Raw genomic sequence first — 57,671 nt, forward strand, 5'->3', positions numbered from 1 at the left:
ACTTTAACATAGTTCGACACATACATCTCGAATTTCACTATCTCAACGCTCTAGGTGGCGTACTTCAAGATAGTTCGACACATACATCTCGAATCTCACTACCTCAACGCTCTAGGTGGCGTACTTTAACATAGTTCGACACATACATCTCGAATTTCACTATCTCAACGCTCTAGGTGGCGTACTTCAAGATAGTTCGTCACCTGCAACATAATTCACAATGCATCAACGCTTTAGGTGGCGTACTTTCCAATAATTCGCCATCTACAAAACCATTCCTAAATCTCCTGCTTAATAATTCGTTCCACCGCTTCATCATCAATACTTTCTACAACTTTCTTAAGTAATTTCACTGCACCATTATAATCTTCACGATGCATCATCGAAACATTACTATGGATATAACGTGTTGGCACAGATATTGTAATCGCTGGTACACCGTTATTACTCACTGCAACGTGCCCTGCGTCTGTATATCCTCCTGTAAGATGATCAATTTGATATTTAATACCATTCTCCTCTGCCACCTGTTCAACATATCGTCTAAAGGATACATGTCCAATATTCCAGGCGTCTGATAACAAAATTACAGGGCCATCTCCCATCTTAGTTTGTCCGGCGTTCTCCATACCCGGTGTCTTTGAACATATACATACATCAATAGCTATTGCCAGGCTCGGACGTATCTTATTTGCTGCAGTGATTGCACCACGAGATAAAGTCTCTTCCTGCGTAACAGCGCCTGCATACAAAGTAACATGATTATCAACTGCTTTAATAACTTCGTATGCTGCAGCACATCCAAAGCGGTTATCAAATGCTTTAGCAAGTAAATAATTAGGATTAGCCATCACTTCAAACTCTGAATACGGGGTGATTGGATCGCCAACACGTACACCTGCATCCAATGTCTCTTCACGATTATCTGTACCGATATCGATAAACATCGCATCTGGATCAACTTTATTACGTTCTGCTTGTGGTAAGACATGCGGTGGTTTACTACCGATGACACCTCGCACTTCCCCTTGTTGCGTTAAAATCGTAACCTTCTGACTTGTCATTACAGTTCCAGACCAGCTGCCTAAATTCGTAAATTTAATAAATCCATCTTCAGTAACTTCTGTTACCATGAAGCCAATTTCATCTAGGTGGCCCAGTAACATTATTGAATGGTTTGAAGCCATCTTTTTAACCCCAAAGATGCCTCCTGTATTATCGTGCACCGTTTCTATACTTTCTTCATCAAATAGTTCCTGCATCAGCTTTGTCATCGGCAGTTCAAATCCAGCCGGTGCATTACAGTCGGTCATTTGTTTAAGTAGTGCTAGTTGCTTGTCCATAAATACATCTCCTATTCCACCGTAAACTTATATTTTATGTTATTATAGGATATTATTACATATATTGTTCCAAAAATATACCATCGCTGGTCCAATTAATTTATGCCATCCTTTAGCAATCGCTAATGCTGCAGCAGTCGTCGGTCCCCTTATATTTGCATTACTTGAAAATAATATTCCCTCCAGCTTTCGGTAATATATCAGTCTTAGATACTGAGCTTCTAAATGATACAGCCATAATAAAGAACTCTGCATCAAAATTTAACACAAGTTCGAGCAACGAGATTTCTTTTCTACTAATATAATCCTCCTGCCCTGCAAAAAGTGGCTTCATTGTTAATCTCATCATTAAACATTATATTTCTTATTTATCAGAATGCTTTATAATATTGATGAACCACTCACATCTCATAAGCGCTTTGCAAACTTTTCTTTATGTTCAGCAGGTAAAGCCTCCACCTTCAATGCTTTATCAATCAATGCTTTATTCTTCTTATCACCGTATACTAATTCATTAAACTCATGTAATGTAAACCCTGTTTCATCTTTTTTCACAAGTTCTAACTGACAATCAGGTGCTACCATACCTTCAGCAAGTACTCTAAAGTAACACCCTGTTGCTCGACTTGCGGCCATCATCTTTACGATATTTGGTACATTGTGTATCTGGGCGATTGTATTACATGGTCCACGTCCTTCAGTCACTTGAATAAGCGCCTCTCCAAGTTTATAAATGTCACCAATGCTAATTGTATCTTTATCTAATCCGACGGTTGTTATATTCTCACCGAACAAACTAAATTCCGTGTCAATCTCTATGTAATCTGACCATAAATCATAATCATTAAGATCATATAAGCAAACCGCTTTATTTATACCGCCATGCCCTTTATAGACATGTTGATCTCCTACAAACCCCATAAAAGTGAGTTGTACTGCATTCACAATAGGATATTTATAATAAGCAGTTTTCTTCTCTTTACCTTTTACATTAATCTTTTCTATACTACCGATACAAATTCTTTTCACTTCATACTGCATGTCCTCACCTCTTCAATTGTGTTATTTCAAGTGTATTATTATCGATTAAATAAGTAAATTAAAAATCAGCTACTCAAATGAGCAGCTGCTGATATAAATTTAATTTCTTTTTACTGAACACGGTATAATTAAAAAGATCAAAGTAATGCGCAAGCTTTAGTTCAATAATAAATCAACATAAAACCGAAACATAATAATATCTTTATGTTTCGGTTTCTATCGTTAACTATCTTTTCTTATTACGTTTCTTATATGACACAACGCGTGACTTCTTCTGCTGACGATATTCCGGCATTTCGATAACTTTATGTCCACCGATACGCCATAACCTTACTTCTGTGTACATCGTCTTTAACAACTTCGTTAAGTTCTCTGTCGGTACTATAGAGATCATCTGTCTTGCACCAAGATCTGCGACAAATTCAAATGCTGTTTCAAAGCTATCTGTCACACGAAATGTCTCTATAATTTCGTTGAACAGTGCTTCTACTTGCTGTGGATAAATATGTTCACCTTTCATATTGTGCTTCAATTCTGTCTTTAAGTCTTCTTTTAATTTATTATTCTCTACATGTGAGTTCTGTACATATTTATAGATTTGCTGAGCGTTCACTGGTGTATAGTATTCCATATTGCTGAACATTACATCTAAATCCATCTGCTGATGTGAATATATTTCATGTTTCACCCAGTTGCCTTTAATATTCGGTACGAGATTTGGAAAGTAGGTCTTTATATCCTGCTTGATGTCATCACTCGTAATATCCTTGCGATATACTTTCTTATACACTTGCTGCATAAAATCCAGACGTACAAATCCGTATAGGTTCATCATTCCACGGTAAAACTTAATCTTCTCGATTTCCGGATTAATTATGCCTGATGCTTTCAATTTTTTAAAATGTTCAAGCACATCTTTCGGTACGAAGAGGATTTCATTAAAATCATGACTGAACGCAAAGATTTCTCTCGTTGCCCCTTTCATATATGTGAAATTGTCATAGCCGAACTGCAATGCATTCTCAATATTCAGTTGCAGCTCAAAGTCCATATACTTCATCATCTTCTGAATCATCGTGAAGTCTTTAAAGAATGCCTGATGAATCATGTTAATATTTGAATTTTTATCTGATTTTTCTTCTAACTGATAAAAGCGTACAATCCCGATGATATCTTCATCACTTAATGTTTGTAAATGTGTCTTCAAATCTTTGTTCGACCAGTTATCAATCATCGTATGAATGTTTGTTTCAATTTCAAGCTGTGATTGATATTGTTCGAGATTGGCTTTTAGCACATCGCTTTCATATGCAGTTTCTTCATCAGTCGGTGCTTCAATCCATTCATGTTCACTATTTAGGTGTAGTTCATTATAATAGTTGATCAGTTCATTTGGAATTTCAAAGATTTTACCGCTACTTGCTTCAATCAGTCCTGCTTCAACTAAGTTAGGTAATACATATTCCGTCTGTATACTATCTTTATTGATACGGTTGCCGTTTGCGGCGAGCAATGTTAAATAGAGGTGCTCTGTTTCATTTAAATTTGGAATCACTTGGTGAATTATTGATTTAGTAATTGTCATATATTGCTCCTATCTATAAAAAGGCTGAACTGCTTCAGCCTTTAATATTAATGATATTGCGATTAAATTGTATGCCATACGTTTCTTCAAATAATTGTAGCGCTTGAATACTGAATGCAAATACTTGCGTAAAAGTTCTTTCGCTTAATACATCAACATGTACGTTTCTGTACTTTTCCTGTACTAATGCGTCATTCATCTGGTCGATTGCGTAATAAAATCCACCTTGCTCAAATCGTTCGATAAGTTCATGCTTATTGATTTCATCTGTACTTATATAGAGATGGGCTTCATTAAATTCAGGTAGGGATTCAAACCATGATGCCCCTTTTCTGCAGTTCACAACGTCACCAATAATAATCATTGCCGGATGTGTAACCTCTTCTTCCTGAACTTTCTGGATAATATTTGTTAAATCTCCTGTAACCGTCTTCTGGAAGCCATAACTTGCATGTCCAATTACTGCTATTTTTAGATGAGCTTCATTTTTAGATAATACTTCTACGATTTCAGGTAATGCTTTCATCCCCATATACAGTGCAAGTGTTCCACCTTTCGCGAGTGCTTCAAAATCAATTTCTCTGACGCTGTCTTTTTGCAGATGACCCGTTGAAAACGTAACATGCGGTGAATATGCACGGTCCGTCAGTGGGAAGCCTGAATAGAGCGCTGCAGCCGATGCGCTTGTAATCCCTGGAACAATCTCGTATGGCGTATGGTCGTTCAGACTTTCTACTTCTTCAGTCAGGCGACCGAATATACCTGGGTCCCCACCTTTTAGACGGACAATAGTCTTATACTGCTGCGCACAATGATTAATGATTGTATTGATTTCATCCTGCTTCTTATATTTTACGTCAGGATTCTTACCAACGTATATCAGTTTGCAGTCGCGCTTGCTGAGCTGCAGTAATATTGGATTTACAAGACGATCATATATAATCACATCTGCCTGCTCGATTTTACGTATTGCCTTATAAGTAACAAGGCCAGGGTCACCTGGTCCTGCACCGATAAAGTAAACTTTACCTAGATCCATATGAATAACTCACCGTTATCGACTTCTGTTTTATAAGTCTCAACACATCCGTCTGCTTCATCTGGTGCCTGAATTTGTCCATCGTTTAAATTAATCTTTCGGTCATGCAGCGGACAGAATACGTAATGCTCACTTACCGTACCTTCTGATAAAGGACCATTTTTATGAGGACAGCGATTACCGATCGCTCTAATATCTCCAGATTCTAATAAGAATATACCAATCTCTTCGTCTTTCACAAATACTTTTTTACCAATTTGAGGTTCTAATTCAGATACATTGAATAGTTTAATTTTTTCCATGACTATACGCGCTCCACTTCATACATTTTTCGTTTCTCTTCATCTGATGCAATTGCTTTCCATGGTTCTTCCTGACGTGCTTTATTAGCATCCATCAAACGATCGTATAATTCCTGTTGTTTCGCTTCATCCAGCAGTACTTCTTTCACCTTGTCGAAACCTAAGCGTTCCATCCACGGTGCAGTACGTTCAGCGTAAATTCCTGTTTCACGGTAGTATTGCATCATCGCGCCACATAAACGTACAACTTCATCTTCAGTTGCTACTGTCGTAAGTAACGTTGCAGCTTTAACTTCTGTACCACCATTACCACCAACAAAGATCTGGAAGCCATTCTCGACACCGATAACACCGAAATCTTTCACACCAGATTCTACACAGCTACGTGGGCAGCCTGATACCCCAATCTTAAATTTATGCGGTGTATCAATATATTCAAATGTTGACTCGAGACGAATTGCAAGTTGCGTCGTTAACTGTGTACCGAATCGACAGAATTCTTTACCGACACATGATTTAACAGAACGTAGTTTTTTACCGTATGCAGATGCCGAACGCATACCTAGATCTTCCCATACTTGAGGCAATTCCTCTTTCTTAATACCATATAGACCGATGCGTTGTGCACCAGTGATCTTCACTAATGGCACATCATATTTCTTCGCCACTTCACCTAATTTAATTAACTGATCAGGATTCGTTACTCCACCCTGCATCTGTGGAATAACTGAGAAAGTACCATCATTTTGAATGTTTGCATGGAAACGTTCATTTGCATAGCGCGAGTCTTTTTCATCTTCATGTTCATGTGGCCAGCACATATTTAAGTAGTAGTTGACTGCAGGACGACATTTCGGACATCCACCTAAGTTTTTAAATCCTAATACGTGACGAACTTCTTTAGATGTCTTTAATCCTTTTGCACGAATTTGTGTCACAATCTGATCACGCGAAAGATCAGTACAACCACATATTCCAGCCGGTCCCCCTGCTTCAAATTTATCTCCTAAAGTAAAGCTAAGTAAATCAGCGATTTGACCTTTACATTTACCACATGATCCACCCGCTTTAGTATGCGCTGTAACTTCACCAACCGTCGTCAATCCTTTTTCATGTACAGCTTTAACGATCTGCCCTTTAGATATACCGTTACATCCACAAATTGTTTCATCGTCTGCCATCGTTTCCACACTGATTGCATCAACTTCACCAGCTTTATGCAGTAATGACACTAATGTAAATTCTTCGATTGCTTCTTCTTTTTTCATCATATTGTAGAAGCGGTTACCTTCTTCGGTATCACCGTACAGTACTGCTCCTACAACTTTACCTTCTTCTACATACACTTTTTTATAGACATTATCTAAACCGTTGTACACTTCAATACCGCGTGTCTTTTCACCTTCATAAATCTTACCCGCAGAGAATAAGTCACAACCAGATACTTTAAGTGAAGTAAATGTAGTTGAACCGTGATATCCATCTGTTGGATTGCCAGTAATGTGGTCAGCTAATACTTTCCCTTGTTCGTAAAGTGGCGCTACTAAGCCATAAACTTTTGCGTTATGCTCAACACATTCACCAACTGCGTATATATCTGGGTCACTTGTCTGCATAAAGTCATTAACAATGATACCACGACCGATTTCAAGTTCAGCGGCACGTGCTTGCTTTGTTACGGGACGAATACCAACAGCCATAACAACTAAATCCGTTTCAATTACTGAACCGTCACTTAAACGGATTGCTTCAACGCGTTCTTTACCGATAATTTCCTGTGTATTCCCTTGTAATTTAAATTTCATACCTTGTTTCTCTAAATCTGCTTTCAACATTTCTCCAGCTTTACGGTCTAGCTGCATTTCCATTAACCATTCGCCTAAATGTACAACAGTAACATCCATGCCCTGGTCAAGCAATCCACGCGCACATTCTAATCCAAGCAATCCACCACCGATTACGACAGCTTTTTTGTAATGACGCGCCTGCTCAATGATGTATTCTGTATCTTTAATCGTTCTCCAGCCGATTACACCTTCAAGTTTCACACCATCAATCGGTAACATGAAGGCAGTAGAACCTGTTGCAATGATGAGTTTATCATATGAAACTGTAATTCCCTTTTTCGTTGTTACTCTCTTATTTGTTCTGTCGATTGATTCAGCTTTATCATCATTGATTAATGTGATGCCTTGTTCTTTATACCATTCATAATCATTTAGAATTGTTTCCTGAACATCCATCTTCTTCTGTAAAATATTTGACAGCATAATACGATTATAGTTCGGATATGGTTCTTCACCGATAACTGTAATTTCAAATAGATCTGGATTACGCTCCAAAATTTCTTCGATCGTACGTATTCCTGCCATACCATTACCAATCATCACTAATTTTTGTTTCATATTTTTTCTCCTCTTCAATTCAATGGTTTATTTTAATAACGCTTTAATTTTATGTTTAAGTGCTTTACTTTTCTCTGGACTTACACCTTCGCTTGAAATCATAATACGCATATCCTCATGCTTGAAAGACGCTACATTAAAGAAGTTTGAGTTACTCTTATTTGAGCAATCATTAACAAGCTGATTATCATGTACACATTCCATCACCTGCTTATTGACATCGTCATCATTTGTTGTAATAAACACGATGTCATATTGACTGATGTCCTGCTTTATAAATGGATGTTGGATGCATGCAACATCCATGCGCTCTATTTCAGCATCTATCTCTGGTGCTATGACAGTGATATGTGCCCCTTCACCTTGTAAACCATTTACTTTGCGCTTTGCAATTCTGCCTCCACCAACAATAAGAATCTTTTTCCCTTCTAAATTAAGCATGACCGGATACATGGGTACACTCCTCAAGCGCTTTGAGCTTATTTAATACGCCTTGAGCCATATTAAAATCTAAATCTAATGTTTCAGTAAAAGAAATATCATATCCCGCTTCAATGAATGGCTGACTTAGTCTTTTAATCTTGTGCACGAGATGACCATCGAATAAGAAATACGGCATAATTACAATCTTCTGATGCTTATCCATCGTCTTTAGTTTTTCTTCAAGACTTAAATTACCATATAACATTGCCGGAACTAGCGTCTGGTCTGTCGATTGCTGCATTACTTGTACCATAGCAGTAAGACGCTCATCGGGTTCAGTAAATCTTTTGTTACCATGGGCTGTAATCAAAATTGTTTCGTCGCTAAACTCAGAGAGGATGCGCTCACACACCTGGTACACACCCGGTTCATCACCGAAACAGTCGGCAATGCGATATGTTATGTAAGGAAAGTCCTTCAACACTTCATCAAGCTGTTCTGGAATATCTTCTCTTGCATGCATCGCCGGAAATAAGAGCATCGGCATCACCAATAATTCTGTAACACCAAGTGCTATCATACGACGTGTAACAATGGGTACATTCTCAGCATCTTTTTCCAGAAAAGCTAGCTGTTGTACTCTCTCGGGACGCTTAGAAATAATATGGTCAATAAATGCTCTAAAGCGCTCATTTTTATCCGGCATCTTTGATCCATGTGCAATATATATGATTCCTTTCATAGGTGTCCACCTCTTTATTAGATATATTTTTATTATAGCTTAATTAGTTGTGAATATGTTCACATAAGTAGATGAATAGGGATTTCCCTATATAATTTATTTTGCAAGAAAAAACAAAAAAACCGTTCAATGATGAAATATCATCATTGAACGGTTTTAATTACTATTATTTTAAAGCTGCTTTCGCTTGGTTTACTATCTCAGCAAATGCTTTTTCGTCAGAGATAGCGATCTCTGATAACATTTTACGGTTAACATCAATGCCAGCAACTTTTAATCCGTTCATTAAACGGCTGTAGCTGATATCGTGTTGACGTGCTGCTGCATTGATACGTGCGATCCATAATTTACGGAATTCACGTTTCTTTTGACGACGGTCACGGTATGCATATTGACCTGACTTCATTACTTGTTGTTTTGCTACTTTATATAATGTATGTTTAGAACCAAAGTAACCTTTAGCTAATTTGATCGTTTTTTTACGACGGGCGCGTGTTACTGTTCCACCTTTAACTCGTGGCATTATAATTCCTCCTTAAAATTCCTATTATTATTTTACGTACGTTAACATTTGTGCTACGCGTTTTTGGTCACCTTTAGAAACTAAAGATGCTTTACGTAATCCACGTTTTTGTTTTGTTGATTTGTTAGCAAATAAATGTGAAGTGTAAGCTCTTGAACGTTTTAATTTCCCTGAACCAGTTCTTTTAACACGTTTTGCTCCACCACGGTGAGTTTTCATTTTAGGCATGTTTTTATCCTCCTAGTTTTGTTTTTTATCGACGATAGGCGCTAACATTAAGAACATTGAGCGTCCATCCATCTTTGGTTTTTGTTCAACAGTCGCAAGATCTTTACATTCTTCTGCAAATTTCTCTAATACACGCTGACCGAATTCTTTGTGCGTAATGGCACGTCCACGGAAACGAATAGATACTTTGACTTTATCTTCTTTCTCTAAGAACTTACGTGCATTCTTAAGTTTCGTATTAAAGTCATGATCTTCGATTGTAGGACTTAAACGAATTTCTTTAACCGTAACAACTTTCTGCTTTTTGCGTGCTTCTTTATCTTTCTTCTGCTGCTCAAACTTGAACTTACCGTAATCCATAATTTTGGCAACGGGTGGTTTAGCGTTTGGTGCAACAAGAACAACATCAAGATTTACGCGTTCTGCAATTTCGATTGCTTCAAACTTAGTTTTAACACCAAGTTGTTCACCATCATGTCCAATTAAACGTAATTCCTTCGCGCGAATTTTGTCATTGATTTGAGTTTGATCTTTAGCTATGGTTGACACCTCCTATATGATTTACGAAGACAAACAAAAAAGCGAATGCATTATGCACCCGCTAAAAAATAGACATGTCTAACCATGTTATTTAACCCTGTAACTGCTATTGCGTCTTCAGGGCGAGAAGCGGGATGCTTCTACTTGTCCGTTTCGTATTCAACAGACTTAATAATAACAGGGTTATGCATCAATGTCAACATCTATTTTTTCATATTTACTCATATCTGTATCTTGTGATAAATCAACTTTTTCTAATGGGATCTTCTTTGTTTTATATCTCAGTTTATGATAGAAGAAAAATACTAAGAAAATAGGAATTCCCATATATGTAATCATAAAGCCGTTCATGTCAAAGTTTCTATTTATAATCAGGTCCGTATCCTGACCAATAATTACAAAGAGACATAGTATGAATGCAAAGATCGGACCGAATGGGAACCACATTGCTTTATACTTCAATACTGATAAATCTTTGTTCTGCGCATAAAATGCACGACGGAATCTATAATGACTAATAGCGATACCGAGCCAGGCGATAAAGCCAGTTAATCCACTTGCCGCAACGATATATTCATATGCACCACTGGCCACACGTTCAACTAAGAAGATAATCAGCACAACTATGAAGGTCGCTAATAAACTCGGAATCGGAACCCCTTTCTGATTGGTCTCAGAAAATTTACGGGATGCTAATCCGTCTTTACCCATCGCGTATAACATACGTGTTGAAGCATACATACCACTGTTACCCGCTGAGAGAATTGACGTTAAGATAACAGCATTCATAAATGACGCTGCAAACGCAAGTCCAGCATTTTCAAAAACTAATGTAAATGGCGACTTCGCAACACTGTCTCCTCCCATTAAGTTCGGATTTGTGTAAGGAATGATTAAACCAATGACTAGAATAGATAAAACATAGAAAATTAATATTCTCCAGAATACTTGTTTGATTGCTTTTGGAATCGTTTTTTCTGGTTCTTCAGACTCACCTGCAGTAATTCCTACAAGCTCTGTACCTTGGAAACTAAAGCCTGCAACTAAAAATACACCAAGAATCGTTAAGAAGCTTCCGGTTAATCCATGACCTAGAAACGGTGCTTCACCAGTCGTGAAATTTTTGAACCCTAAATACTCTCCTCCGATTATTCCGAAGATTGTCAGTACACCAATCCCTAAAAATAAGATAACTGTTACTACTTTAACAATCGCGAACCAATACTCACTTTCACCATATACGCGCACTGATAATGTGTTCAAAAATAAAATGATGGCTAAAAAGACTAAACTCCATGCCCAGCCTGGTAAGAAGTCCATCGGTGCCCAGTATTTAATTACACTTGCAGCAATACTCACATCCGCCGCTACAGTAATCACCCAGTTAAACCAATAGTTCCAGCCTAATGCAAATCCAAGTGACGGATCAACGAATCGTGTTGCATAAGTTGAAAAACTTCCTGAAATCGGAAGATACGTTGCCATTTCTCCAAGTGATGTCATTAAGAAGAAGACCATAATTCCGATAATTGTAAATGCAAGTAACGCCCCACCGGGTCCAGCATCACGGATAGCTCCTCCACTGGTCATAAATAATCCTGTACCAATACATCCACCGATGGCAATCATAGATATATGACGCTGCTTCAATTTTCTTTGTACTTGATTTGTACTTTCTGACAAAGTAATAACTTCCCTTCTATAAATAAAAATGGATGCACACAATTGTATGCATCCATAAATGATTCTTCTTACCATTTAGTAGCGCATCACAATATGTGTGACAGTCTGTTACTTATTCAGTAACAGCCCAGAATTTAAGCTCATACACTTAGCTTCTTCGGCATCGTTTCCTTTCTACTGGTTTCAATTACGTGTATGACGTATCCATCAGTATACTCTTAAACAATGCGACCTCTACCTCAACGAGGAATATTAAGTTAATGATAAATATACATTACTTATCATAATTTTTCAAGCTTATTTTTTTAGACGAATCTCATCTACAATAGACCAGATGAAATCATCACGATCGATTGTCTTAGATTCTTTCTTACCATATTGACGAACGTTCACTTCATTATGCTCAATTTCTTTATCTCCTACAACAATCTGATAAGGAACTTTATGCATCTGAGCTTCACGAATCTTGTATCCCATCTTTTCTTCGCGGTCATCGATATGACAACGGACACCTTGTGATTTCAGTTCATCATAGAGTTTACGCGCGTAGTCATAATGTACCTCATTTGAAACTGGGATAATCTCAAGCTGATTAGGCGCTAACCATAATGGATAGGCTCCTTTATACTCCTCAGTTAAGAAAGCAACGAAGCGCTCCATCGTAGAGATCACACCACGGTGGATTACTACTGGACGATGTTTCTCACCATCACTACCGATATATTCCAGATCAAATCGTTCTGGTAATAAGAAATCCAGCTGTACAGTTGAGAGTGTCTCCTCTTTACCTAAAGCTGTTTTAACCTGTACATCTAATTTAGGACCATAGAATGCGGCTTCTCCTGGCGCCTCCTCATAATCCAGTCCCATTTCATCTACCGCTTCTTTAAGCATCAATTGTGCACGTTCCCACATTTCATCATCCTGGAAGTACTTTTCAGTATCTTCTGGATCACGATAACTTAGACGGAACTTATAGTCTTGGAACTTAAAGTCTTTATACACATCGATAACAAGCTGAACGACGCGAATAAATTCTTCTTTAATCTGGTCAGGACGAACGAATATATGCGCATCATTCAATGTCATACCACGCACACGCTGTAACCCGCTTACCGCTCCACTCGCTTCATAGCGATGCATCATACCAAGTTCTGCGATACGTATTGGTAATTCACGATATGAATGTGGTTTATTCTTGTATACCATCATATGGTGTGGACAGTTCATCGGGCGTAGTACAAGCGCTTCGTTGTCCATTTCCATCGGAGGGAACATATCTTCTTGATAATGATCCCAGTGACCACTCGTCTTATACAGATCAACCGATCCCATAATCGGTGTGTATACATGATCATAACCAAGTGCAACTTCTTTATCCACGATATAACGCTCTAATTCACGTCGAATTGTTGCACCATTTGGTAACCATAACGGTAAACCTGCACCTACAAGCTGATTTGTTGTAAAGAGCTCCAGCTCCTTACCGATTTTACGATGATCACGTTCTTTGCGTTCTTCAAGAATCTTCAGATGTGCTTTCAGCGCTTTTTTATCGAAGAATGCAGTACCATAAATACGCTGCAGCATCTTGTTATCTGCATCACCTCTCCAATACGCACCAGCAGTTGATAATAGCTTGAATTCTTTTATCTTAGCAGTTGAAGGCACATGCACACCTCGACAAAGATCTGTAAACTCTCCTTGCGAATAGATAGTGACATTCTCATCTTCAGGGATTGCATCGATTAGTTCCTGTTTGTATGGATCATCAGCGAAAATCTTCTTCGCTTCTTCACGACTGACAACACGTCTCTCAATCTTGATATTCTCTCCGACAATTTGTCGCATCGTCTTTTCAATTTCAGGTAGGTCTTCACTAGAGATCTTATGCTCTGTATCGATATCATAGTAGAAACCTTCTTCAATAACAGGACCTACACCGAAATGCACATTACCATACATACGCTTTAGCGCTTGAGCCATTAAATGGGCAGTTGAATGACGTAATACTTCAATACCTTCAGGAGACTCAGGCGTGATGATTTCGATGTCTCCATCTGTTTCAAGTGCTGTTGATAAATCAACCATTTGTCCATTAAATTTTCCTGCTAAAGCTTTCTTCTTTAAACCAGGACTGATTGAACCTGCAATATCTTCAGTTGTAACGCCAGCCTCAAAACTTTTTACATTACCATCTGGAAATTTAATATTAATTTCACTCATTCAAAACGCCTCACTTTTTTATTTTATTTTAAACAACAAAAAGACCCCATCCCAAAAGGGACGAAGTCTATTCGCGGTACCACCCTAATTACTGATTGCTCAGCAACTCTACATAAGATAACGGTCTTGAGCCGGATAGCGATTAACTATCATGAACATAAGGGAGTAACAAATGATCTTAAATGCTGATTCTCACCACCATCAGCTCTCTATAAATTAAGGAATCATCGTCTTATCCTTATGATGTTATTCATATAGACGAACATTTCTGTTGTTTGTTACCTAATATTATACACATATTGTCGGGATTTTCAAATTTTATTTTTCACGTCTATAGTTTTTACCTGATAACATATAAGCATCACTTAATGTCTCGATGCGCTCCATAATACGCATTGCTTTCGTCTGTTCAGCACCATGCTTTGTCATTGATAAATGATGAGATAATTCTTTGAAATCGAAATTTGAACTAAAGAATGTCGGCATATTGTTCATCATACGGTGGTTGAGAATAGGTCCAAGCACTTCATCACGTACCCATGGCGTCAAATCTTCTGCACCGATATCATCCAGCATAAGTACAGGCGTATTTTTCACACGGTTAAGCCGTTCGTTATATGTACCATCACTGAAGCCATTTTTAAGTTCTCGAATAAACTCAGGAAAATACAGGAGCGTCGTATAAATATAGCGTTCCTTCAGTTCGTTGGCAATCGCACCCAGTATAAACGACTTACCTGTGCCGAAAGCACCGTGAATATACATTCCTTTCGTATCATTACCTCTTGCGATATCACGACAAATGATGTTTGCTTGACGCACGATATCGATACGCGTTTTATCATCTAAATGTATCTGTGCAAGCTTTGCATTTAATACGTCCTTCGGCATGTGGATTGCAGTAATAAACTGTTTCATCTTCTGAGCTTCATCATGAGCGAGTTTAGATGGACAAGGGAGATGCTTAATCTTAATTTTATTGTTTTCAACATACAGTTCAGGGGTATGTCCTGGTACAAAGTTCTTACACTTACTGTAAGATTCGCATGCATCGCACATCTTTGAAGAATCTTTATATTCTTGTAGTACAGATAAATCATTATCGATCATCTTATCTGTTATGTGATTCTCTTTAATAAACTGCTTAATATCAGGTTCTTTAATCGTTTCTTCTTTTATTGCCTCAATACGTTTAAATATATCGCTGTTCGTATGCAGTATCGAACCCATATGTTTCATCATTTATCCTCCTCCCATGATTGATTTAATTCTTCTAATAACTTCTGTCTTTCCTTTTCCAGGTCAATATTATCTGTATCCTCTTTAACTGCTGGCTGTTGTTCTTCAAGCAGCCATTTCGGTGTCAGTTCTCTTTGCACCGTATTATTCTTTTTATAGTGATTTGCTTTATTATACAATTTCTCCTGCTTCTTCTGTTCAAATGACTTCACATACTTGTAGGCTGCTTCACTGTTCGATAGCTTCTGTTTCTTCCAGTTTGAAGCAATCTCTTCGATATAACTCTGCGGCAGTTTCATATCATTTGTAAACATGACATACTGCAATAATATATTCATTACACCAAATGGCAGTTGCTCGCGTTCTAATATTGATTCAATCATACGCTTTTGTTTAATTGTCGGTTCAGACTTACTAAATGAAGTAAGCATATCTATCGGACTTGTCGTGTCCATCAATTCAAACCAGGTCAGTTTCGTTTCTGGTGCGTCATCTTTTACCTGCTGAGGTGTTAACTGCGGTAATTGGCCGTCATGTTCAATCTGATAGAAGTCCCGGGCATTCTTACGTAAATCTTCATGTGAAATTTGCTGGTCACTCGTCAGTGATTTCAAAATGATGCCGCGCATATCATGTGCTGCGATATCGTACAGTGTCGCTAGCTGAACAATTAAGTTACGCGTCGCTTTCGGCAGTTGACTTTTCGTGATTAAATTCTGTGCGAGCAGCATCTCCAGTAAATCAAAATCAAACGTATGCTGGTGAACGGGTATTCCGAGCGATTCATGCTGCTTTACCAGATATTCATTTCCTTCAAAAATAGCCTTTTCCGGAGATTTCGGTGTACCAAATACATCCATGTACTTACTTGACACATCTTGATAACCGTCCAGATTTAACGTTTCATTACAGAACCTTGACTTTAGCTGCTGATATCTCGGCTTACCTACTTGCTGGAACAAGAATACAGAGAGCATTGGATCATTAAAGAACTGAGATGGCATGACGGGTGCAATGAGTTTATAGACAAACTTCTGATTATCTTCAATACGCATATATGTTTTCAGTAGTCCAATTGCTTCTAAACGTTTACGTATTACTTCAAAGTGCGCTAAGTTCATCTTTAATTCACTTAAAATAACATAATGATTGATGACGTCGCTTGTCTGATCATAACCTGTGAGAAACTGACGCATAAACTGATAGACGCCAATACATTCAACTCCGATTAGGGGTGTATATAATGTAGTTAGTACATCTTCAGTAACTTGTGTTGCAACATAGTTGCTGATAACGATAAACTCATCGGTTCCATTCAATTCAGTAAAATAACGCTCCATCTTTGCACCTACTTTTTATTCTTTTCATTGAGTATATCACTCATCGTACGGAGCAACTGATCGACGTCTTTAAATTCTTTGTAGACAGAGGCAAAGCGTACGTAAGACACTTGATCCAGTTGCATCAGGTGCTCCATTACAATTTCACCGATATCGACAGATGAAATTTCAGACTGCCCTTTTTCTCTTAATGCATTCTCCACTGCATCCGTAATCTGTTCGAGAGATTCGTACGGAACAGGACGCTTTTCACATGCACGCACAAGACCATGTACAATTTTATCACGATTAAAGGCTTGTCTTGTTCCATCTTTTTTCACGACAATCAAAGGCTGTAGTTCTATGCGTTCAAACGTTGTGAAACGTGTACCACACTGTTCACATTCACGACGTCTTCTGATCGCATTCATATCGTCTGCATGTCTTGAATCAACGACCTTCGATTGATTAAAGCTGCATTTTGGACATTTCAAGACACTCACCTCATTTATATTTATTTCTCAATTATACATTATCATGTTTATTTACTAAACATTTAAGTTTACACTTGCTACAATTGGATAATCTACCAATAAACCAAAGAAAGGAATGAACAAATGAGACCTCATTATATTCATCTGTCAAAACGAGAAGAAGGAAACCCTGTAAATAAGCTGAGAGAAAGTTTCAACCACAGAAATGAAACGATTCTTTACCTTAAAGATCCGGTCGGCATTGTATTCATCGGAGATTCCATTACAGATTACTGGGACCTTGATAGCTATTTCGCGTTACATAATGGTAAACGTATTATTAACCGCGGTATCGGTAATGATCGTTCTCAGTGGGTACGCGAACGTTTTGTTGCGGATGCCATTCAGCTGAAACCTGACTGGATTGTATTAGCCATCGGTATCAATAACACGAAAGAACTTGATGATGATCAAACTGAAGCCAACCAGATACACATCAAGACACGTATTTTAGAAGATATTGAAGCAATGGTTATTATGGCTAAAGCCAAGAATATTAATATTGCTGTAGCAACACTCACTTCAACGAATCGTCCACAGCTCGACGGATTTATTACGCGTTCTAAACTTGTTAAGGCAATCAACCTGGAAATAGTTCGGCTGTGCATAAAACATGATGCACAATTTATTGATTACTACACAATGATGACTGAAACTAAAGAAGGTATCGACTACTTACGCAATGAACTTACTGATGACGGTCTCCACCCTCACGTACTCGGTTATGATAGGATGGTGGACACGCTCGTAAAGACATTGCCATATCCAATACAATTGAAAAACTAATAAAAAGGAGAAATAGGTATCATACCTGTTTCTCCTTAATTTAATAATTTAAGTCCAATGGTACACCCTAGTATAATCGCGATACATAATATTCTAAGCGGATGTCTTGATTCATTGTAAAAGATAATGCCGAGCAATGTCCCGCCAACAGCACCGATACCAGTCCATATCGCGTATGCTGTACTCATCGTAATCCCTGCTAAAGATAAGGACAGGAAGTAAAGACTAATTCCAAACGTAATAACCAGCAATAAAATATAGAGACGCTTACCAGACTTACTGTACATATTCATCCATAATACGCCGAGCATCTCACACAATCCTGCAATGATAAGAAATATCCAGTACATCATACGCTCTCCTCCTCAGTAGCAACCTTTAAGCCGATAACACCTATGATAAGCATTGTAATCAGCACTACTTTCGGCCAGCCAAATGGCACTTCATACACCGCTACATCAACAATCGTGACAAGCGTCGCACCAAGTCCGACGAATATCGCATAAGCTGTGCCCACAGGTAAATATTTAGTTGCATTTAGCAATAAATAAAAACTGCATGTCACACTCACTAGAGTGAGTATCCATTCGACCGCACTGTCTGCGTGTGCAAGTCCTATAACCCATCCTGTCTCAAACAGTGCTGCAATTATTAATTTTATCCAGTTCATAAATACCTCCTTGATTCAACACCTACCTAACATAACATAAAACGCCGCCCAATTAAATTGGACGGCGTTATTCAAGGAAACTATTTATTTAACTGTTCACCCATTAATCCTGCAAGTTCTACAACGCGAGTAGAGTAACCCCATTCGTTGTCATACCATGATAATACTTTAACCTTTGAACCTTCCATAACGATCGTTGAGAGCCCATCTACGATAGAGCTATGTGGATTCGTATTGAAATCCACTGATACTAACGGCTCGTATGTTACATCTAAGATGCCTTTAAGTTCATTATCAGCTGCATCTTTAAATGCTTTATTTAATTCTTCGACTGTGACTTCTTTTTCTAAATCTACAACTAAGTCGACTAACGAAACATTCGTTGTTGGTACACGTAACGCCATTCCATGAAGTTTACCTTGTAGTTCCGGTAATACTAGAGACAATGCTTTTGCAGCCCCTGTAGAAGTTGGAATAATACTTTGGGCACATGCACGGGCACGACGTAAATCTTTATGTGGGTTATCTAAATTCTTCTGGTCATTCGTATATGCATGAACTGTCGTCATTAAACCATTCTTAATACCGAATTTATCATTCAATACTTTAGCAACTGGTGCTAGACAGTTTGTTGTACATGAAGCGTTCGAAATAACATCATATTTCTCAACATCTAACTGTGCACAGTTCACTCCACGCACGATGGTCTGAACATTACCTTTACCTGGAGCAGTAAGTAGTACTTTCTTAGCGCCAGCTTTAATATGTGCAGCAGCTTTCTCTGCATCGTTAAACTTACCAGTCGCTTCGATAACGATATCAATATTCATATCTTTCCATGGTAATAATTCCGGATTACGTTCAGATACGAGTTCAATCTTCTTACCATCCACAAGTAAACCATTTTCAGTTGGTTCAATATCAAGTTCAAACTTACCATGAGTAGTATCATATTTCGTTAAATGAGCTAATGTTTCAGGCGGGTAGCTCGCATTGATTGCTACTACCTCTAAATTATCATCGAATAATGCTGCACGAAATACCATTCTGCCAATTCTTCCTAGCCCATTAATCGCTACTCTTGTTTTCATTAAATAATCTCCCCTTCAAAGTGTTATACTAATACTTAGAAATAGTATAACACAATGAAAGCGCTTGTGAAGAGCATTTTCTGCAAATTAAAAAATTTGAATTTTTCGAAAATTTATATCTATTTATAGTGTTTGATTAACGTATCTAACTGTTGATATAGTGCCTCTAAATCACGACAATTATCAATGACGATATCCGCTTTATTTCGCTTTTCATCCATCGACATCTGACTACTGATACGTGCATCTGCTTCTGACTCTGAAAGTTCATTTCGTTTCATCAGACGCATTTTTTGTATATCGTATGACACATATACAACCCATACTTCATCGACAGTATGTTCGAGCTTATTTTCATATAAAAGTGGTATATCCATAACTACCACCTTGCCTTCGGAAAGTGCGGCAGCTTTCTCTTCATCCATCAGACGTCGTACGATTGGGTGAACAATTTGATTTAAATTATCACGCTGTGCCTTATCGTTAAAGATGATCGTACCTAGTGCTTTACGATTTAATGTCCCATCTTCATTCAGCACTCCTGGAAATGTTTCAGCAACTCTTCTTAATCCTTCGGTTCCTTTTTCTACAGCCTGCCTTGCCGCAATATCTGCATCAATTACAGCGAATCCATTCTCTTTCAGATAATTTGCTACTGTTGACTTACCACTGGCAATACCACCTGTTAAACCTATAACTGTCATAGCTCCTCCTATTTCTGGCAATGTGTACAATAATGTGTATTACGTGTAGCTATCACTTTCGTCTTAATTTCATTACCGCATGTTCCACAAATTTTTTTACCATAAACTTTAAACCTATTTTGCATCATTCCACTTTCACCTTGTGCATTTCGGTAATCTGAGATGGTCGAGCCCCCATATAGAATGCCTTCATTCAGCACATCGACAATATGTTCATACAGTAATGTACGTCTTTTTTCGCTTAATGATTTCACTTTTATATTCGGATTAATCCGTGCATTATGCAGTGCTTCACATGCATAGATATTTCCACATCCACTGACAACCGAATGCAGCATGATGACTTGCTTAATCGGTTTATCCTGATATTTCTGCAAGTGCAGTGCACTGATATAATGTGCTCGACCTTCTTCATTAAATGGTTCTGGTGCAATCGCTGCATCGAAGTGTGCAAACTGTGATTCATCTAACATTCTCAGTTCACCAAACCTTCTAATATCTGAATATACCAGCTTCATCGAACTGCTCAATGTAAAAGTGACATGCCAATGTTTTTTGTAGTTCGGTACCGTAATGTCATCGATAGACGGTACGACAAAGTATGCGCCGGTCATTCCAAGATGACCGACCATATAACGGTTCCCATCCTTTCCTTTTAACTTGAAGATAATATATTTACTGCGACGCATCACACTTTCGATATGAGTGTCAATACATCGTTCCTTAAATGCATCTAGGGAAAGCCCTTTAATAATCGTCTCTTTACCCTGTGTCTTTCCATTTAATACAGCATCTGAAAAGTGGACATCAATAATTTGTTCTCCTGTGATATGTGGTTCAATACCACGCTTCACATGTTCAACTTCTGGTAATTCCGGCATAACTCCTCCTACTTTGCTTCGTACCAGCTTTCACCTGAATCATATTCAACTTCAAGCGGTACTTTTAATTCCAATGCATTTTCCATTACATGTTTTACAAATAAGCTGAAAGCATCAAGCTCATCTTTTGGCACTTCAAAAATAAGCTCATCGTGTACTTGTAGTAACAATTTAGCTTTAAAGTCAGTTTCTTTCACTTGTTCGTTATAATGTACCATTGCGAGTTTAATGATATCTGCTGCACTTCCTTGAATCGGTGTATTCATCGCAGTACGTTCAGCAAATCCTCTTAAATTAAAGTTTCTGCTCGTAATATCTGGGATATAGCGACGTCGATTAAGCAATGTCGTAACGTAACCCTGCTGCTTAGCTTCCTGAATAATATCATGCATATACGCTTTAACTTCCGGAAAACTTTCAAGATAGTTATCAATAAATGCTTGTGCGTCTTTTCGAGTAATACCTAAACTTTGACTTAGTCCATAATCACTGATTCCATACACAATCCCGAAGTTTACAGCTTTTGCCTGACGCCTCATATCGCTTGTTACTTCTTCTTTTTCAACATTAAAGACTTTCATCGCAGTCTTCGTATGAATATCAATGCCTTGATTGAAAGCTTCAAGCATACCTTTATCTCCAGTAATATGTGCGAGTACTCGAAGTTCAATCTGAGAATAGTCTGCAGCAAATATTACAGAGTTCGGTTCACTTGGTACGAATGCTTTTCTTATTTTTCTACCTTCATCTAGTCTTACAGGAATGTTCTGCAAGTTAGGGTCAATAGATGACAGACGTCCAGTTTGAGCAATAACCTGGTTGAAGCGTGTATGGATCTTATCGTCGTCTCCAATCAACTTCTGCAATCCTTCTACATAAGTTGACTGCAGTTTAGATAGCGTTCTATAGAGTAATATATCTTCAATGATCGGATGTTTTCCTGCTAATGACTCAAGAACATCCACAGCTGTAGAATATCCTGTCTTCGTCTTTTTCTTCTTCGGTGAATCTAGCTTTAAATCTTCAAATAATACGACACCAAGCTGCTTTGGAGAATTGATATTAAATGTGCTGCCTGCATGTTCATGAATACGCGTGATCAGTTCATCTAAGCGGCTTTGAATTTCCTGCTGCATCTCCTGAAGTGTCTGCTTATTTACTTTAATTCCCTGCATCTCCATATCTGCGAGAACAAGTGAAAGTGGCAGTTCGAGCGTTGTTAACAGTTCAAGCTGCTTAAGTTCATTTAATTTTCTAATCTGAAGCGCTGATACCTCATGGATTGCATTTACTTCAGATGCAATATGTTTAAATAAATCCATGCGTTCAGGTATGTGCATCTTAGCACCTTTTCCGAAGATCATTTCATCTGATTCCACATAATTAATACCTTGCATTTGCGCACTTTGAGCAACATCTATTATTTTCAAAGCTGGATCGAGTAAATAAGATGCGAGCATCACACAGTGCTCAATCCCTTTAATCTCTATATCCAGTCTATTGAATAAAACTTTTGTTTCCTTTGCATCATAGACATATTTTTTTGTAGCTTCATTTTGCAGTGCATTGATGAATGTTTCATTTTGGGTGATTTCATCAGGGTGAATAACAAATGTATGTCCTTCTACCAATATCCCTACCCCAATAATTTCATTCTTTAAATAATTATCCTGAAAACATCGAATACGAATATCCATAGATTCAACATTCGAGAAATCAAATGTACTAAACTGATTGCTTATTTCAATTGTTTTCTCTTCAGTAATTTGAGTTTCAGCGTCAATATTATCTAACTTTTGCTTAAAGTCTAGCTCCTGAAATAGTGCGATCTTCTTACTGTCATCTTTTTCAGGGAGCAGTGTATCATTTAAATTTACTGCAATCGGTGCATCAGTATTAATCGTCGCCAGCTGCTTACTCATTAATGCGTCATCTTTATGATTTGTTAAGTTCTCATTTAATTTCTTACCTTTAATATGTTCCAGATTATCAAGCACCGCTTCAACCGTACCATATTCATGTAGTAATTTAAGTGCAGTCTTTTCTCCTACGCCAGGGACACCGGGAATGTTATCTGACTTATCCCCCATCAACCCTTTTAAATCGATTATTTTCTCTGGTTCAAATCCATATAGCTCCTGAATAAACTGCGGTGTATATTTATCAATATCTGTAACTCCTTTTTTTGTATAGTAGACTGTCACATAATCACTTGCAAGCTGCGTTAGATCTCGGTCCCCAGTAACGATGACTGTCTCTAACTTATTTTCTGTTGCTTGTTTTGCAAGCGTTCCGATAATATCGTCTGCTTCATACATATCCTGCTCATAATGCTTGATTTGATAAGCCTCTGCGAGTTTACGAATATAAGGAAACTGTTCACTTAATTCTGAAGGTGTCTTTTGACGTCCTCCTTTATAGTCTTTATACATCTCATGGCGAAACGTTGTCTTACCCGCATCAAATGCGATTAAAAAATGTGTAGGTTGTTCTTCCTTAATCAACTTATCTAAAATAAGCGTGAAACCATATATTGCATTCGTATGTAAATTGGATTGATTTTTTAATAGAGGTAAGGCATAGAATGCACGAAAAGCAATGCTGTTACCATCAATCAATATTAGTTTATCAGCCATAATATCCTCCTGAACTGTAGTAATCATAGTTTAACATAAATCACGCACAAAAACGCCCGACACATATGTACCAAGCGTTCAAGCTTCAAAATGAAAGCGTCTTTTTATATTATATGTGATAATAGTTAAACTAGAGTAAACAAAAATAAATCTTATATTAATAAATAAACTGCTTTAATTTTATTCTGAAAGTCGAACCTTTTCCAAGCTCGCTTTCTACATCGATTTCACCATTAAACACTTCAATGATATGTTTAACAATTGCAAGACCTAACCCTGTTCCGCCAGAGTCCCTGCTTCTTGCTTTATCTACGCGATAGAACCTCTCAAATATTCTTGTTATTTCCTCAGGTGCAATACCAATCCCCTGATCAATAATTTCAACGATACATTCATCCGCCTTGAGATATACCTTTACTGTAATTTCTGCATCCTCTGGCGAGTAATTGATTGCATTTGAAAGTAGATTGATCATAACCTGCTTAAGCTTGCTCGGTTCTGCCAGGACAAAAAGATTTTTTTCAAGCTCGAGATTAAATTTAATATTCTTCTTCTCAGCAAGCGGATATACAACTTCCACACTATTAAATACTTTCTGAGGTAAATTTACTTTCACCATATTAAAGTGATTTGCCTGCTCAATTTTAGACAGTTCGAGCAGCTCACTTACAAGCACCTGGATTCGATTAGATTCTTTCAGAATAATATCTAAAAACATCTCGAGCGTATTCTTATCTTCTTTTGCACCGTCTAGTAATGTCTCTGTAAATCCTTTTATACTCGTAATCGGTGTTTTTAGTTCATGCGAAACATTTGCAACGAAATCCTTCCTCATCTGTTCCAGTGTCTTTAACTGTGTAATATCATGCAGCACAATGACAATCCCTTCAATCCTTTTACGTTTCTTGGATAATACAGGCACAACTGCCGCGTCAAAATATTTTTTATGGACGTTCACATTATGTTCAATTGTTTCATTGATGGGTTTCTCTGTTGCAATCGCTTCTTTAATCATACGTTTTACATCTTTATGCTCTATTACGGTGTCATAATGAGCTTTCTTTATTTTATTACCACGATTAAAGAAATTTAAAAATGTTTCATTGGCTATAACAACTTCACCGTAGCTATTGACAAGCAAAGTAGCGGAAGGAATATTCTGTAATGTCGTCTCCAGACGATTACGCTGAAGCTTCTGTTCATTCATAAAGTCTTGCAATGTTCTAGCCAATATATTCATACTGATAAACAGGTCCTTAGTCTCAGTGACATTACTCTCTGGAACACGTACTTTGTAGTTTCCGCTTGCCAGTAATTTAGAAGCGTAAGTCACTTCTTTTATTGGTTGAATATAGCTTTTATTGATGTACCTCACGATAAAATAGAGAATAGGAAGCAACATCAATAACATTAACCCGATATATTTCCATATACTTCTGTTTAAAATGGTCAGAATTCGGTTTTCCTGTATTAAATAGATGACAGTATCTTTTGTTGTCGTTTTAAGGATGCTCTGTTTATCTTCAGAATCGTATCGAAACTCATTCGCTTCACTTTCACCTGTCGTATATCTCGATAGTGCAGCTTCAAAGTGGTCGGGAGAAAAACCTTGTGTAACATACAGCGGTTTATTACCTTGCATGACTAATATTTGATAACTTCGCTCGTCATCAAAAGTGGCTGCGATCATGTTGAAATCTTGATGTTCAGCCAAAGACTGTATTATTTTTGCATCTTGTGCCATCGTACGTTTCATCGATACTTTCATATCATTTGAGATAGAGGTCGTAATAAACATGCCGACTAAAAGAAAGCTTACAACAATCATTGTTGTAAGCATGATGAGTAACTTTCTTTGAAAACTAATCATTTCGTTTCGGGTAATCCAGTTTATAGCCTAGACCACGTACAGTTTTAATGTATTGTGGCTGCTTTGGATTTTCTTCTATTTTCTCTCTCAAATGACTGATATGAACATCAACGATACGTGAATCACCAGCAAATTCATAGTTCCATACTGAATTCAGCATATGTTCACGTGTAATCACACGCCCTTGTCGTTCTATCAAATAGATTAATAATTCGAATTCCTTTGGCGTCAGATCAATCAGTTCGCCATTACGATACGCTTCAAAATGTTCTGGCAATATTTTAAGCTTACCAATGATTATTTCTTTGTTTTCTTTTTCAGACTCGTGTTGTCTTAATGCCTGAGATCGTCTCAAAATTGCCTTTAACCTTGCTGTGACTTCCCTAGGAGAAAATGGTTTCGTCATATAATCATCCGCGCCAAGCTCTAAACCAAGTACCTTATCAAATTCATCATCCTTTGCTGTAAGCATCAGAATAGGCACTTGATTCTTTTCACTACGGACTGCTTTACAGACTTCTACACCGTCCATCTTAGGTAACATAAGATCAAGAACAACAATATCCGGATCTTCAGAAAATATTTTACTTAAACCTTCTTCCCCATCGAAAGCTGTTATCACTTCAAAACCTGATTGCTCAAGATTATATTGTAATAACGTCACAATCGACTGTTCATCATCTACTACTAATACTTTCTGACTCATCCTATCCCTCCAAGACCATATATACAACTATATTATATATTACAGTAAATATATATGGCTACACCTGATCAACAAACTTCACAAACTCGTATAAAAGTTTACAATAAATTAATAAATCACTTCAAGACGCGCATGACATCTCTCACTGCCTCAGCAGACTGATGAAATGCGGACTGTTCTTCAGCAGTTAATTCAAACGTTACGATGCGTTCAACACCATTCTCCCCAAGTAATACAGGCACTCCGATATACACATCACTTTCATTGTACTCGCCGTTTAAATATGCAATCGCAGGCAGAATGCGTTTCTTATCAAGAATTATTGCCTCAGCCATTTCAACCATAGCAGCTGCAGGAGCATAATATGCTGAACCATCGCCTAAAAGCTGAACAATTTCAGCTCCTCCTTTGCGTGTTCTATCGACAATAGAATCAATTGTAACCTTATCCATAATTTCAGTAAGCGGAACTCCACCTGCATCAGCATGCTGTATTAAAGGAACCATCGTATCTCCGTGACCTCCGAGTACGACGCCATGCACGTCTTCTATTGAAATGTTAAGTTCAGAAGCAACAAATGTTCTGAATCTTGCAGTATCAAGGACACCAGACTGGCCTATGACACGTTCATGCGGAAAGCCAGTCACTTGTTGTACTGTGTAAGTCATCGCATCTACTGGATTTGTGAGCACGATAACAATTGCATTAGGGGCATATACTTTTATCTGCTCTCCAACCTCTGTCATCACCTGCTGATTAGTCTGTACAAGGTCATCACGTGTCATACCTGGCTTACGTGCGACCCCTGCAGTAACCATAATGATATCCGAGTCTTTAATATCTTCGTAATGACTTGTTGCAGAGACTGAAATACTACTGTTGAAAATGGCAGCTGACTGAAGTATATCTAGCGCTTTTCCTTTTCCTTTATCCAGATTACGTGCAAGATCTACAAGCATAACATCTGCAAATCCTTTTTGTGCTACGATAAATGCTGCTGTAGCTCCGGTGAATCCACTTCCAATTATGCTGATTTTCTTTCTCATATGATGTCCTCCTAAAAAAAGCAGTTAAATGAATAAATTCAAATAACTGCTTCTGTTGATTACATATTTTTAATCAGTTCGTCTGCAAAGGCACCACATTTAACTTCTGTTGCACCTTCCATTAATCGCGCAAAGTCATAAGTAACTACTTTAGAAGCAATCGTTTTCTCCATAGATTTCGTAATGAGGTCTCCTGCTTCTTTCCATCCTAAATGCTCAAGCATCAATACTCCGCTTAAAATCACAGACGATGGATTAACTTTATCTAATCCAGCATACTTAGGTGCTGTTCCGTGCGTAGCTTCAAATATTGCATGTCCTGATTCATAGTTAATATTCGCACCAGGTGCAATTCCGATACCACCTACTTGAGCAGCAAGCGCATCAGAAATATAATCACCGTTTAAGTTCATCGTTGCAACAACATCAAATTCCGCTGGGCGCGTTAAAATTTGTTGTAAGAAGATATCAGCGATAGAATCTTTAATTAATATTTTACCTGCATCTAAAGCCGCTTCCTGTGCTTTATCAGCCGCTTCTGTACCATCTGCTTCTTTAATCTTGTCATATTCAGACCAAGTAAATACTTTATCACCGAATTCACGCTCTGCTAAATCATAACCCCACTGTTTAAACGCACCTTCAGTAAATTTCATGATATTCCCTTTATGGACTAATGTTACAGACTTACGTCCTTCAGTAATTGCATAATTGATTGCAGCACGTACTAGACGTTCTGTACCTTCTTTAGAAACAGGTTTAATACCAATACCTGATGTTTCTGGGAAACGAATATTTTTCGCACCCATTTCATTTTGTAAGAAATCAATAACTTTCTTAACTTCTTCTGAACCTTCCTTGAATTCAATACCTGCATAGATATCTTCAGTGTTTTCACGGAAGATAACCATATCTGTATCTTCTGGACGCTTAACTGGTGAAGGTACACCTTCAAAGTAACGCACCGGACGAAGACAAGTGAAAAGATCAAGCTCTTGACGTAAAGCAACATTTAAAGAACGAATACCTCCGCCGATTGGCGTTGTTAAAGGCCCTTTAATTGCAATTAAGTACTCATCAATCACATCTAACGTTTCTTGTGGTAACCATTCACCCGTTGCATCAAATGCTTTTTGACCAGCAAGTACTTCTTTCCATTCAATCTTCTTTTCTCCGTTGTATGCTTTTTCAACTGCTGCATCTAACACGCGGCTCGCTGCATTCCATATATCTGGACCTGTTCCATCACCAATGATAAATGGAACTACAGGATGATTTGGTACGTTTAATACTCCATTAGAATTTGTAATTTTATCTGCCATTATATATTCCTCCATATTTGTATTTTATCGTTCCTCAACTGGTACATACTTACGGCCAACTTCACCGATATAGTTTGCACGCGGACGAATGATACGGTTATCATTATATTGCTCAAGAATATGAGCAATCCAGCCAGATGTACGACTTACTGCAAAGATTGGTGTAAATAGATCATGTTCGATACCCATTGAGTGATAAACCGTTGCTGAGTAGAAATCAACGTTTGGTAATAACCCTTTTTTCTCCTTTAATAAATCAGCAATTTTAACTGACATTTCGAAAAGTTCTTTATGCCCAGTTTCGTCTGTAATCTTACGAGACATCTCTTTTAAATATTTAGCACGTGGATCTCCGTTTTTATACACACGGTGACCAAATCCCATAATCTTTTCTTTATTCTCAATTTTTTTATTGATATAGTCTTCAACATTATCGATTGAACCGATTTCACTCAACATCTTCATAACTTGTTCGTTTGCACCACCGTGAAGCGGCCCCTTTAGTGCACCAGCTGCAGCAACGACACCTGAATACATATCAGATAATGTAGATACAGCGACACGTGCCGTAAACGTAGACGCATTCAGTTCATGATCGGCATGAAGAATCAATGCTTTGTTGAAGCCTTCCTCCTGAATTGCTGTTGGTTCCTCACCAAATAACATATAAAGGAAGTTCGCTGCATAGCTTAATTCTTTCTTTGGTTTAACCACTTCTTTTCCTTGACGAACTCGTGCAAATGCAGCAACAAGCGATGCTACTTTTGCCTGAATACGAATCGCTTTATCCATATGTGCATCTTCATTGAACTCATCAGCACGTGGATCGAAATGAGCAAGGTATGACAATGAAGTACGAAGTCCTGTCATTGGATGCACAGCATCCGCAGTATAATCTTCGAAATGACTATACATTCTTGGGTGTAGATTCATATATTCGATAAGCTGAGATTTTAAATTTTCTAGTTCTTCTTTATTCGGTAATCTGAAATTCCAAAGTAAGAAGATTACTTCTTCAAACGATGCATTTTCAGTTAAGTCATCAATTTCATAACCTGCATATGTCAGTTGATCCCCAACAATCGAACTCACTTTTGTGTTCGAAGCTATAATACCTTCAAGCCCTTTAACTAATTCTGCCATTTCTATTTCCCCTTTACAACAAAATTTTGCTATGCCCAATGTAACGGCTTTCACACTTCATATTATAGCTAATTGTCTTTATTTTGTGAATGATTATGAATTATAGTAGTTTATTATTGAGGGTCATAAGTTTTAGTTATAGATATATTTCAAAAAAAAGTTTGAAGTTTTTGATAATTCATAACATAATAGAAAAATACTAAGGAAAGAAGGAAAAAATGTGAATACTCAATCAAATAGTAACAGTCAAAATGGTTTACAGCGTGCGCTTTCAAACAGACATATTCAGCTTATTGCAATTGGTGGAGCTATAGGTACCGGACTATTTTTAGGAGCTGGTAAATCTATCAATTTCGCAGGACCTTCGATATTATTGACATACCTCGTTATAGGATTGTTCTTATTCTTATTTATGCGAGGGCTTGGAGAATTATTATTATCCAATACGAATTATCATTCATTTACTGATATTGCAAGAGATTATCTTGGAGATTTCATGGGGTATATTACAGGCTGGACATATTGGTTCTGCTGGGTTGTAACTGGAATGGCAGAAGTGACTGCCGTTGCGAAGTACGTTCAATTTTGGTGGCCGGACTTCCCGACATGGGCATCTTCTTTAATCTGTATCGTTGTATTGATGGGACTGAATTTACTTACAGCCAAACTCTTCGGAGAACTTGAATTCTGGTTTGCTATCATTAAAGTAATTACAATCATCGCACTTATACTTGTTGGTATTATCCTAATTGTAATCGGGTTTGAAACGAAGTTTGGACATGCATCACTTACTAATCTATGGTCACATAACGGTTTTTTCCCGAATGGAATGAATGGTTTTCTGCTGAGCTTCCAGATGGCAATATTTAGTTTCGTAGGAATCGAGCTTATCGGTGTTACAGCGGGCGAAGCTCAAGATCCAGAGAAAACATTACCTCGTGCAATAAACAGTGTACCTATTCGTATCGTTTTATTTTATATTGGTTCTTTAATCATCATCATGAGTGTTACACCATGGGACAAAATCGATCCGAACGAAAGTCCATTCGTTAAGTTCTTTGGACTGATCGGTATCGGATTTGCAGCAAGTTTAATCAATTTTGTAGTTATCACATCCGCATCATCTTCATGTAACAGCGGAATCTTTTCAAACAGCCGTATGCTATTCGGATTAAGTAAAAACTTCTCAAAGGGAGATGACAGCTTCTTTCAAAGAACGAATAAAGCTGGCGTACCAGCGAATGCAGTTGTGTTCTCAAGTGTACTTCTATTAATATCCGTATTATTGAACTATATTATTCCGAATGCAAATGCTGTATTTACACTCGTAACTACAGTTGCTACTGTATTCTTTATCGTTGTATGGTCAATTATTATGTTCGCTTATTTGAAATATTTAAAAACACGACCAGAACTTCATGAACATAGTACTTATAAAATGCCTGGCGGAAAAATAGCAGCCTACATTGTGCTTGCATTCTTTGCCTTTGTGTTCATGCTCTTATTTATAGCAGAAGACACACGTTTGGGATTATTCGTTTCACCATTATGGTTTATCCTATTAGCAGTTATGTATTATGTGCAGGGTGGATTTAAGAAAGACAACTTCGAAAAACATAATTATAGATAAAGAAAGTATCAAGGGCATTTAGCTTCAATTATAATCAAAAAAGTTTACAGAAATCAAAAATAAGGATGAGCAAATGCTCATCCTTATTTTAGTTTACTTTTGCGTGCCCGATATATACTTTATTATGCTGTGCATCTACTGTTACAAGTGTACCGTTTTCTAATGTATTCATCACATCCTGGACACCTACGATTGTCGGTTTACCGAGATTAAGCCCAACGACTGCCGCATGTGATGTTAATCCACCTTCTTCAGTTACAATCGCAACTGCCTGTTCAAGATAAGGTACCATATCTGCATCTGTCTGCGGTGATACGACAACTTTGTCCGTCATATCAATACCTTGTAGTTCTTCTGCACTATTTGCTTTAATGACCTTGCCGTGTGCTGCAGTTCTACCTATACCTGTTCCTGCTGCAATCACATCACCAATCAGATGAATCTTCATTAAGTTCGTAGTTCCTGCTTCACCTGTTGGGATACCTGCTGTAATAATGATTAAATCTCCATTTTCGACAGTTCCTATTTCAATTGCTGCCTGTACAGATTTATCTAATAATTCATCTGTTGTAGATTTACCAGTCTTCACTATAGGTATTACGCCCCATACTAAAGAAAGATGTCTCGCTGTTTCTTCATAAGGTGTTACTGCGATAATATGTGCATGTGGGCGATATTTAGAGATTATCTGTGCTGTTGTACCACTTTCAGTTGCAGCGACAATCGTCTGTACGTCTAAATTTAAAGCAGTATGAGCTACAGACACACCAATCGCATTTACCATAGATGGCTGATTTAATTTCGTACGGTCTGAAAGCATGCGCTTATAATCTTGTGCTTCTTCTGCAGCAAATGCAATATTGTGCATCGTCTTAACCGATTCTTCCGGATATAATCCTGCAGCCGTTTCACCTGATAACATCACCGCGTCACTTCCATCATAGATGGCGTTGGCAACGTCACTTGCTTCTGCACGTGTACAACGTGGGTTACGCTGCATAGAATCGAGCATCTGTGTGGCAGTGATTACAGGTTTTCCGAGAATATTACACTTCTGAATCAATTCTTTCTGTACTAGCGGTACTTGCTCAGCGGGTATTTCAACCCCCATATCTCCACGTGCAATCATCAGTCCATCAGAAACTTCCAGAATCTGATCGATATTCTCTATCCCTTCTTCATTTTCAATTTTAGGGATAATATGAATAAAGTCGCATTGATTTTTCTCTAATATTTCACGAATTTCTAATACATCACTCGCACGACGTACAAATGATGCCGCAATGAAGTCTACTTTCTGTTCGATACCGAATAGAATATCTGAAGCATCTTTATCTGTAATTCCAGGCAAGTTTACTTTGACACCAGGTAAATTTACACCTTTCTTATTCTTTAGTTCACCTGCATTGATGACGTCACATACAATCTTACCTTCGTCATGCAGGATATCTTTGACCTTAAGTTCGATCAATCCATCGTCTAACAAAATTGTAGAACCTATATGAATATCATTGATTAGTTCAGGATACGTGACCGAGAACTCTGCAGGCGTGCCCAATACTTGTTCCATATTGACTGTAACAGTTGAACCTTTGACAAGTTCAATCTTATCGTTTCCCATATTATGTGTTCTAATTTCAGGACCTTTCGTATCAAGCAAGATTGCTACCGTCTTATTTAAACGTTGCGCTACAGAGCGAATTGTCTCGATACGTGCCTGATGTTCCTCGTGTGAACCATGCGAGAAATTAAGTCGAGCAACGTTCATACCCGCATTCATCAATTTCTCTAACATTTCAGGAGATTCTGAAGCCGGTCCGATTGTACATACTATTTTAGTTTTTCTCATTTTATGAGCCTCCATTATATTTGTTGCGACACTTATTGCATTATATCGATAATTCATTAGATAAATCATACATCTTCTCATCTAAATGATGGACAGATGTGAAGATATCTTCAAACTTAGTCTTAGATAAACTATTATTCTGAATGCCAACTGCAAGGCCAGTTTCATTATTCATCAGCAGTTCTACAGCATAGCCACCTAGACGACTTGCAAGTACTCTATCCATTCCAGAAGGTGAGCCTCCACGCTGCATATGACCAAGTACCGAGATACGAGTATCAACATTAATATATTTCTTTAGTTCCTGACCACATTCTTCACCGGTCATAACGCCTTCAGCAACAACGATGATAGAATGTTTCTTGCCACGTTCGATCCCTTGTTGAATTTTATCTGCAATGACCTTGACATCTTTACGGTGCTCTGGACACAATACTGTCTCAGCACCTCCTGCAAGACCAGACCATAGCGCTAAGTCTCCGGCATCTCTCCCCATGACTTCTACGATGAATGTACGTTCATGACTCGACGCTGTATCTCTAATCTTATCAATTGCTTCTACAATCGTATTTAAAGCCGTATCAAATCCTATCGTAAAGTCTGTGCCGTTGATATCATTATCGATTGTTCCTGGAATACCGATTGTCTTTATGCCTTCTTCATTCAGTCTTTGAGCACCACGATAACTTCCATCGCCACCAATAACCACTAGACCTTCGATACCAAGATTATTTAAATTGGCAATCGCCTGCTTACGTACTTCTGGATCTTTAAATTCTGGACAACGTGCCGACTGCAGAAACGTCCCCCCACGCTGTATCTTATCCCCTACAGTACCACGTTCCATCTTCTTAATATTATTATTGATTAATCCTTGATACCCTTGATATACGCCATAAACTTCTATGCCATAATACATTGCTTTACGCACAACAGCACGAACAGCAGCATTCATTCCAGGTGCATCGCCACCACTCGTTAATACAGCTATCTTTTTCATATCAATTCCTCACTTTGTGTATTCTTTATCTTTAAATTAACACATTACTTTCACATTATCCATCAATATCACATGTTCGTAACAATGAAAACGTTTTAAAAAAACATTCAAAAAAAACGTCGCCAACTCATTATTTAGACAACGTTTTCAACTATCTTTTCATATTATGTTAATATCTTTTTATTTGATTTCACCGATTGCTCTAAACTTATCATAACGTTGCTGCACAATGTCCTCTGCAGAGCGTTGTGAAAGTTCACGAATATACGGAGTTAATGCTTTATTGATCAACTGACTTTGTTGTGCGATATCTCGATGTGCACCACCAGGTATTTCATGAATCACTTCATCTACGACGCCAAGTTCAAGTAAGTCAGGTGCAGTAATCTTCATCGTTTCTGCCGACAACTGGGCCAGTGTACTATCTTTCCACAGTAACGCTGCCGCACCTTCTGGAGAAATGACGGAATACGTTGCGTTTTCTAACATTAACAATGTATTACATACACCTAAACCAAGTGCTCCACCACTTCCACCTTCCCCGATGACAATCGAGATAACCGGTACTTTAAGTGCAGCCATCTCTACTAGATTGCGTGCAATCGATTCACTCTGCCCGCGTTCTTCAGCTGCTTTACCAGGATATGCTCCTTTCGTATCGATAAAGCATATAATCGGACGGTTGAACTTTTCAGCTTGCTTCATCAATCGCATCGCTTTACGATAACCTTCTGGATGCGCCATACCGAAATTTCTGTATATATTATCTTTCGTCTCTTTTCCTCTTTGGTGACCAATGACAGTAACAGGACGGCCTTGGAAAGAAGCAATACCTCCGACGATTGCAGGATCATCTCTAAAGTTTCTATCTCCATGAAATTCCATAAACTCATCAAATAGATGCGCAATATAATCTAAAGTTGTCGGTCTTTCACCTAGACGTGCAATCTGCACTCTTTGCCAAGGGGACAGATCGGCATAGATTGATTTAAATAGGTTTTCTTTCTTTGCCTTCAGTAATTCTACCTCATGTGTTAAATCAACATCAGATGCTTTCATATACTGCTCTATATCTTGAATTTTCTTTTCGATATCTCTAATAGGTTGTTCAAAATCCAGCACCATTAATTTTCACCCCTTTGATGTAATTTCAAGATTGTAGTAAGGACCTCTTTCATCTCATTACGATGGACAACTTTATCAAGCTGTCCATGATCCAGTAGAAATTCAGCGGTCTGGAAATCATCAGGTAATTTCTCATTAATCGTCTGTTCGATGATACGTCGTCCTGCAAATCCAATCAAACTTTCTGGTTCCGCAAGATTAATATCTCCGACAGATGCAAAACTTGCAGATACACCACCTGTCGTAGGATGTGTCATGAATGCAATGTATAATAACCCTGCTTCACGATGTCGGTTCAAAGCCACACTCACTTTGGCCATTTGCATCAGCGATAGTATTCCTTCCTGCATTCTCGCACCACCACTTGCTGTAAAGATAATAAAAGGCATCTGCTGTTTCGTCGCATATTCAATTACACGTGTAATCTTCTCTCCAACAACCGTTCCCATAGAGCCCATACGAAACCTTGAATCCATTACAGCGATACCCGTTTCATAGCCGTTGATAGTACCCCATCCGGTTACGACTGCTTCATCAATCTTCGTCTTCATTCTATCTTTCTCTATTTTCTCTTCATAATTCGGAAAGTTAAGCGGATTGACTGGTTCAACATGTTTATCCAGTTCCTTAAATGTATCTTTATCCATCAAAGCATCAATGCGGTCATAGGCGTTCATCGCCATGTGATGATCACAGTTAAAACAGACATTTAGATTTTCTTGCAGCTCTTTTGTATACATGATTTTTTGACATTTTGGACATTTCGCCATTATACCTTCAGGTACTTCTGTATCTGTCATATTTTTAACGGTTACATATTTTTTCTTCTTATTCTTTTTAAAGATATCCTTAAACATATGCTCACGCCTTCTCATCATAAGTCGCTTCATAGCGCTTTAATAATTTCCAAACTCTAAACATGATTGTGTTGCTTGTATTGATACATTCTTCAATCGTCTTGTTCTCTTCAATTGTTATACTGCTTTCAATCATATGTATAAAATCCTTTATTTCACCTGTTTGTGCCCTTGACGTGATCAAATATCCACCTATCAGCTCGAAGAACTGGTTATTATCCATATCAGATAAATAAGTTCCTTCGCCCCGTCTTGTCTCGATAACGCCAAGAATCTCAAGTGCGCGTAATGCTTCTCTTATGCTTGAGCGACTAATATTGAGTAATTCGCTCAAATGTCTTTCAGATGGAAGTTTATCACCAGACTTCAGTCCATCATTCTTTATCATACGGTCGATTTCATCTAAAACATGATTAAAACCTTTATGCGGGGTATTCACAGTTGCACCTCCAAAAGAATCCTTAGTGGTCTGACCACTAAGGATTAATATATCACATGTTTAATTTTTAATAAAGTTTATATTATGCGAATGTCTTCAGGATTGAAATATTCAACCAGTTCTTTAATTTTATCTTTGGACACTGTGCCAATTACATGTTGTGCACGATCAAAATAGATGACCTGTATCTCCCCTTCATCTAGAATAAAAGTCTCTGGCAACCGTTCGCGTATATAAATAAATCGAGCTTGCTCGTATATTCTTTTTATAAATGATTCGACAGTTTCAATCGTTTCAGCGATATAGTTATCTTTCCCTCTGTTATTATCAAATTTCCCATTGATCACAACCATTTGATGAGATTGAATCGCTGTCTCAAACTTACGATAAGTATCTGGAAAACATACGATATCGATATTATCTGTACCATCAAAGCCTTTGATAAATGCCATCGGTTGACCTTTCTTTGTTCTAATCCTTCTCACTTCATCAATGAATATCAGCATGTAATGCTGATTCAGTCGTTGCGCAATTTTATATAACGGCAAATATTGAAGTGCTTTAAAACGTGATTCGACCGGATGATTCGTTAAATAAAAGCCAAGATATGCTTTTTCATATTCTGCTTTTTTCATATCTGACATTTCTTCGTGAATGATATAATCTTTCTTCTTATTTAAACCAAGCGACTCTAGGAAGCTTCCTTCTCCTTCGTTTGTCCTTTCAACATCGATTATCATATCAAGTGATGCAAGTAATGTTGCGCGCGTGTGTCCAAAGGAATCAAAACTGCCGGCATGGATTAGAGCTTCTAATAAAGGTTTACTAGCAATTCGTGAGGGGATACGTGCACAGAAATCATAGATATCTTTAAATGAACCTTGTTTTCTTGCATCAATAATATCCTGAACACTTTTGTAGCCGAGTCCTTTAATGACACCTAGAGCGTTTAATATACCGTCCTTATATGTGCGATAATACCAATGTGCCTTATTGATATCGGCAGCATATATCGGTATACCACGTTTCTTGACTTCATCGATAATCTCTTTAGTCTTGTGCTCACTGCCGATTTGATTACTCAGGATAGCTGTATAGAAGATATTTGGATAATGTACTTTCAGGTATAACATACAGTAAGCGATTTTCGCATATGCAACTGCATGCGCTTTCGGAAATCCATAGTTCGCGAACTTCAATATTAATTCATATATCGCTTCTGCGGTTTGTTTATCATAACCTTTATTGACGCTTCCTAAAATAAAATGTTCTTTTTCTGTCAGTAGCACCGACATGTCCTTCTTGCTCATGGCTCGCCTTAATATATCCGCTTCTCCGTAACTGAATCCTGCAAATTGATTTGCAATCTGCATAATTTGTTCTTGATAAATGATGACACCAAATGTATCTTTCAATATCGCTTTTAGATCGTCATGAATATAATCTACAGATTGAGCACCGTGCCTTCTTTCAATATAGACTGGAATCTGTTCCATAGGGCCTGGTCGATAAAGTGCCAGCACGGCAACAATGTCGTTGAAATGACTGGGTTTCAGATTACGCAGTACATTTCGAATACCATCCGATTCGAGCTGGAATATACCAGTGGTGTCACCTTGCGCCAGTAATGCATAGACTTTAGGGTCATCAAGCGGCAATGTATTCAGGTCAAGCTGCTGATTAAACTGTATCTTAACCTGATCCATCACATTATGTATGATTGACAGATTCCTTAGTCCTAAAAAGTCGATTTTCAGTAAACCGATAGATTCAACTTCTGTCATCGTCCACTGCGTAAGTGACACTGAATCTCCTTCTATAATCGGCACGTAATCTGTCAGTAGCTGATCATGAATAATTACGCCAGCAGCATGTGTCGATGTGTTACGCGGGAGTCCTTCGAGCGCATAAGCAATGTCAAACCATTGCTTTCGACGATCACTCTTATTGATGAACCGCACAAAATCCTCATCCGTCTTCATATCATCAAGTGTGATACCGACACGTTTTGGAATCAAAGTACTGATTTCTTTTAATTCGGCATCTGAAAACTGTAATATACGCCCTGTATCACGCATTACAGCACGGGCATTTAAATGTCCGAATGTCACGATGCCACTGACATTGTATTTACCATATTTGTCAACCGCATACTGAATCACCTGATCACGCTTCGTATCTTCAAAATCAATATCAATATCTGGCATCGTCACACGTTCTGGATTTAAGAACCGTTCGAAGAGCAGATTGTATTGAACAGGATCTACTTCAGTGATTCCAAGCACATAGCTGATTAGTGAGCCACCTGAAGAACCACGCCCCGGGCCAACAAGAATATCATTTTCCTTTGCATACTGAATTAAATCACCGACAATCAAAAAGTAATCGGCATACCCCATCTGCGTTATGACATCATATTCATAACGCAGACGTTGCTCATAGCGTTCATCAAAATGTGGAATCTCTTTCTTTTTATCTTGAAGCAGCTTCATTAGATATGCATCACTCGAATAACCATCGATAGGAAATTTCGGCATAGATGCATGATGCTTTGTAATATCTACATTACATTGTTCTGCAATTTCATGCGTGCGGTCTATATAGTCCTGCGGAATCTTCAAATCAACGAGTTGCGCTTCACCCTTCATATACGCTGTGCCCGCTTTGATTTGTACCATTTCTAATGGCAGCTTCTTATTCTCCTCTATCGCATTGAGTACTTCCAGATGCTGTACACCACTGGATTCTAGATAAAGTACATCTTCTATATATACTTTTTTTGCAGCAAGAGAACTGTTATGGCAAATATAATAAGATTCGATACCCTGTGTAAAATGTGATTCTGACTCCGTAATCGACTTGAAGATTACGATTAGTCCAGATTGATATTGTGTCAGCCATTTTAAAGGTGTGAGCGTTACACCTTTAAGCTGTATTCTCGATGAAAGTTTGATCAGGTTCACATATCCTGTATTGTTGCGTGCAAGACATACGGCATGAATTTGTTTCAGGCCATCCGTCACACATATCTCCATTCCAATTATCGGTTTAATATCAGCAGCAATACATGCCTTATAAAATGATTGCACACCAAATAATACATTAAAGTCTGTCAGGGCAACTGCATGTTCTTTTAATTCTGTGACACGTGTCACTAACTTATCGATTTCAACTGTAGAATGTAAAAGATCATATGCCGAATGCACATTTAAATGAACAACCATTCGTTTCACCTACCCATTTACAAGTTTCTTTAGTTCACTTAACAACTGCTCGTATTCCGATATGCTATATACAGAAGCACCACTTGCCAATGGATGACCTCCGCCATTATATTTAGCAGCGAGCGTGTTAATCACAACTTCTTTACTTCTAAGTCTCACGCGAATAGCATCGCCTTCATCTACAGCATAAGCCCATGCTTTGATTCCTTTCATATCGGAAAAGGCATTGACAAATAACGAAGCCTCTGAAGCGGTAATATTAAATCTTTCTAGTATTTCCTTAGAAATAAAAATATTGCCGACTCCATTATCAAAGTTAAAGTTTTGCAGCACAAAGCCTTGAAACTTCATACTTGAAGCCTCTCGTTGCTGCATTTGATTAATCATCTTCGTATGATCTATATCAAACTTAAGTAGTTCAGCAGCAACTTCCATCGTTCGCGATGTTGTATTATTGAAGAGAAATCTTCCAGTATCTCCAACAATCCCGATATAAAGACACTTTGCTGCTGCGGTATCGATATAATCACTTCCATATCCTAGAGAAGTCAATATTTCATAGATGATTTCACTTGTTGACGATGCAGTCGTATCCACGATGTTAAGTTCTCCATACTGATCTACAGGGGGATGATGATCGATTTTTATTACCTTATCACAAAGCGTGTATCTGCTATCATCAATACGCGGTGCATTTGCAGTATCTAAAACGAGCGCTAACGCCCTTTCAAACTGTTTATCAGTTAAAGTATCCATGTCACCGATAAACTTTAAATTTTCAACTTCAGTACCCACCGCATATACACGTTTATTGGGATATAAACGCTTAATCGCATGTTTTAATCCTATTTGTGAACCTAATGCATCTGGATCCGGTCGGACATGTCTAAAAATAATAATTGTCTCGTAAGCATTGATTTCATTAATCAGTGCATTTATTTCTTGTTTATTCATATATTCTCCTTTATTTACTAAAATTCATTTCGTTGATATAATCGATAAGACTGGAGGTTAATTCAAATGGAAGTTATTTTTCCTTATATTATATCAGCACTTGTTGCTGTTATGTTGTTTTCATTTATATTTACTATATTTAATATCGCTAAGTACTTCAGAACAGTGAAAGACGTTCGTCGCGCCTGGTATCGCGCTCGAGCACGTCAATGTTTCGCTATCTTTATGTTTGCCTTCGCTTTGAACCAGATGCTGTTATTTCCACAGTGGTTTACTTTTGTAGTATGCGCGATACTGATCGTCTTTGCAGTAGTTAACTATCAATATGCGATTAGAGCAAAGCATCATTTTGAGTCTCACTTTGCAGATGAAGACGCTGCATGGGCTGAACTTGAAAAGAAACAGCGCCAACGATAGCTTCATTAATAACAAAACCCGTACGCATATACACGTATGGGTTTTGTTATTTAATAGAAATGTTCAATCACCTGTACCGCACAAAGTGATTTGGCAACGGTTTGATTGCGGACAGATAACGCCACCTCTACTTTCGCTGCTTTTCTACCAAGATCGAGCAACGTAAATGTCACATTCACTTCACTGTCCATCTGTACGATCTTAATAAATATAATATCGATATTATCTATTAGTATATCGCCTTTAATATGCTTTTTCATTTCATGATTTATTGTCTCTTCTATAATCGCTAAATAAACAGATTTACTCAGCATGCCAAACTGATTGGACATTTGAGGTGAGATTTTCACTGAAATTTCACCTTCTTTAAATGTCATCTTCTTAAGCACCTGATCATTAATCGTATCACCAATATGAGGCTGACGATCGACAACCTGCATCGCCTTCAACACATCTTCTCGCGATACGATACCAAGTAGATTATTGTATCTAGAAACAACTGGCAGCAGTTCAATGCTTTCCCAGATCATAATATGCGCACAACTTGCGACAGTAGAATTTAAGTTCACTGATACGGGATTTTTCGTCATCACCTTTTTAATCTTCTCATTAGGATTCTTCCCTAGTACATCTTTACTTGTTACGATTCCACTCAGTTTATTATTATCATCCAGCACTGGAAATCTCGTGTGCTTCGATGATTCTGAAAGATGATTCCATTCACTGACAGTATCGTTTTCTCTTAAACAGATTGTATTCTCTATCTTTATCAATATATCTTGTGCTGTGAGCACTTCTTTTTTTATCAGCTGATCATAGATAGCGCGATTGATCATGTTTGCGACAGCAAAGGTATCAAAATTAGAAGAGATAATCGGCAATTCTAAGCTGTCTGCCATTTTTTTAACTTCCTCAGTAGTATCAAAACCACCTGTAACGAGTACGGCAGAGCCTTTTGACAAGGCAAGCTTCTGTACTTCTGAACGGTTACCGACAATAAGCAAGGTATTCTCACCGATATACTTCTCCACTTCGTTTAGTTCCATGGCACCAATTGCAAACTTGGTCAATGATTTATGCAGGCCCTCACGCCCACCAATAACATGACCGTCAATAATATTAACAATCTCTGCAAACGTCAGATTATCTATTGCATTGCGCTTCTTCTTTTCTATACGAATCGTTCCAACACGTTCAATCGTTGAAACGATACCATTATTCTCTGCCTCTTTAATTGCACGATATGCAGTACCTTCAGATACACGGAGTATCTTTGCGATTTGTCTTACAGATATCTTTGACCCCACGGGTAAATTGGTGATATGTTCTATGATTTGTTCATGTTTTGTCAATGTTCCACCCATTCTCTTACTTATTATTAAATTGAAACAGATTGACCGCTCTGCAATATTTTAACCTTCGTATGTACCTTATCAGCAAACGCATTCACATCAACTTCAATATACGGAAATGTGTTGTAATGAATTGGAACAGCAATAGTCGGTTTGATCAATTCATTAATAGCATAAGCTGCATCATCAATACCCATCGTAAAATTATCGCCGATCGGAACAAAGCAGACATCAGCAGGATGACGCTCTGCGATTAATTTCATATCAGAGAATAATCCAGTGTCACCACAATGGTAAATAACCTTTTCTCCTAGTGTAAAGACCAGACCGCAAGGCATACCTAAATAAATGATGTCACCCGCTTCAGTAATAGAATTACTATGGAATGCCTGCACATATTTTACCTTACCAAAATCAAATGCTACGTTCCCACCGATATTCATCGGATGTGTATTTTCAACACCTTTACCTGCTAAATAATCACAAAGTTCTGGTGTTCCAATTACCTTTGCTCCTGTGCGCTTTGCAATTGCTTCAGTATCTCCTAGATGGTCGCCATGTCCATGTGTAAGTACAATATAATCCACTTCAAGTGTTTCACTATCTAAGTCTGACAGCTTATTCCCATTAATAAAAGGATCTACAATGACTTTCTTTCCATTATGTTCGAATGTAATACAAGATTGACCGTGAAAAAAGATTTCCATTATAACACCTCTCTCCTATTGTTAGGTTCTATTATACATGAATTAAAGTTTATTTAAAAAGCCGACACATGAAAATTGAATAATCAATTAATCTAATTTACACTAGTAGTACTATGAAAAAGGAGCAATGATATGAAAAATCTAGAAAAATTGACAGCTTATATGACTGAACAGAATATTACACATGCTTTTATTACAACACCAGAAAATATTAATTACTTCAGTGGCTTCCTTTCTGACCCACACGAACGACTTACGGCTTTATACGTAACGCAGCACGAAGCATCATTAATCGTGCCTGCAATGGAAGTGAACGATGCGATAAATGCGTCAAACTTAAATACAATTGGCTATTCAGATACAGAAGATGCCTTTCAAGTAGCGAAACATCAGCTTGAGATTCCAGATGGAGCTGTGATGTTTATCGAAGAGGAACATGTAACAGTAAAGCGTGAGAAAGCAATTCAGCTGCACTTCAAACCAAGTGCATTACAGTCAATCGATCAGATCATTAAAGACATGCGAAACATTAAATCAGAAGATGAGATTGCTTTATTAAAACAAGCTGCACGCTACGCAGACCAAGCAGTTGAAACCGGAGTAGCAGCATTAAAAATCGGTATTACTGAAGCGGAAGTTGTGCAGATTATTGAAAATGAAATGAAACGTATTGAAGGTATTTCTGATATGAGTTTCAGTACGATGGTACTCTTTGGTGATCACGCAGCAAGTCCACACGGCACACCTGGAGGAAGAACGTTGAATGAGGACGAATATGTACTCTTTGATCTTGGTGTTATATACAAAGGTTATTGTTCTGATATTACACGTACAGTAGCATTCGGTACGCCTCCTCAACTCCATCAAGATATTCACAGTATCGTTACAGAAGCAAATAAACGTGCGATAGCACTTGTAAAGCCCGGTGTACCTATTAAAGACATCGACGCAGCTGCACGTGATTATATCACCTCTAAAGGTTATGGAGACTATTTCCCACACCGTCTAGGTCACGGTCTCGGCATCAGTGTACATGAATTCCCAGATATCTCTTCATCAAATGAAAACACATTACAAGCTGGTATGGTATTTACAATCGAACCCGGTATTTACTATCCTGAAACAGTCGGCGTTCGCGTTGAAGACGATATTCTAGTAACAGAAGATGGATACGAAGTACTCACGAGCTATGTAAAATGACCACATATAATGTCGTCGAAACTTTCCATGATCTATACGAAGCAGTGAATCATGGAGGAACACATATTGTTATCAATCAGACCGGGATGACAGCAAGTTACGGATTCGCAAAAATAGCGATAGAATACTGCCATCCCCTAAACGTCAGAGTATACGCACTCATCAATCCATCATTCCAAAGTTATCGTTACACTTTATTTGATGTCGAAATCATGCGGGAAGATATTAGACAGTTGAATCGGTTGAAGATAGATGGCTTTATATTCGGTGCACTGGACTCTGATAATAACCTTGATATTCCAGTGATGCGGACATTAATTCAAGCTGCTGAATCAACACCAGTGATCATGCATTCTCAATTTGATAAGATTCCGCTCCGCACACAACTAAAAGCGATGGATGCATTAATTGAGATAAATGTATCAGCAATCATCACACATGGGGATGTTTCTTACTTGAAACCTATCGTTGATAATACGCAGCAGCTTGGTCGTCTGTTACGACATTCCAAAGGTAAAATTGAGATTATTCCGGAAGTAGCAGACAGCAATGAATTCACTGAGCTTAAAAAATGGATTCCATTTCAGCATGCATATGGCAGAGAAATCTATCATTAATATACAAAAATCGAGGCCCCCATCAATATGCGGGCCTCGATTTTATTCTTTCATTAATTATTCAACAATGTTTTTGCATCAAAGTATTCTAAACCTTGGTCCTGTGCTACAGCCTCGAAAGTAACATGTCCATCAAGCGTATTGAAACCTTTTAGGATTGCTTCGTTATCTAAAGCTGCTTGCTTATACCCTTTATTTGCAATCTGGATTGCATAAGGAATCGTTGCATTCGACAATGCCATCGTTGATGTACGTGGTACAGCACCTGGCATATTCGCAACTGAATAATGCACAACATCATGTTTCACGAATGTTGGTTCATCATGCGTTGTGATACGGTCTGAAGTTTCGAAAATACCACCTTGGTCAATTGCAATATCAATGACTACTGAACCTGGGCTCATTGACTTGATCATTTCTTCAGTTACAAGTTTTGGAGCTTTCGCACCTGGAATTAATACTGCGCCAATCACAAGATCACTTTCACGTACACTGTCAGCAATGTTTAATGGTGTAGACATTAAAGTCTGAACTTGATTTCCGAATAAATCATCTAACTGCTGTAAACGTACTGGGCTTAAGTCTAAGATTGTAACTTCAGCACCTAGACCGACTGCCATTTTCGCAGCGTTTGTTCCAGCTTGTCCTCCACCGATAATTGTTACACGACCTTTTTGAACGCCGGGTACACCTGCTAATAAGATTCCTTTACCACCATGAATCTTCTGTAAGAACTGTGCACCGATTTGTGTTGCCATACGACCTGCAACCTCACTCATCGGAGATAATAATGGTAGCCCACCTGTCGGTAACTGAACTGTTTCATACGCTATCCCTACCACTTTATTATCTAATAAAGATTTCGTTAATGCTGGTTCTGGAGCTAAATGTAAATATGTGAATAAAATTAAGCCTTCTTTAAAATATTTAAATTCAGGCGCTAAAGGTTCTTTAACCTTCATTACCATATCTACATTCCATGCTTCTTCAACTGAACCAATGCGTCCGCCTACTTCGATGTAATCCTCATCTGTGAAGTAAGAACCAAGTCCTGCACCTTTTTCGACGATAACCTCATGTCCGTTATCAACTAATGCATGAACCCCACCAGGTGTCAATGCGACACGATTCTCGTTGTTTTTAATTTCTTTTGGAATACCTATTAACATGTCATACACTCCCCTTAATTTATCCTTACAAGAATATAGTAACATTTACAAATGAAAACGCAATCATTTAATTTAGTAAGAGTATTCAGAATATATAAAATGTTTACAATTCTATTATTACATTCTAAACATTAGTGATATAATAAAAGTGTAATAAAGATCGTAAATGGAGGGATTTTTATGTTAGTGTATAAAAATATCTTAATCGCAGTCGATGGATCAAGTGAAGCGGAATGGGCCTTCAATAAGGCAGTCGAAGTTGCTAAGCGTAATAATGCAACACTCTCAATCATCAATGTTATCGATACAAGAAGCTATGCAAGCGTCGAAGCGTATGACCGCTCTATTTCAGAACGCGCAACACAGTTTGCAGAGTCATTGCTTGATGGCTACAAAAGAGTAGCACAAAGTCGTGGTGTATCAAACGTGGATACTTTAATTGAATACGGTTCACCTAAGACGATTATTCCTAAGAAAATCGCACAAAAATTAGGTGCAGACTTAATCATGTGTGGTTCAACTGGGCTTAATGCGGTTGAACGTTTCATCATCGGATCAGTATCAGAGGCCATCGTACGTCATGCAGAATGTGACGTATTAGTTGTCAGAACTGAAACAATGCCACATAACTTCCAGCCAGAAGTTGCTACGAAAGAACTGCTAGAAGAACATAAACAGTAGAGAAACCCGGGAGTTCATATCATACTCGATAAGGTAATTTATTATTGAAAAGGAAAAAGGTCAGAACAATAGTTCCGACCTTTTTTTCATATTATTTTAAGTTACCGAAAGTCATCGTATCACGTGCGATCATAACTTCTTCATCAGTTGGTATTACCATAACTTTAACTGGTGAATGTGGATAGTTGATAAATGCTTCTTTTCCACGAAGACCCGCATTTAATTTTGGATCCCAGTAAACGCCCATGAATTCTAATCCTTCTAATACACGTGCACGCACGACGTCAGAGTTTTCACCAACACCTGCAGTGAACACGATTGCATCCAGACCTTTCATACGTGTTGCATATGACCCGATGTATTTATGGATACGACTTGCAAATACATCTAGTGCTAAGATGGCACGTTCGTCACCTTCTTCAGCTTTTTGTTCAATGTCACGTAAGTCACTAGAAATCCCTGAAATTCCTAATAATCCAGATTCTTTATTTAATACATTAATAACTTCCTGAGCTGTCTTACCTGTCTTCTCCATCAGGAACGGAATGATTGCAGGATCAAGGTTACCTGAACGTGTTCCCATCGTAACACCAGCAAGTGGTGTGAACCCCATAGATGTATCTACAGATTTACCACCTTCTACTGCAGCGATTGAAGCCCCATTACCGATATGGCAAGTAATAATACGTAATTGTTCAATAGGACGATCTAATAATTCTGCAGCACGTTCTGCTACGAATTTATGGCTCGTACCGTGTGCACCATATTTACGAATACCATAATCTTGATAATATTTGTAAGGTAAGCTGTAAAGAAATGCTTCTTCAGGCATTGTTGTATGGAATGAAGTATCAAAGATTGCTACGTGCGGAATATTTGGTAGCATCTTACGGAATGCACGGATACCCATTAAGTTTGCAGGGTTATGTAATGGTGCTAACTCACATAATTCTTCAATTTGCTTTTCTACTTCATCTGTTACAAGCGCGCTTGTTTCAAAGATGTCTCCACCTTGTACGACACGGTGACCTGTACCATCTAAATCATTAATATCTTGGATGATACCGTGTTTTTTCATTTCATCAAGCATCATATCAACCGCTTGCTCATGATTTTTAATATCTAAAGTTTGAGTAATCTTCTCACCATTGACTGAAATTGTAAAGATTGAATTCGGTAATCCAATTCTTTCTACTAATCCTTTAGTCAATACTTTCTCTTCAGGCATTTCAAATAACTGAAATTTTAAAGATGAACTACCTGCATTAATTGCCATAATTTTTTTCATGGTCTTCCTCCTAAGTAATTGAATACTTATATTTAATCATTATTACAGATTATTATCAAGAATAATACAGAATTATTTGTTACGATTTTCTGAATGCCACACTTCTAATTCATCGATAAATGTCTTCATATTTCTCTCATCTTTGAAATCGGGAATATTTGCAAGTAAAACTTCAACTGCTTTGGATTTTGAACCATCTTTTCGCTCTAATACGAGTAAGCTTTTTCGACGTGCTTCAGTCTTGAACAAACTTGAAGGGAAATTCAAAAAGGCTTGCATTATTGTTTCTGTAGCAACAAATTTTTGTAACTGTTCCACATTGTCACCTTCAAAGAGTTGGGTCGGAACAATTAAAAATGCGAGACCTCCTGGCTTTAGGCTATTTATCGCTTGTTCAATTAATAAATGATGACTAAAACTATGTCCTTCTTTAAATCCGAGTTTCATTTCGTGACTTCTTACATCATTTGGATAGTAGCCTACCGGAAAATCACCAGTAACAACATCGAAATCGCCTTCTGGTAATGGCATAATTGCATCTTGAGGAAAGACATCAAAGGGTATCTCTAAAAAGTTTGCTAAATGGATGCTGAGTCTTGATAATACAGGATCGACTTCTACAAGTACATGGTCAAAAGTCTTGCCTGGATTCTGTTCATGTATTGTAGCCGAGAGATGTCCTGTACCACTCGTAAGATCTAATATCTTAAGCTGTTCATCTTGAACAAACAAATTCATTACATACGCAGTCATATATCCAATACTATCTGGTGTCATCTGGTGATTCGGCTGTATCATCTCTTCTTTCAATAAGCTTAAATAACTGAACTGGAATGCCTTTCTGCGATCAATACTCGTACTTCTTTCCAGTAGATCTCTTTGGTTGATATAAATATCTTCAAGACTTAATCCTAAATTCTCAATAAAACTATGTCCATTTTCTTTTTGGAGTGCTTTCGCCTTACTATCAATAACTTTAAATAATTCTTCTATCATATATGATCCTTTCAAATAAAAACTGCCCCAAATTAAGGGCAGTAGTTAATACGTGTAATTAAATTGATTTTAATGCTTCAATCGCTTTATCATAATCGGGATGATCTGTACCTTCTGGAACAACTTCAGTATAGACTACTTCGTTTGTATCGCTGAGAACAAATACCGAACGTGCAAGTAAACGTAGGTCTTCCATTACGACACCATAGTTCGTACCAAATGATAGGTCTTTATGATCACTTAAAGTAATCACGTTCTCTAATCCTTCTGCTGCACACCATTTTGCCTGAGCAAATGGTAAATCAGCAGAGATAGTTAGAACAACAGCATTATCAATACCTGCTGCTTCTTCATTAAATTTACGTGTTTGTGTACTACATACACCTGTATCAATAGATGGAACAACGCTGATTAATTTCTTCTTACCTTCGTAATCGGCTAATGTTCTTACCGTTAAATCATTTGCTAATACGGAAAAATCCGGAGCTGCCGTCCCAACTGTGACAGGCTCGCCTGATAATTTCATTGGATTGTTCTTAAATGTAACTTGTGCCATTATGATACCTCCTAAATTGTTTTACACTATTAATTTAACATGTTTATAAGAGAAAACGAATTAATTTGACTGATTAAATTCTGATTTCTTGCTTCACAAGCTTTTCTCTTAATAACGCACTCTCTTCCTTAACAACGAGTGTATCACTTAACAGATCATGTATACCACGCTTATTTGGATTAAATAGTATAACGAGATAAAGTAAATAAGCGAAGAAGTTAGAAATATATCGTCCAAAGAATTCTCGGGTAATAACCGTTCCTATAGAAAGTTTGCGGCCATCTTCATGAACTACTTTTAATTTTAAGATCATCTTACCAAGTGTTGCATTAAAGAAATACGTAAGTAAAATAAAATAGCCAAAGTAGATTAATGCACTAAGTACATTATAGACCGAAAAGAGCGGTGTCATAATATACATATCACTTAAACCGTATGATGCATCAAATGGATTTAATGCAATGTTTTTAATCGAACCAATAACGATTAAATCAATGATAAATGCTACAAACCGAATACCAAATCCAGCTTCTGTCGCATGAATTAACTGCTGTGTAAGTTTATCATTCACATTGTGCGAATTCATTGGAACAGCTAAGTCACTTTCAATATGTTGATCATATTTTTCTTCATACATTACATCCACCTACTCCCCATACAAGTACATTGGTTGAATGCCTTGACGTTTACTCAATAATTCTTTTATTGCAGCTACATCGTTCTTGCCCATTAAGTGACCTACAAAAGAATCTGCTGCAAAGAATTTAGAATTAAAGAAGTCATCTGTCACTGAAAATTCAATGACTTCAGCGTTTTTTGCTTTAATTTCTTTCTTCAGTGCATTCATCGCATCTGCCTCAGTGCCTATCTCATCTACAAGATCCAATTTTTGCGCTTGTTGACCCGAATAGATTCTACCGTCAGCAATCTTTTTCACTTGAGCTTTATCCATATGTCTTCCATTACTAATCACATTTACAAAACCTTCATAGCTTTCATCGACAAACTTTTGCAAGATTGCACGTTCTGTTTCATCCATCTCTTTTGTAGGGCTCATAATGTCTTTATGGGGTCCACTCTTAATTGTGTTGAATTTAACCCCGTACTTATCCGCAAGCTCTTTATAATTCATAGATTGCATGATTACGCCTAATGATCCCGTCAACGTTTCTTTAGAAGCATAAATTTTATCAGCTGGTGCTGAAATATAATAACCTCCAGAAGCCGCCGTATTTTTCATCGTTACAAAAACTTTTTTACCTGCTTTTTTGACCGCTTCAATCTTATCGTGAATTTCTGCACTCTCATAAACACCACCACCCGGCGAATTCACAACTAACATCAATGCTTTAATATTACCGTTGTCTTTCACCTCATCTAATGAATCCAGTATCAGCTGGTGATTGTAACTTTCACCCGAGAAGGGCGAAGGCGTCCCCGTGTCCATAATTGTTCCGTCTATTTCAATACGTGCAATTTGATTTGTCGTGTCGCTGCCATCAACAGTAGATGAAGTAAGTCCTTCTTCGTCTAGTGCCTTCATGCTTGAAGCGAAATCTGTAGATAACACGTTTGTGAAGAAGCTTAATGTAGACCCAACAATAAATAATCCTAAAGCCAATAATATTGCTATCACTCTTTTACTCATCGTATCTTCCTTTCAAATATAATAGTTAGACCTTATAATATATAGTATCAAAAATATCTATCAGTGAACAATAAGGAGGGGTAAGAAAATGGAAAAAAGAAATAAAATTTACTTTTTCACAAACAGAGAACCTGCTGGATTAAACTCTAAGGCACAAATTGAAACGTTAATTCAACATTATGACTTTGAAGTAACTGATAATCACCAAACTGCAAATATCATCGCTTCTATCGGTGGTGACGGGGAGTTTCTCCAAGCAGTACGTAAAACAAAATTTCGTCAAGATGCAATATATGTTGGCATTGCGACAGATAATAAGAAACACTTCTATACTGATTTCCATATTGATAATCCAGAACTGCTAAATAAAGCTTTAAATAGCGAGGATGATTCCATCGAAGTACGCAAATATCCTTTGTTAGATGTAAATATTAATAACGAGATGCGCTACTTATGTTTAAATGATTTCTATATTAAATCTTCAATTATTAAATCGATGTCTCTGGACGTATTAATCGATGATCAGAAATTCGAGACATTCCGCGGCGATGGTATGCTGATTTCTACACCAACCGGATCAACTGGATATAGCAAATCACTGGATGGCGCCATTATCGATCCGCTTACACGTTGCTTCCAGATGACTGAAATCGCATCTTTCAACAACAACAACTACAGAACTATTGGTAATGCGATTATTTTAAATGAAGGTCGTAAGCTTTCTTTAATACTAGATAAATTAGAAGACTATTATCCGATAATGGGACTAGATAACGAGGCATTATCCATACAGAATACAGATACAATCGATATTACATTAAGTAAACAGATCATTAAAACTGTCAAAGTGAAAGAAAACTCATTCTGGAATAAAGTTGAGCGCACATTTCTATAAGATATAAAGAACTGCACCGTATAACTACGGTGCAGTTCTTTTTCAGGTCATTTCACATATTTAAAATCATTTGATCGTTCAGACTATTTCATAAAATAATTCTGAACGTAGTCCACAATATTTTTTCCAATCAACAGCACCGTCACTACGATAAAGAGTATACGCACATATGATACACCATGCTTAATCGCAAATTGGCTACCAGTGTAACTTCCCGCTATCATTGCCGCTCCCATACTCAGCCCATACATATAATTTACTTGTCCGAGTGCCATGAATAAGAGCAGAGCTCCTAAGTTGCTTGCAAAGTTAAGAAATTTTGCATTACCTGCTGCTCTTAAGAAATCAAAACCGATGATAAGTAAGGTGAATAGCAGGAAACTTCCTGTCCCTCCCCCTAAGAACCCATCGTAAAAGCCGATAAATGTAATCGCAAAAATAAATAATGCCGACTTTTTCTTATCTAACTTCTTATAGGTCGAAATGCTTCCCCAGTCTTTCTTAAATAGCGTATACACAAGTACCAGACTCAGACAGATGATCGCAATAGGCTTCAGATATTCAGGCGGCATCTTCGTGGCAATAAATGCACCGAGAATCGAACCGAAAAATGATAACGCAAATAATTTACCAACAATATTTAAATCGACTTTCTTCGAACGTAAAAATGATAACGTTGATGTAAATGATCCGAAAGAAGAAGCAAGCTTATTCGTTCCAAGCGCGATGGATGGCGGCATACCAGTTGCAAGTAGAGCGGGAATACTGATGAGTCCGCCGCCACCAACAACTGAATCTATAAATGCCGCTAAGAATCCGAAAAATATTAAAATGAGTAATATATTTAAATCCATGTTGCCCTCCTTATAAGTTGCTATGATACACTTTGTGGTGTCCTATAATTAGTTATTCAAATATTTCTCCGTTATCTATTCTAAACTGCTTACGAAGCAGATCAGGGAAATTTGTAAATGCTCCGTCAATACCTGCATTGATTAAGCGTTCCATATCCGCTTCTTTATTGAGCGTATATGGAAAGACTAAATATCCAAGGTCATGCATTCTGCTGATTAATGTTTCATCCAGATCGGCGATACTCGGTCCGACAGCATATACGAATGCATGAATCTGCTTTAAATCTTCATCCGGCATTTCACGCAGCACACCTTTTTTAGCGAGCAGTAAGAGCGGCATATCGGGAACGAGCTGATTCACTTTGATTAAACTTTCTAAACTAAATGACTGTATAACCGTCTGACGATTCTTTAGGCGCGTGTCACTGATCAGGCCGTATGCATCTAGCGTATCGATTAATATTGATTCCATCCCCGGATAGATGTCCGGGGATTTCGTTTCTATATAATAATTTGCATCTTTATAACGTTCAAATATGTCTTTCAGTGTCGGTACAATCTGTTCAGCATAATAGTCTGCCTTTAATTCAGGGAACTTTTCATTGAACCATTTCCCAATTGTCAGCTGTTTAATTTCTTGAAGGGTCATCTCTTTAATAATCCCTGGCGTCAGTGCAGTGCGTTCGATTGATTCATCATGCATGACAATGATTTCTCCATCTAATGTCATATGAACATCGAGCTCAATATAGTCTGCATGCATATCGTAATGACTTTTATCGTACGATGCAAAAGTATGTTCAGGCGCATAACCACTCGCTCCACGATGCGCTATAACGACATTTTTATCAAGCATAAGAACGCCTCCTATAACAGCTCGTCGAATTCTTGTTTCGTATCTGTATGCTTAGAAATTGTTAATGTCTCAATATTCGCTACTGCCTCTTCAATCATCGCATCAAAATCAGTGCCCGCTTCGAAGCTCTCAACCTTATCAAGTCTAGGATTGGTCTTTGGATTTTTCGGTGTGAAGATTGTGCAGCAGTCCTCAAACGGTTGAATCGACGTTTCAAATGTTCCGATTTCCTTTGCTTTAATAATAATCTCATCTTTGTCCAATGTTAGTAACGGACGTAATATTGGTAAATTTGTAACTGCATTTATCGCATACATGCTTCCAAGTGTCTGACTCGCAACTTGTCCTAAATTTTCTCCGTTGACAAGTGCTTTAGCATCAATTTGACGAGCAAATTTATCTGAAATCTTAAGCATCATTCGACGTGTCGACGTCATCGTTAAGTTTTCAGGCACTTTCTTATGAATCATCTTCTGGATGTCTGTAAACGGAACAAGATGCAGTTTAATCTCTCCAGTAGTTTCTGCCATAATCCTTGTGAGATCAATGACCTTCTGTTTCGCTTCTTCACTTGTAAAGGGTGGTGAATGGAAATGAATCGCTTCAATCGTAACCCCGCGCTTCATCACTTCAATTCCAGCGACAGGTGAATCAATACCACCTGATAGCATCAAGAGCGTCTTTCCTCCCGTTCCAACCGGTAGGCCTCCAGCGCCTTTAATCACTCGAGAATATAGATATGCTGCATCACTTCTAATTTCCACGAGCAATTTATAATCTGGTTTTTTAACGTCTACCGTTAAATGTTCGATATTCGATAAGATTTCTCCCCCGAGCTCTTGCTGTAAGGCGAATGTATCATAAGGGAATCCTTTATCCGAACGTTTCGCATCTACCTTAAATGTAACACCCGGTGCGTCAATATCACGCGCAAGCTTCACTGCACTCGATTTTATCTGGTCGATATCTTTCTCTACTTTCACTACCGGACTCACTGAATGTACACCGAATACTTTGCTAATTCGTTTCATAATCTCTTCTACATCAGCATCTTCAGTGACTTCTACGTACATTCTGTCTCTATTGGCATTTACTTTATAACCTGTTAGCGGAATTAGCGCATATTTAATATTGGATTTAAGCTGATTTACAAATGTATTACGATTACCCGATTTTAATGTTAATTCTCCATATCTGACTAATATATGATCATACTGCATCTTTGATTAACTCCTTCATTTCACGATAGATTTGTTGTAGTACTGTGATGAATCGATTGATATCACTTTGTGTTGTATATTTATCAAATGATACTCTGACACTACCCGCTATGACAGTTTCAGGTACATGAAGCGCATTCAGTGCTTCATTGAACTTTGCTCGCTTTGACGAACAGGCACTCGTCGTCGAAATGCAGATATCTTCTTTCGAAAAGGCATTCACGATGACCTCCCCTTTTACGCCAGGGAAACCGATATTTACTATATGCGGCGCACCCTCTTCAAGTGAATTCAAATATAATCCCGGAAGTTGCTGCACTACATGTTCTAGCTGTTCTTTAAAATGCTGCGTGCGTGAGTATAATTCTGTCCTCTCACTTTCGGCAATACGTACTGCGCGACTTAAAGCAACATCATTCGCAACATTCACCGTTCCGCTTCTAAATCCATACTCCTGACCCCCGCCAAATACAGTATGTGTGATGGTCTTCAGTTGATTGAAGACCAGTAAACCCTGACCTTTCAGACCATTGAACTTATGACCACTAAGTACAAAGCTATCCATCGCATCAACTGGAAGTTCGAGCTTCCCAAAAGATTGTACACAATCAACATGAAAATGCACTTTCGGATAATTCTTTAATACTTCTTTGATAGATGTGATCGGTAATATTGCACCCATGACATTATTCACATGCATTAAACAGACTAAAGTCACATCACTGTTTAATAGAGATTTAAAGTGTTCTAAATCTAATCGCCCGTCCTTAAACTCTACATACTTAACTGTGAATCCCTCACTTTCTAGCGCACGTACTGTTTCTAGTACTGAAGGATGCTCTAGATGCGAAGTAATAATCGTCTGTCCGAACGGTTTCTTACTTCTTGCCATACCTGTAATAAGTAGGTTGTTCGATTCAGTGGCACCACTCGTAAAAATAATAGATTGATTCTTAAGCTTCAATATATCTCTTATCTGACTTCTCGCCTGTTCTAATAATTTATTTGTTTCAAGCCCTTTATGATGTGGACTTGATGGATTAAAATAATACTTTTCATTTACCGTATGAAATGTCTTTAACACTTCTGGATCCGGCTTTGTTGTTGCACAATTATCTAAATAGATCATTCTTTCACCTCAATAAGCAAAACCCGGCAAACTTCACATTGAAGTTGGCTCGGGTTTATCATTCGTTTCATTATACTCTATCTGCGCTTTGTATGAAGAATATTTTGCTCGATACGCTCAGTCACTCCTGGTTCTACACGTTCAATCGCCGCCTCAGCAACTTCTACTGCGCGTTTATATCTATTGTTACTAAACAGGCGTTCTGCTTCAATTAACTCTTTATTAACCTCTGAAGAATCTTTGCGATAACGGTTTCCATATTGTATCAGTTTTTCTGCATAAAGCGCATGCTCCAGTACTTCCATCGCTTCTGACTCAAATGTATTCATGGTTGTCAGTACTTTATTCACTTTATCTCTTACTTGCGTTACATTCATTGGACGCTTATTAAAAAGTTGATGCACTTCACGCATCTCAACATCAATTTCATTTTTCATAATAATAAAGCGTTCAGGTACACTTGACAGATTTGAAGCAAGCAGTTTTCTGTACACTTCTTCTTTCTTACATTGAATATGCAATACATTATGCTGCGCTTCCTGCTCATCTTCACGTAAATTCATCAAGTAGTTCTGTATCTTCTCTTGTTTTTCATTGATCACCTTAACATGGGATTCAATATATTTTAGATTGTCCTCAACCTCTGTATAACGAATGCTTGATTTCGCAGTTTCCATCAATATTTCATCATACACTGTTATCAAACTTTGAATCTCATTGTCGTAGCTACGCACATTCTGCACCGCTTCTTCATCAATATAATAGGTATCTTTAACATATTCTATCTCTGTACGAATCATATAGTTCGTATCTTTTGCGTGAAACAGATGATCTGTTATCTCTTCTTTTGTTAATTCTACATTGTTCTTCGCTTTCACTTCAAGTTCAACGAGTTCAACCATTTCATCGATAGCATCATTAATTTCATCGATAATCTCTTCTGCTTTGTCAAGTTCCAGTCTTGCAATCAAGGGCTCAACTA

At 37.8% G+C, this 57,671-nt stretch carries 55 protein-coding genes, 1 pseudogene, 1 riboswitch and 1 other annotated feature (1 of these 58 cut by a window edge); of the genes and pseudogenes, 7 read left to right on the forward strand and 49 right to left on the reverse strand.

Going from position 1 to position 57,671, the window contains the following annotated elements:
- Positions 1 to 278: 278 nt before the first annotated feature.
- The 18 genes and pseudogenes from ACZ2V4_RS03175 to nrdR form a co-directional block, all read right to left on the reverse strand.
- The gene (locus ACZ2V4_RS03175) at positions 279 to 1,343 is read right to left on the reverse strand and encodes a M42 family metallopeptidase (RefSeq protein WP_219492446.1); all 1,065 of its coding nucleotides are present in this window, start codon (positions 1,341 to 1,343) and stop codon (positions 279 to 281) included.
- A 78-nt stretch (positions 1,344 to 1,421) separates the two neighbouring features.
- Positions 1,422 to 1,529 (reverse strand): annotated as a pseudogene (locus ACZ2V4_RS03180) (DUF819 family protein); the annotation flags it as partial.
- On the reverse strand, positions 1,504 to 1,677 hold the full coding sequence (locus ACZ2V4_RS03185; protein WP_219492448.1) for a hypothetical protein: 174 nt from the start codon (positions 1,675 to 1,677) through the stop codon (positions 1,504 to 1,506). The pseudogene ACZ2V4_RS03180 and the gene ACZ2V4_RS03185, both read right to left, overlap by 26 nt.
- A gap of 74 nt (positions 1,678 to 1,751) precedes the next feature.
- Positions 1,752 to 2,384: an MOSC domain-containing protein gene (locus tag ACZ2V4_RS03190; protein WP_420496077.1), complete on the reverse strand. Its 633-nt coding sequence runs from the start codon at positions 2,382 to 2,384 to the stop codon at positions 1,752 to 1,754.
- A 226-nt stretch (positions 2,385 to 2,610) separates the two neighbouring features.
- Positions 2,611 to 3,969, reverse strand: a complete 1,359-nt coding sequence (locus ACZ2V4_RS03195) for a hypothetical protein (protein WP_420496078.1) — start codon at positions 3,967 to 3,969, stop codon at positions 2,611 to 2,613.
- A gap of 34 nt (positions 3,970 to 4,003) precedes the next feature.
- The gene (gene cobA / locus ACZ2V4_RS03200) at positions 4,004 to 5,008 is read right to left on the reverse strand and encodes a uroporphyrinogen-III C-methyltransferase (protein WP_420496079.1); all 1,005 of its coding nucleotides are present in this window, start codon (positions 5,006 to 5,008) and stop codon (positions 4,004 to 4,006) included.
- Entirely contained in the window at positions 4,999 to 5,310 is a 312-nt protein-coding gene (locus tag ACZ2V4_RS03205) for a nitrite reductase (NAD(P)H) small subunit (protein ID WP_420496080.1), read from the reverse strand. The genes cobA and ACZ2V4_RS03205 overlap by 10 nt, the downstream gene beginning before the upstream one ends.
- 2 nt (positions 5,311 to 5,312) lie before the next feature.
- Complete coding sequence (gene nirB, locus ACZ2V4_RS03210) at positions 5,313 to 7,715, reverse strand: nitrite reductase large subunit NirB (RefSeq protein WP_420496081.1); 2,403 nt, start codon at positions 7,713 to 7,715, stop codon at positions 5,313 to 5,315.
- Between the two features lie 27 nt (positions 7,716 to 7,742).
- On the reverse strand, positions 7,743 to 8,168 hold the full coding sequence (locus tag ACZ2V4_RS03215) for a precorrin-2 dehydrogenase/sirohydrochlorin ferrochelatase family protein (RefSeq protein ID WP_420493817.1): 426 nt from the start codon (positions 8,166 to 8,168) through the stop codon (positions 7,743 to 7,745).
- Positions 8,149 to 8,880: a sirohydrochlorin chelatase gene (locus ACZ2V4_RS03220; RefSeq protein WP_420493818.1), complete on the reverse strand. Its 732-nt coding sequence runs from the start codon at positions 8,878 to 8,880 to the stop codon at positions 8,149 to 8,151. Before ACZ2V4_RS03220 ends, ACZ2V4_RS03215 begins: the two co-directional genes overlap by 20 nt.
- A 166-nt stretch (positions 8,881 to 9,046) precedes the next feature.
- Positions 9,047 to 9,403: a 50S ribosomal protein L20 gene (gene rplT / locus ACZ2V4_RS03225; protein ID WP_219492472.1), complete on the reverse strand. Its 357-nt coding sequence runs from the start codon at positions 9,401 to 9,403 to the stop codon at positions 9,047 to 9,049.
- 27 nt (positions 9,404 to 9,430) lie between these two features.
- A complete protein-coding gene (rpmI, locus tag ACZ2V4_RS03230) occupies positions 9,431 to 9,631 on the reverse strand; it encodes a 50S ribosomal protein L35 (protein WP_012657249.1) in 201 nt (66 codons plus the stop codon).
- A gap of 12 nt (positions 9,632 to 9,643) precedes the next feature.
- Positions 9,644 to 10,180 carry a translation initiation factor IF-3 gene (gene infC, locus ACZ2V4_RS03235; protein ID WP_219492475.1) on the reverse strand — a complete coding sequence of 179 codons (537 nt, stop codon included), beginning with the start codon at positions 10,178 to 10,180 and terminating at the stop codon, positions 9,644 to 9,646.
- A gap of 18 nt (positions 10,181 to 10,198) precedes the next feature.
- Positions 10,199 to 10,323 (reverse strand) — a sequence feature (ribosomal protein L20 leader region).
- Between the two features lie 31 nt (positions 10,324 to 10,354).
- Positions 10,355 to 11,800 carry an amino acid permease gene (locus ACZ2V4_RS03240; RefSeq protein ID WP_241427518.1) on the reverse strand — a complete coding sequence of 482 codons (1,446 nt, stop codon included), beginning with the start codon at positions 11,798 to 11,800 and terminating at the stop codon, positions 10,355 to 10,357.
- Positions 11,801 to 11,925: 125 nt separating this feature from the next.
- A riboswitch (Lysine riboswitch) is annotated at positions 11,926 to 12,099 on the reverse strand.
- Positions 12,100 to 12,151: 52 nt separating this feature from the next.
- Entirely contained in the window at positions 12,152 to 14,080 is a 1,929-nt protein-coding gene (gene thrS, locus ACZ2V4_RS03245) for a threonine--tRNA ligase (protein ID WP_283721987.1), read from the reverse strand.
- A gap of 318 nt (positions 14,081 to 14,398) precedes the next feature.
- Complete coding sequence (gene dnaI / locus ACZ2V4_RS03250) at positions 14,399 to 15,319, reverse strand: primosomal protein DnaI (RefSeq protein WP_490514518.1); 921 nt, start codon at positions 15,317 to 15,319, stop codon at positions 14,399 to 14,401.
- Complete coding sequence (gene dnaB / locus ACZ2V4_RS03255; protein ID WP_101140222.1) at positions 15,319 to 16,659, reverse strand: replicative helicase loading/DNA remodeling protein DnaB; 1,341 nt, start codon at positions 16,657 to 16,659, stop codon at positions 15,319 to 15,321. The genes dnaI and dnaB overlap by 1 nt, the downstream gene beginning before the upstream one ends.
- 8 nt (positions 16,660 to 16,667) lie before the next feature.
- Positions 16,668 to 17,132: a transcriptional regulator NrdR gene (gene nrdR, locus ACZ2V4_RS03260; RefSeq protein ID WP_101140221.1), complete on the reverse strand. Its 465-nt coding sequence runs from the start codon at positions 17,130 to 17,132 to the stop codon at positions 16,668 to 16,670.
- A 123-nt stretch (positions 17,133 to 17,255) separates the two neighbouring features.
- Here nrdR and ACZ2V4_RS03265 point away from each other — a divergent pair, with 123 nt between their 5' ends.
- A complete protein-coding gene (locus ACZ2V4_RS03265) occupies positions 17,256 to 17,957 on the forward strand; it encodes an SGNH/GDSL hydrolase family protein (RefSeq protein WP_490514502.1) in 702 nt (233 codons plus the stop codon).
- Positions 17,958 to 17,992: 35 nt separating this feature from the next.
- Here the strand turns inward: ACZ2V4_RS03265 and ACZ2V4_RS03270 are convergent, their stop codons facing one another.
- The 11 genes from ACZ2V4_RS03270 to ACZ2V4_RS03320 form a co-directional block, all read right to left on the reverse strand.
- Complete coding sequence (locus ACZ2V4_RS03270; RefSeq protein ID WP_219494841.1) at positions 17,993 to 18,307, reverse strand: DMT family transporter; 315 nt, start codon at positions 18,305 to 18,307, stop codon at positions 17,993 to 17,995.
- Entirely contained in the window at positions 18,307 to 18,627 is a 321-nt protein-coding gene (locus ACZ2V4_RS03275; RefSeq protein WP_219492483.1) for a DMT family transporter, read from the reverse strand. Before ACZ2V4_RS03275 ends, ACZ2V4_RS03270 begins: the two co-directional genes overlap by 1 nt.
- Positions 18,628 to 18,707: 80 nt before the next feature.
- Positions 18,708 to 19,718, reverse strand: coding sequence for a glyceraldehyde-3-phosphate dehydrogenase (locus ACZ2V4_RS03280; protein ID WP_490514503.1), 1,011 nt, complete (start codon positions 19,716 to 19,718; stop codon positions 18,708 to 18,710).
- A gap of 119 nt (positions 19,719 to 19,837) precedes the next feature.
- The gene (gene coaE, locus ACZ2V4_RS03285) at positions 19,838 to 20,422 is read right to left on the reverse strand and encodes a dephospho-CoA kinase (RefSeq protein ID WP_413474838.1); all 585 of its coding nucleotides are present in this window, start codon (positions 20,420 to 20,422) and stop codon (positions 19,838 to 19,840) included.
- 8 nt (positions 20,423 to 20,430) lie between these two features.
- Entirely contained in the window at positions 20,431 to 21,303 is an 873-nt protein-coding gene (gene mutM / locus ACZ2V4_RS03290) for a bifunctional DNA-formamidopyrimidine glycosylase/DNA-(apurinic or apyrimidinic site) lyase (RefSeq protein WP_283721989.1), read from the reverse strand.
- 8 nt (positions 21,304 to 21,311) lie between these two features.
- A complete protein-coding gene (gene polA / locus ACZ2V4_RS03295; protein ID WP_219492494.1) occupies positions 21,312 to 23,939 on the reverse strand; it encodes a DNA polymerase I in 2,628 nt (875 codons plus the stop codon).
- A gap of 157 nt (positions 23,940 to 24,096) precedes the next feature.
- Positions 24,097 to 25,809: a two-component system histidine kinase PnpS gene (gene pnpS / locus ACZ2V4_RS03300; RefSeq protein ID WP_219492497.1), complete on the reverse strand. Its 1,713-nt coding sequence runs from the start codon at positions 25,807 to 25,809 to the stop codon at positions 24,097 to 24,099.
- On the reverse strand, positions 25,802 to 26,515 hold the full coding sequence (locus ACZ2V4_RS03305) for a response regulator transcription factor (protein ID WP_012657264.1): 714 nt from the start codon (positions 26,513 to 26,515) through the stop codon (positions 25,802 to 25,804). The genes pnpS and ACZ2V4_RS03305 overlap by 8 nt, the downstream gene beginning before the upstream one ends.
- A gap of 116 nt (positions 26,516 to 26,631) precedes the next feature.
- Positions 26,632 to 27,561 (reverse strand): malate dehydrogenase, encoded by a 930-nt coding sequence (gene mdh / locus ACZ2V4_RS03310; RefSeq protein WP_283721990.1) that lies wholly within the window; start codon positions 27,559 to 27,561, stop codon positions 26,632 to 26,634.
- A gap of 59 nt (positions 27,562 to 27,620) precedes the next feature.
- Entirely contained in the window at positions 27,621 to 28,883 is a 1,263-nt protein-coding gene (icd, locus tag ACZ2V4_RS03315) for an NADP-dependent isocitrate dehydrogenase (protein WP_219492502.1), read from the reverse strand.
- Positions 28,884 to 28,907: 24 nt separating this feature from the next.
- Positions 28,908 to 30,026: a citrate synthase gene (locus ACZ2V4_RS03320; RefSeq protein WP_420493829.1), complete on the reverse strand. Its 1,119-nt coding sequence runs from the start codon at positions 30,024 to 30,026 to the stop codon at positions 28,908 to 28,910.
- A 220-nt stretch (positions 30,027 to 30,246) separates the two neighbouring features.
- Here ACZ2V4_RS03320 and ACZ2V4_RS03325 point away from each other — a divergent pair, with 220 nt between their 5' ends.
- A complete protein-coding gene (locus tag ACZ2V4_RS03325) occupies positions 30,247 to 31,656 on the forward strand; it encodes an amino acid permease (protein ID WP_219492508.1) in 1,410 nt (469 codons plus the stop codon).
- An 88-nt stretch (positions 31,657 to 31,744) separates the two neighbouring features.
- Here the strand turns inward: ACZ2V4_RS03325 and pyk are convergent, their stop codons facing one another.
- The 7 genes from pyk to ACZ2V4_RS03360 all read right to left on the reverse strand — a co-directional run bounded on the left by pyk (position 31,745) and on the right by ACZ2V4_RS03360 (position 41,104).
- Complete coding sequence (gene pyk / locus ACZ2V4_RS03330; protein WP_219492510.1) at positions 31,745 to 33,505, reverse strand: pyruvate kinase; 1,761 nt, start codon at positions 33,503 to 33,505, stop codon at positions 31,745 to 31,747.
- A gap of 40 nt (positions 33,506 to 33,545) precedes the next feature.
- Positions 33,546 to 34,505: a 6-phosphofructokinase gene (pfkA, locus tag ACZ2V4_RS03335; RefSeq protein WP_219492513.1), complete on the reverse strand. Its 960-nt coding sequence runs from the start codon at positions 34,503 to 34,505 to the stop codon at positions 33,546 to 33,548.
- A 180-nt stretch (positions 34,506 to 34,685) separates the two neighbouring features.
- Positions 34,686 to 35,627: an acetyl-CoA carboxylase carboxyl transferase subunit alpha gene (gene accA / locus ACZ2V4_RS03340; RefSeq protein ID WP_219494842.1), complete on the reverse strand. Its 942-nt coding sequence runs from the start codon at positions 35,625 to 35,627 to the stop codon at positions 34,686 to 34,688.
- A 2-nt stretch (positions 35,628 to 35,629) separates the two neighbouring features.
- Complete coding sequence (accD, locus tag ACZ2V4_RS03345; protein ID WP_420496085.1) at positions 35,630 to 36,487, reverse strand: acetyl-CoA carboxylase, carboxyltransferase subunit beta; 858 nt, start codon at positions 36,485 to 36,487, stop codon at positions 35,630 to 35,632.
- Positions 36,488 to 36,491: 4 nt separating this feature from the next.
- Positions 36,492 to 36,926, reverse strand: a complete 435-nt coding sequence (locus ACZ2V4_RS03350; protein ID WP_241427444.1) for a FadR/GntR family transcriptional regulator — start codon at positions 36,924 to 36,926, stop codon at positions 36,492 to 36,494.
- Positions 36,927 to 37,003: 77 nt separating this feature from the next.
- Positions 37,004 to 40,150: a DNA polymerase III subunit alpha gene (locus ACZ2V4_RS03355; RefSeq protein WP_420496086.1), complete on the reverse strand. Its 3,147-nt coding sequence runs from the start codon at positions 40,148 to 40,150 to the stop codon at positions 37,004 to 37,006.
- 9 nt (positions 40,151 to 40,159) lie between these two features.
- Entirely contained in the window at positions 40,160 to 41,104 is a 945-nt protein-coding gene (locus tag ACZ2V4_RS03360; RefSeq protein ID WP_420493831.1) for a DHH family phosphoesterase, read from the reverse strand.
- A 66-nt stretch (positions 41,105 to 41,170) separates the two neighbouring features.
- Here ACZ2V4_RS03360 and ACZ2V4_RS03365 point away from each other — a divergent pair, with 66 nt between their 5' ends.
- Positions 41,171 to 41,521: a YtpI family protein gene (locus ACZ2V4_RS03365; RefSeq protein WP_219492522.1), complete on the forward strand. Its 351-nt coding sequence runs from the start codon at positions 41,171 to 41,173 to the stop codon at positions 41,519 to 41,521.
- Positions 41,522 to 41,571: 50 nt separating this feature from the next.
- Here the strand turns inward: ACZ2V4_RS03365 and ACZ2V4_RS03370 are convergent, their stop codons facing one another.
- Both ACZ2V4_RS03370 and ACZ2V4_RS03375 read right to left on the reverse strand, forming a co-directional pair.
- Positions 41,572 to 42,873 carry a DRTGG domain-containing protein gene (locus ACZ2V4_RS03370; RefSeq protein ID WP_241427445.1) on the reverse strand — a complete coding sequence of 434 codons (1,302 nt, stop codon included), beginning with the start codon at positions 42,871 to 42,873 and terminating at the stop codon, positions 41,572 to 41,574.
- 26 nt (positions 42,874 to 42,899) lie between these two features.
- Entirely contained in the window at positions 42,900 to 43,580 is a 681-nt protein-coding gene (locus tag ACZ2V4_RS03375; protein WP_413474823.1) for a metal-dependent hydrolase, read from the reverse strand.
- 132 nt (positions 43,581 to 43,712) lie between these two features.
- On the opposite strand from ACZ2V4_RS03375, the gene ACZ2V4_RS03380 reads away from it, so the two are divergent.
- The gene (locus ACZ2V4_RS03380) at positions 43,713 to 44,780 is read left to right on the forward strand and encodes a M24 family metallopeptidase (protein WP_219492530.1); all 1,068 of its coding nucleotides are present in this window, start codon (positions 43,713 to 43,715) and stop codon (positions 44,778 to 44,780) included.
- Positions 44,777 to 45,397 carry a copper homeostasis protein CutC gene (locus tag ACZ2V4_RS03385; RefSeq protein ID WP_219492533.1) on the forward strand — a complete coding sequence of 207 codons (621 nt, stop codon included), beginning with the start codon at positions 44,777 to 44,779 and terminating at the stop codon, positions 45,395 to 45,397. The genes ACZ2V4_RS03380 and ACZ2V4_RS03385 overlap by 4 nt, the downstream gene beginning before the upstream one ends.
- Positions 45,398 to 45,450: 53 nt before the next feature.
- Here ACZ2V4_RS03385 and ald read toward each other — a convergent pair whose 3' ends face one another.
- Positions 45,451 to 46,566, reverse strand: a complete 1,116-nt coding sequence (gene ald, locus ACZ2V4_RS03390; protein ID WP_490514504.1) for an alanine dehydrogenase — start codon at positions 46,564 to 46,566, stop codon at positions 45,451 to 45,453.
- 180 nt (positions 46,567 to 46,746) lie between these two features.
- Between ald and ACZ2V4_RS03395 the strand changes: the two genes are divergently transcribed.
- The gene (locus tag ACZ2V4_RS03395) at positions 46,747 to 47,247 is read left to right on the forward strand and encodes a universal stress protein (protein ID WP_012657282.1); all 501 of its coding nucleotides are present in this window, start codon (positions 46,747 to 46,749) and stop codon (positions 47,245 to 47,247) included.
- 91 nt (positions 47,248 to 47,338) lie between these two features.
- Here the strand turns inward: ACZ2V4_RS03395 and ACZ2V4_RS03400 are convergent, their stop codons facing one another.
- From ACZ2V4_RS03400 to sppA, 5 genes are all read right to left on the reverse strand, one after another.
- Entirely contained in the window at positions 47,339 to 48,535 is a 1,197-nt protein-coding gene (locus ACZ2V4_RS03400; protein WP_219492539.1) for an acetate kinase, read from the reverse strand.
- A 72-nt stretch (positions 48,536 to 48,607) separates the two neighbouring features.
- Positions 48,608 to 49,531: a class I SAM-dependent methyltransferase gene (locus ACZ2V4_RS03405; protein ID WP_420493834.1), complete on the reverse strand. Its 924-nt coding sequence runs from the start codon at positions 49,529 to 49,531 to the stop codon at positions 48,608 to 48,610.
- A 58-nt stretch (positions 49,532 to 49,589) separates the two neighbouring features.
- Positions 49,590 to 50,087 carry a thiol peroxidase gene (gene tpx, locus ACZ2V4_RS03410; RefSeq protein WP_099482814.1) on the reverse strand — a complete coding sequence of 166 codons (498 nt, stop codon included), beginning with the start codon at positions 50,085 to 50,087 and terminating at the stop codon, positions 49,590 to 49,592.
- 73 nt (positions 50,088 to 50,160) lie between these two features.
- Complete coding sequence (locus ACZ2V4_RS03415) at positions 50,161 to 50,724, reverse strand: RDD family protein (protein WP_219492544.1); 564 nt, start codon at positions 50,722 to 50,724, stop codon at positions 50,161 to 50,163.
- Between the two features lie 9 nt (positions 50,725 to 50,733).
- Positions 50,734 to 51,735, reverse strand: coding sequence for a signal peptide peptidase SppA (gene sppA, locus ACZ2V4_RS03420; protein WP_219492547.1), 1,002 nt, complete (start codon positions 51,733 to 51,735; stop codon positions 50,734 to 50,736).
- A gap of 88 nt (positions 51,736 to 51,823) precedes the next feature.
- On the opposite strand from sppA, the gene ACZ2V4_RS03425 reads away from it, so the two are divergent.
- Positions 51,824 to 52,630, forward strand: coding sequence for an NAD kinase (locus ACZ2V4_RS03425; protein ID WP_219492549.1), 807 nt, complete (start codon positions 51,824 to 51,826; stop codon positions 52,628 to 52,630).
- A gap of 83 nt (positions 52,631 to 52,713) precedes the next feature.
- Here ACZ2V4_RS03425 and ACZ2V4_RS03430 read toward each other — a convergent pair whose 3' ends face one another.
- The 5 genes from ACZ2V4_RS03430 to ezrA all read right to left on the reverse strand — a co-directional run.
- Positions 52,714 to 53,484: a sulfite exporter TauE/SafE family protein gene (locus ACZ2V4_RS03430; RefSeq protein WP_490514505.1), complete on the reverse strand. Its 771-nt coding sequence runs from the start codon at positions 53,482 to 53,484 to the stop codon at positions 52,714 to 52,716.
- 52 nt (positions 53,485 to 53,536) lie between these two features.
- Positions 53,537 to 54,340 carry a glycerophosphodiester phosphodiesterase gene (locus ACZ2V4_RS03435; protein ID WP_219492554.1) on the reverse strand — a complete coding sequence of 268 codons (804 nt, stop codon included), beginning with the start codon at positions 54,338 to 54,340 and terminating at the stop codon, positions 53,537 to 53,539.
- Positions 54,341 to 54,351: 11 nt separating this feature from the next.
- Complete coding sequence (thiI, locus tag ACZ2V4_RS03440) at positions 54,352 to 55,560, reverse strand: tRNA uracil 4-sulfurtransferase ThiI (RefSeq protein WP_420496088.1); 1,209 nt, start codon at positions 55,558 to 55,560, stop codon at positions 54,352 to 54,354.
- On the reverse strand, positions 55,550 to 56,689 hold the full coding sequence (locus tag ACZ2V4_RS03445; RefSeq protein WP_420496089.1) for a cysteine desulfurase family protein: 1,140 nt from the start codon (positions 56,687 to 56,689) through the stop codon (positions 55,550 to 55,552). The genes thiI and ACZ2V4_RS03445 overlap by 11 nt, the downstream gene beginning before the upstream one ends.
- A gap of 77 nt (positions 56,690 to 56,766) precedes the next feature.
- Positions 56,767 to 57,671: the 3' portion of a septation ring formation regulator EzrA gene (gene ezrA / locus ACZ2V4_RS03450; RefSeq protein ID WP_420496619.1), read on the reverse strand. 799 nt of this gene lie beyond the right edge of the window; only the last 905 of its 1,704 coding nucleotides appear in the window; its start codon lies off the right edge, out of view; its stop codon occupies positions 56,767 to 56,769.

The organism is Macrococcus sp. CoH-51_TC_04 (assembly GCF_058188655.1).

What these genes read in the sequence shown, in the direction of transcription:
- ACZ2V4_RS03175 (WP_219492446.1), bottom strand. Translation starts at nt 1,343, where the DNA reads ATGGACAAGCAACTAGCACTACTTAAACAAATGACCGACTGTAATGCA.
- ACZ2V4_RS03185 (WP_219492448.1), bottom strand. Translation starts at nt 1,677, where the DNA reads ATGAAGCCACTTTTTGCAGGGCAGGAGGATTATATTAGTAGAAAAGAA.
- ACZ2V4_RS03190 (WP_420496077.1), bottom strand. Translation starts at nt 2,384, where the DNA reads ATGCAGTATGAAGTGAAAAGAATTTGTATCGGTAGTATAGAAAAGATT.
- ACZ2V4_RS03195 (WP_420496078.1), bottom strand. Translation starts at nt 3,969, where the DNA reads ATGACAATTACTAAATCAATAATTCACCAAGTGATTCCAAATTTAAAT.
- cobA (WP_420496079.1), bottom strand. Translation starts at nt 5,008, where the DNA reads ATGGATCTAGGTAAAGTTTACTTTATCGGTGCAGGACCAGGTGACCCT.
- ACZ2V4_RS03205 (WP_420496080.1), bottom strand. Translation starts at nt 5,310, where the DNA reads ATGGAAAAAATTAAACTATTCAATGTATCTGAATTAGAACCTCAAATT.
- nirB (WP_420496081.1), bottom strand. Translation starts at nt 7,715, where the DNA reads ATGAAACAAAAATTAGTGATGATTGGTAATGGTATGGCAGGAATACGT.
- ACZ2V4_RS03215 (WP_420493817.1), bottom strand. Translation starts at nt 8,168, where the DNA reads ATGTATCCGGTCATGCTTAATTTAGAAGGGAAAAAGATTCTTATTGTT.
- ACZ2V4_RS03220 (WP_420493818.1), bottom strand. Translation starts at nt 8,880, where the DNA reads ATGAAAGGAATCATATATATTGCACATGGATCAAAGATGCCGGATAAA.
- rplT (WP_219492472.1), bottom strand. Translation starts at nt 9,403, where the DNA reads ATGCCACGAGTTAAAGGTGGAACAGTAACACGCGCCCGTCGTAAAAAA.
- rpmI (WP_012657249.1), bottom strand. Translation starts at nt 9,631, where the DNA reads ATGCCTAAAATGAAAACTCACCGTGGTGGAGCAAAACGTGTTAAAAGA.
- ACZ2V4_RS03240 (WP_241427518.1), bottom strand. Translation starts at nt 11,800, where the DNA reads ATGATTGCCATCGGTGGATGTATTGGTACAGGATTATTTATGACCAGT.
- thrS (WP_283721987.1), bottom strand. Translation starts at nt 14,080, where the DNA reads ATGAGTGAAATTAATATTAAATTTCCAGATGGTAATGTAAAAAGTTTT.
- dnaI (WP_490514518.1), bottom strand. Translation starts at nt 15,319, where the DNA reads ATGAAACATATGGGTTCGATACTGCATACGAACAGCGATATATTTAAA.
- dnaB (WP_101140222.1), bottom strand. Translation starts at nt 16,659, where the DNA reads ATGGAGCGTTATTTTACTGAATTGAATGGAACCGATGAGTTTATCGTT.
- ACZ2V4_RS03265 (WP_490514502.1), top strand. Translation starts at nt 17,256, where the DNA reads ATGAGACCTCATTATATTCATCTGTCAAAACGAGAAGAAGGAAACCCT.
- ACZ2V4_RS03270 (WP_219494841.1), bottom strand. Translation starts at nt 18,307, where the DNA reads ATGTACTGGATATTTCTTATCATTGCAGGATTGTGTGAGATGCTCGGC.
- ACZ2V4_RS03275 (WP_219492483.1), bottom strand. Translation starts at nt 18,627, where the DNA reads ATGAACTGGATAAAATTAATAATTGCAGCACTGTTTGAGACAGGATGG.
- ACZ2V4_RS03280 (WP_490514503.1), bottom strand. Translation starts at nt 19,718, where the DNA reads ATGAAAACAAGAGTAGCGATTAATGGGCTAGGAAGAATTGGCAGAATG.
- coaE (WP_413474838.1), bottom strand. Translation starts at nt 20,422, where the DNA reads ATGACAGTTATAGGTTTAACAGGTGGTATTGCCAGTGGTAAGTCAACA.
- mutM (WP_283721989.1), bottom strand. Translation starts at nt 21,303, where the DNA reads ATGCCGGAATTACCAGAAGTTGAACATGTGAAGCGTGGTATTGAACCA.
- polA (WP_219492494.1), bottom strand. Translation starts at nt 23,939, where the DNA reads ATGGCTGATAAACTAATATTGATTGATGGTAACAGCATTGCTTTTCGT.
- pnpS (WP_219492497.1), bottom strand. Translation starts at nt 25,809, where the DNA reads ATGATTAGTTTTCAAAGAAAGTTACTCATCATGCTTACAACAATGATT.
- ACZ2V4_RS03305 (WP_012657264.1), bottom strand. Translation starts at nt 26,515, where the DNA reads ATGAGTCAGAAAGTATTAGTAGTAGATGATGAACAGTCGATTGTGACG.
- mdh (WP_283721990.1), bottom strand. Translation starts at nt 27,561, where the DNA reads ATGAGAAAGAAAATCAGCATAATTGGAAGTGGATTCACCGGAGCTACA.
- icd (WP_219492502.1), bottom strand. Translation starts at nt 28,883, where the DNA reads ATGGCAGATAAAATTACAAATTCTAATGGAGTATTAAACGTACCAAAT.
- ACZ2V4_RS03320 (WP_420493829.1), bottom strand. Translation starts at nt 30,026, where the DNA reads ATGGCAGAATTAGTTAAAGGGCTTGAAGGTATTATAGCTTCGAACACA.
- pyk (WP_219492510.1), bottom strand. Translation starts at nt 33,505, where the DNA reads ATGAGAAAAACTAAAATAGTATGTACAATCGGACCGGCTTCAGAATCT.
- pfkA (WP_219492513.1), bottom strand. Translation starts at nt 34,505, where the DNA reads ATGAAAAAGATAGCTGTATTAACGAGTGGTGGCGATGCACCTGGAATG.
- accD (WP_420496085.1), bottom strand. Translation starts at nt 36,487, where the DNA reads ATGTTTAAGGATATCTTTAAAAAGAATAAGAAGAAAAAATATGTAACC.
- ACZ2V4_RS03355 (WP_420496086.1), bottom strand. Translation starts at nt 40,150, where the DNA reads ATGGTTGTTCATTTAAATGTGCATTCGGCATATGATCTTTTACATTCT.
- ACZ2V4_RS03360 (WP_420493831.1), bottom strand. Translation starts at nt 41,104, where the DNA reads ATGAATAAACAAGAAATAAATGCACTGATTAATGAAATCAATGCTTAC.
- ACZ2V4_RS03365 (WP_219492522.1), top strand. Translation starts at nt 41,171, where the DNA reads ATGGAAGTTATTTTTCCTTATATTATATCAGCACTTGTTGCTGTTATG.
- ACZ2V4_RS03375 (WP_413474823.1), bottom strand. Translation starts at nt 43,580, where the DNA reads ATGGAAATCTTTTTTCACGGTCAATCTTGTATTACATTCGAACATAAT.
- ACZ2V4_RS03380 (WP_219492530.1), top strand. Translation starts at nt 43,713, where the DNA reads ATGAAAAATCTAGAAAAATTGACAGCTTATATGACTGAACAGAATATT.
- ACZ2V4_RS03385 (WP_219492533.1), top strand. Translation starts at nt 44,777, where the DNA reads ATGACCACATATAATGTCGTCGAAACTTTCCATGATCTATACGAAGCA.
- ald (WP_490514504.1), bottom strand. Translation starts at nt 46,566, where the DNA reads ATGTTAATAGGTATTCCAAAAGAAATTAAAAACAACGAGAATCGTGTC.
- ACZ2V4_RS03395 (WP_012657282.1), top strand. Translation starts at nt 46,747, where the DNA reads ATGTTAGTGTATAAAAATATCTTAATCGCAGTCGATGGATCAAGTGAA.
- ACZ2V4_RS03400 (WP_219492539.1), bottom strand. Translation starts at nt 48,535, where the DNA reads ATGAAAAAAATTATGGCAATTAATGCAGGTAGTTCATCTTTAAAATTT.
- ACZ2V4_RS03405 (WP_420493834.1), bottom strand. Translation starts at nt 49,531, where the DNA reads ATGATAGAAGAATTATTTAAAGTTATTGATAGTAAGGCGAAAGCACTC.
- tpx (WP_099482814.1), bottom strand. Translation starts at nt 50,087, where the DNA reads ATGGCACAAGTTACATTTAAGAACAATCCAATGAAATTATCAGGCGAG.
- ACZ2V4_RS03415 (WP_219492544.1), bottom strand. Translation starts at nt 50,724, where the DNA reads ATGTATGAAGAAAAATATGATCAACATATTGAAAGTGACTTAGCTGTT.
- sppA (WP_219492547.1), bottom strand. Translation starts at nt 51,735, where the DNA reads ATGAGTAAAAGAGTGATAGCAATATTATTGGCTTTAGGATTATTTATT.
- ACZ2V4_RS03425 (WP_219492549.1), top strand. Translation starts at nt 51,824, where the DNA reads ATGGAAAAAAGAAATAAAATTTACTTTTTCACAAACAGAGAACCTGCT.
- ACZ2V4_RS03430 (WP_490514505.1), bottom strand. Translation starts at nt 53,484, where the DNA reads ATGGATTTAAATATATTACTCATTTTAATATTTTTCGGATTCTTAGCG.
- ACZ2V4_RS03435 (WP_219492554.1), bottom strand. Translation starts at nt 54,340, where the DNA reads ATGCTTGATAAAAATGTCGTTATAGCGCATCGTGGAGCGAGTGGTTAT.
- thiI (WP_420496088.1), bottom strand. Translation starts at nt 55,560, where the DNA reads ATGCAGTATGATCATATATTAGTCAGATATGGAGAATTAACATTAAAA.
- ACZ2V4_RS03445 (WP_420496089.1), bottom strand. Translation starts at nt 56,689, where the DNA reads ATGATCTATTTAGATAATTGTGCAACAACAAAGCCGGATCCAGAAGTG.